Annotated in this window: 23 protein-coding genes, 2 tRNA genes and 1 other RNA gene; 2 read left to right on the top strand and 24 right to left on the bottom strand. The window is 68.4% G+C overall.

All coding sequences use genetic code 11. The features are described 5' to 3' along the window. From SX243_07255 to SX243_07150, 22 genes are all read right to left on the bottom strand, one after another. Positions 1–18,119 (bottom strand): non-ribosomal peptide synthase/polyketide synthase (locus SX243_07255; protein ID MDY7092752.1); only part of this gene is annotated, 18,119 nt, incomplete at its 3' end. 32 nt (positions 18,120–18,151) lie between these two features. Then, a complete protein-coding gene (locus tag SX243_07250) occupies positions 18,152–19,216 on the bottom strand; it encodes a TauD/TfdA family dioxygenase (protein MDY7092751.1) in 1,065 nt (354 codons plus the stop codon). Between the two features lie 140 nt (positions 19,217–19,356). After that, positions 19,357–20,379: a 2,3-diaminopropionate biosynthesis protein SbnA gene (sbnA, locus tag SX243_07245; protein ID MDY7092750.1), complete on the bottom strand. Its 1,023-nt coding sequence runs from the start codon at positions 20,377–20,379 to the stop codon at positions 19,357–19,359. A 318-nt stretch (positions 20,380–20,697) separates the two neighbouring features. After that, entirely contained in the window at positions 20,698–23,553 is a 2,856-nt protein-coding gene (locus tag SX243_07240) for a BamA/TamA family outer membrane protein (GenBank protein ID MDY7092749.1), read from the bottom strand. A gap of 77 nt (positions 23,554–23,630) precedes the next feature. Next, positions 23,631–27,815: a translocation/assembly module TamB domain-containing protein gene (locus SX243_07235; protein ID MDY7092748.1), complete on the bottom strand. Its 4,185-nt coding sequence runs from the start codon at positions 27,813–27,815 to the stop codon at positions 23,631–23,633. Positions 27,816–27,883: 68 nt separating this feature from the next. After that, complete coding sequence (locus tag SX243_07230; protein ID MDY7092747.1) at positions 27,884–28,861, bottom strand: NAD(+)/NADH kinase; 978 nt, start codon at positions 28,859–28,861, stop codon at positions 27,884–27,886. 39 nt (positions 28,862–28,900) lie between these two features. Continuing rightward, positions 28,901–29,692, bottom strand: a complete 792-nt coding sequence (locus tag SX243_07225; protein ID MDY7092746.1) for a TlyA family RNA methyltransferase — start codon at positions 29,690–29,692, stop codon at positions 28,901–28,903. 191 nt (positions 29,693–29,883) lie between these two features. After that, complete coding sequence (locus SX243_07220) at positions 29,884–31,143, bottom strand: O-antigen ligase family protein (protein ID MDY7092745.1); 1,260 nt, start codon at positions 31,141–31,143, stop codon at positions 29,884–29,886. Next, a complete protein-coding gene (locus SX243_07215; protein MDY7092744.1) occupies positions 31,140–31,415 on the bottom strand; it encodes a Trm112 family protein in 276 nt (91 codons plus the stop codon). The genes SX243_07220 and SX243_07215 overlap by 4 nt, the downstream gene beginning before the upstream one ends. A gap of 29 nt (positions 31,416–31,444) precedes the next feature. Continuing rightward, positions 31,445–32,236, bottom strand: a complete 792-nt coding sequence (locus SX243_07210; protein ID MDY7092743.1) for a TIGR00282 family metallophosphoesterase — start codon at positions 32,234–32,236, stop codon at positions 31,445–31,447. A gap of 2 nt (positions 32,237–32,238) precedes the next feature. Next, a complete protein-coding gene (gene rny / locus SX243_07205; GenBank protein ID MDY7092742.1) occupies positions 32,239–33,801 on the bottom strand; it encodes a ribonuclease Y in 1,563 nt (520 codons plus the stop codon). A gap of 112 nt (positions 33,802–33,913) precedes the next feature. Further along, positions 33,914–34,118: non-coding RNA, 6S RNA (gene ssrS, locus SX243_07200), on the bottom strand. Between the two features lie 93 nt (positions 34,119–34,211). Then, complete coding sequence (locus SX243_07195) at positions 34,212–34,505, bottom strand: cell division protein ZapA (protein MDY7092741.1); 294 nt, start codon at positions 34,503–34,505, stop codon at positions 34,212–34,214. A 113-nt stretch (positions 34,506–34,618) separates the two neighbouring features. Beyond that, the gene (gene zapB / locus SX243_07190) at positions 34,619–34,894 is read right to left on the bottom strand and encodes a cell division protein ZapB (protein MDY7092740.1); all 276 of its coding nucleotides are present in this window, start codon (positions 34,892–34,894) and stop codon (positions 34,619–34,621) included. A gap of 4 nt (positions 34,895–34,898) precedes the next feature. Then, positions 34,899–36,986, bottom strand: coding sequence for a phenylalanine--tRNA ligase subunit beta (pheT, locus tag SX243_07185; protein MDY7092739.1), 2,088 nt, complete (start codon positions 36,984–36,986; stop codon positions 34,899–34,901). 13 nt (positions 36,987–36,999) lie between these two features. Next, positions 37,000–38,064, bottom strand: coding sequence for a phenylalanine--tRNA ligase subunit alpha (gene pheS, locus SX243_07180; protein MDY7092738.1), 1,065 nt, complete (start codon positions 38,062–38,064; stop codon positions 37,000–37,002). 4 nt (positions 38,065–38,068) lie between these two features. After that, entirely contained in the window at positions 38,069–38,449 is a 381-nt protein-coding gene (gene rplT / locus SX243_07175; GenBank protein ID MDY7092737.1) for a 50S ribosomal protein L20, read from the bottom strand. Between the two features lie 161 nt (positions 38,450–38,610). Then, the gene (rpmI, locus tag SX243_07170; protein MDY7092736.1) at positions 38,611–38,805 is read right to left on the bottom strand and encodes a 50S ribosomal protein L35; all 195 of its coding nucleotides are present in this window, start codon (positions 38,803–38,805) and stop codon (positions 38,611–38,613) included. Positions 38,806–39,004: 199 nt separating this feature from the next. Then, positions 39,005–40,948, bottom strand: a complete 1,944-nt coding sequence (gene thrS, locus SX243_07165) for a threonine--tRNA ligase (GenBank protein ID MDY7092735.1) — start codon at positions 40,946–40,948, stop codon at positions 39,005–39,007. Positions 40,949–41,046: 98 nt separating this feature from the next. Next, positions 41,047–41,123: transfer RNA gene (locus tag SX243_07160), tRNA-Val, on the bottom strand. A gap of 45 nt (positions 41,124–41,168) precedes the next feature. Next, positions 41,169–41,245 (bottom strand) — tRNA-Val (locus tag SX243_07155). 318 nt (positions 41,246–41,563) lie between these two features. Further along, positions 41,564–42,649: a VWA domain-containing protein gene (locus SX243_07150; GenBank protein MDY7092734.1), complete on the bottom strand. Its 1,086-nt coding sequence runs from the start codon at positions 42,647–42,649 to the stop codon at positions 41,564–41,566. A gap of 333 nt (positions 42,650–42,982) precedes the next feature. On the opposite strand from SX243_07150, the gene SX243_07145 reads away from it, so the two are divergent. Continuing rightward, the gene (locus tag SX243_07145; GenBank protein MDY7092733.1) at positions 42,983–43,930 is read left to right on the top strand and encodes a transposase; all 948 of its coding nucleotides are present in this window, start codon (positions 42,983–42,985) and stop codon (positions 43,928–43,930) included. A gap of 282 nt (positions 43,931–44,212) precedes the next feature. On the opposite strand, the gene SX243_07140 is transcribed toward SX243_07145, so the two are convergent. Further along, positions 44,213–45,409: a class I SAM-dependent rRNA methyltransferase gene (locus SX243_07140; GenBank protein ID MDY7092732.1), complete on the bottom strand. Its 1,197-nt coding sequence runs from the start codon at positions 45,407–45,409 to the stop codon at positions 44,213–44,215. 249 nt (positions 45,410–45,658) lie between these two features. Between SX243_07140 and SX243_07135 the strand changes: the two genes are divergently transcribed. Beyond that, complete coding sequence (locus SX243_07135; protein ID MDY7092731.1) at positions 45,659–50,854, top strand: amino acid adenylation domain-containing protein; 5,196 nt, start codon at positions 45,659–45,661, stop codon at positions 50,852–50,854. A 21-nt stretch (positions 50,855–50,875) separates the two neighbouring features. Here the strand turns inward: SX243_07135 and SX243_07130 are convergent. Next, positions 50,876–51,566, bottom strand: a 691-nt coding sequence (locus SX243_07130; protein MDY7092730.1) for a hypothetical protein, incomplete at its 5' end; no start/stop codon positions are given.

The following is a 51,566-nucleotide window of genomic DNA, read 5'->3' as shown; positions in this document are numbered from 1 at the left end:
TGGTCCCGGCGGCCGCGGAACTCCAGCTCCCCCGTCACCGTCCAGCGACCCAGGTCGCCGGTGCGGTAGAGCCGCTGCCCGGGTGCTTGCTCCGGGGAGGTGCCCAGACCATCCGGCAGGAAGACCGCCGCCGTCTGCGCCGGACGATTCCAATAGCCCCGGGCCAGGCTCTCGCTGGCCAGACAGATCTCCCCCACCGCTCCCGGCGGCGCCGGACGCACCGGCAGAACGCTGCAGCGGTCCATCACGTAGACCCGCGTGCGGTCCACTCCCCGCCCCAGGGTCGGCGCCGAGGCCGCTCCCGCCGGCACCGGACCGCCGGTGGAATAGGTCGTATCCTCCGACGGGCCGTAGAGATTGTTCACCCGGCGCACGGTGCCGAGACCATAAAGGGCGTCCGCCACCGGCCGCGGCAGCGCCTCTCCGGCCAGATTCACCGTCCTCACCGACGCCGGCAGCGCCCCCGCCCCCACCAGCGCCTCCGCCGCCGAGGGCACGGTATTGACCAGCCGCACCGAGTCCCGCACCGGATGGTTCGCCAGCTCCAGCGCATCCCGGCCGACGATCACCGAGCCGCCCCAGCTCAGGGGAGCGAAGAGCTCGTAGACCGACAGGTCGAAGCTCATGGAGGTCCCGGCGTAGACCCCCGACAGCTCCTCGTCGTCAAAGTAGCCCCGGGCCCAATGCATCAGCGTCACCGCCGCGCCGTGGCTCAGCGCCACTCCCTTGGGAACTCCCGTGGAGCCGGAGGTGTAGATCAGGTACGCCAGCTGCTGCGGCGAGACCGGCGCCTGGAAGGCTCCTTCTATCTCCAGCGAGGCCGCCTCCACCTCTTCCAGGGTGATCCGCCGCGCATTCGTGGCGGACTCCTCAGCAGAAGGCAGCCGCGGCGCCAGCTTGCCGGTGGTCAGCACCGCCCGGACGCCGGCGTCGTCCAAGACCTGGCGCAGCCGCTCCTCCGGATACTCCGGGTCCAGCGGCACGTAGGCACCCCCGGCACCCAGGATTCCCAGCAGCGAGGACACTAGGCGCCGGTCCCGGGGCAGGAAAACGCCGATCCGGCTCTCCGGAGCCAAACCCAAGCCCTGCAGGTAGGCCGCCACCCGGCGGGACGCCGCCAGCAGCTCGCCGTAGCTCCACCAGCCTCCAGCTCCATGGCTTCCGGATCCATCGGTCACCGCCGGCCGATCCGGGTGCTGCCGGGCCCGCGCCTCGAAGAGCTGGTGCAGGCCCTCCGGTCCCGCCTCGCGGCCCCACATCCCCGTCCATTCCAGCAGCAGCTGTTGGCGCTGGGCGGGGCTGAGCATCTCCAGCTCTCCCACCGCCGCATCCGGGCCGGCCACCGCCGACCGCGCCAGCACCTCGTACCAGCCCACCACCCGCTGCGCCGTGGTGGCGTCGAAGAGCTCCCGGTCATACTCCAAGGAACCTTCCAGCTCGCTGCCCGTCTGCCGTAGCGACCCCGTCTCCCTGAAAGACCCCGTCTCCCTGAAAGACAAAGTCCAATCGAATTTCGCCACCCCCGTCTCCCCCCACAGCGGCGAGGCTTCGAGGCACGGCAGCCGGAAGGAGGTCAGCGGCGTGTTCTGTAGCTGGAAGAGAACCTGGAAGAGGGGCGTGTGGCTCAAATCCCGCTCCGGAGCCAAGGCTTCCACCAGACGCTCGAAGGGCACCTCCTGGTGGTCGTAGGCCGCCAGCGCCGAGCGGCGGGTGCGCTCCAACACCTCGGCGAAGGTCGGTTCCCGCGCGCCGACCGCATCCGGCTTCCTGTCTCCCTCTGACTTCCCATACTCCGGCCCCAAATCCACCCGCAGCGTCAGGGTGTTGACGAAGAAGCCGATGAGCTTCTCCACCGCCGTCGCCGTGCGCCCCGCCACCGGCGTCCCAACCACCACGTCGGTGCCCCCGACGAGACGGCTCAGCAGGCTGTCGAAGACTGCCAGCAGGACCATGAAGAGGGTCGCGTCCCGCTCCCGCGCCAGGCGAGCCAGCCCCGCCGTCAGCTCGGCGTCCCAGCGGAATCGTACCCGGCCGCCTAGGTACCGGCGCCGGGAGGTCCGCGGGCGATCCAGCGGCAGCTCGAGCACCGGCGGCGCTCCGGCCAGCTGCTGCCGCCACCAGACCACCTCCGCCTCCAACCGTTCTTCCGTCAGCCTGCGCCGCTGCCACACCGCGAAGTCGGCGTATTGCACCGGCAGCGGCGCCAGCGGCGAAGGCCGCCCCGCAAGCCGCGCCGAGTAGAGCGCCGAAAGCTCTTCCAGCAGGACCCCCAACGACCAGCCGTCAGCGGCGATGTGGTGCACCGTCACCAGCAGAGCGTGGTGCTCCGGCGCCAAGCGCACCAGCCGGCAACGCAGCACCGGCCCGTCGGCGAGATCGAAGGGTGCACCGGCCTCCTGCCGCGCCAGCCCCTCCAGCGCTGGTCGCCACGATTCCGACGGGCGCTGCAGCTCCTGCTCCGCACCTCCCAAGCCCGACAGATCCACCGCCGGCAGCGCGATCCAGCGGCCCGGAGCCTCCGCCAGCTCCTGTACCGGATCCTCGCTGGACTCTTCTCCCGGGAATCGGGTGCGCAGCGCGTGGTGACGCTCGAGGATGCGGCCCAGGCTCCAGGCCAGCGCCGACGGCTCCAACCGCCCCCGCAGCTCCAGCGCCAGCGGGATGTTGTAGAGAGCGCTGGAGGTCTCCAGTTGATCGAGGAACCACAGCCGCTGCTGGGCGAAGGAGAGCGGGGCACCGGTGGCCGGGGCAAGGCCAGGTCGCAGCTCGTCCTCGTCGGTGGTCTCCAGCTCCGCCACCACCCGCGCCAGCTGCTCCACCGTCGGGGTCTCGAAGAGCTGGCGCAGGGGCAGCTCCACCCCGAGAGCCTGACGCACCTGGGAGACCACCCGGGTGGCCAGCAGCGAGTGGCCGCCGAGCTCGAAGAAGCTCGCCGTCGCAGACACCCTCTCCACCTCCAGCACCCGGCGGTAGATCTCTGCCAGCGCTGTTTCCAGGCCCGGGGCCGGCGGGCGCATCGCTCCTTCCGCGCCAAGCCCAGCGGCCTCGAGCTCCAGATCCCGCGCCCGAGCCTCCAGCTGCCGGCGGTCCACCTTGCCGTTGGAGGTCAGGGGCAAGTGCTCCAGGCGGTCGAAGGCGCTGGGGACCATGTGCTCCGGCAGGGAGCGGCGGAGGAAGGTCTTGAGCTCCTCCGCGGTCACCGAGGTCTCGGCATCGTCTTCGTCGGCTAGAGCTGCCACCAGGTGCGCCACCAGGCGGCGCCCTTCGCCCTCGCCGGGGGCCGTCACCACCGCCTCGGCCACCGCCGGGTGGGCGCGGAGGACCGCCTCGATCTCCCCCAGCTCGATGCGGAAGCCCCGCACCTTGACCTGGTGGTCGATGCGGCCGAGGAATTCGAGATTGCCGTCGTGCAGGTGGCGCACCAGGTCGCCGGTGCGATAGAGCCGCGCCCCCGCTTCCGGAGCGAAGGGATCCGGGCAGAAGGCGGCGGCGGTGAGGGCGGGGCGGTCCAGATAGCCGCGGGCGAGGGTGGCTCCGCTCAGGCATAGCTCGCCGGGCACGCCGGCGAGCAGCGGCCGCTGGCGGCGGTCGAGAACATAGGCCCGCAGATGCAGTACCGGGCGGCCGATGGGCGGCGGTCCCGGTCGCGCAGCGGATTCGGAGAGGGCACCGCCGGCGGGCAGATCCATGCCGGTGGCCACCACCGTGGTCTCGGTGGGGCCGTAGTGGTTGATGAATTGGAAGGCAAGGCCCGCCGGAACGGTGCGGCGCAGGCGATCGCCACCGGTGAGCAGGTAGCGGAGGGAGGAGCCCGGTCCCCACTGCTCTGACAGCGTCGCCTCAGCCAGCACCGCCTCCGCCAGCGGCGTCGGCAGGAAGGTGCCGGTGATCCCCTGCTCCCGCAGCCACGGCAGCAGCCGCTGGGAATCGAGACGCAGCTCGTCGGGAACCACCACCAGGGCGGCGCCGGCGGCGAGGGCGGGCCAGATCTCCCACACCGAGGCGTCGAAGCCCGGTGCCGAGAGCAGGGTCCAGCGGTCACCGGCGGTCTTGGGGTAGCGGTGCTGGTGCCAATCCACCAGCTGCTGCAGGTGCCGCAGCTCGATGGCAGTGCCCTTGGGGCGGCCGGTAGAGCCGGAGGTGTAGATGACGTAGGCCAAGTGGCCCGGCTCCGTCGGTGGCAGGGGGTCTTCGAGCTCTTCCTGCGCTCCTTCCACCGTCCCGTCCGCCGGCAGCGTCAGCTCCACGATTTTGGTCCCGTGGTCCGCCGGCAGAGATGGCAGCGCACCGGCCTCCCCCAAGACCACACGGATCTTCGAGTCGGCGATCATCATGCCCAGGCGCTCGGCGGGATAGGAGGGGTCCAGGGGTACGTAGGCGGCGCCGGTCTCGAGAATGGCCAGAGCTCCCGCCACCAGGGCCCCGGAGCGATGGGCGCAGAGCCCTACCAACGATTCGGGGCCCATGCCCTGGGCCTCCAGACGGCGGCGCAGATCCTGGGCCCAACGGTGCAGCTCGCCATAGCTGAGGGTGGCGTGCTCTTCCAGCACCGCCGGAGCCTGAGGATCGAGAGCGGCGGCCCGGCGAATCCTGCGAAGGAGCTCGGTGGCATGGTTGCCGAGGGCGGGCGGCGGCGGCTCTCCGACCCCCGCCCACTCCCGCAGCAGCTGGTGACGCTGGGCGGGGCTCAAGCCGTCGAGGCGGGACAGCGCCTCCGCCGGCCGTTCCACCACCTGCTCCAGGAGGCGGCGATAGTGCCCCAGGAAGCGCTCCACGGTGGTGACCTCGAAGAGCCCCCGGCGAGCCTCGAGCCAGACCTCCAGGCCTCCCCCCGAGGGATGCAGAACCAAGGACAGGTCGAATTTCGCCGTGCCGGTGTGGACCTCTTCCGCCGACAGCCGCAGGTCGCCGAGCTCGAGCTCCGGCAGCGGCAGATTCTGCAGCGCCAGCACCGCCTGCACCAGCGGCGTGTGGTGACCGCTGCGCCGCGGTGCCACCGCCTCGACGATGCGCTCGAAGGGAAGATCCTGATGAGCGTCGATGCGCAGCAGCATCTCCCGCAGCCGCGGCAGCAGAGCCGCGGTGCTGGGATCGTCCCCGAGATCCGCCGGCACCGGCAGGAGGTTGACCAGGAAGCCCATGAGCCCCTCGGTCTCCAGGCGATGCCGCCCTGCCAGGGGCATGCCTACCAAGAACCGCGGCTGTCCGCTGAGCCGCTGGAGGAAGGCCTGGAAGACCGCCATCAGCACCATGTAGAGGGTGACGTCGCGGCGCCGGGCCAGGGATTCGAGGGCATCCACCAGAGGAACAGGGAAGAAGCCCCGCACCAGAATTCCCTGATCATCCTCGACGCCCCTGACCGCGGCAGAGCGATCCGCCGGCAGATCCAGGACCTGCGGGATCCCCGCCAGCTCGCGGCGCCAGAAGGCGGCCAGCTCGACCTGGCGCTCGGCGTCCAGATAGTCCCGCTGCCAGCGGGCGAAATCACCGTATTGAATCGCCGGTGCGGGCAGCGCTCCTACCTTGGAAGGCGCTATCTCGGGAGACGCCGCGGTGGGCGGCCGGCGACCTTGCCGGTGGATCTCGTAGAGGCTCCCGAGCTCGCCGATGAGCAGGCCCAGGGACCAGCCATCGAGGACGATGTGGTGGGCGTTGACCAGCAGGCGGTAGCGCTCCGCCCCCAGCTTCAGCAGCAGCATCCGCAGCAGAGGGCCGCGGCGGAGGTCAAAGGGCCGACGCGCCTCCTGCTGCTCCAGCTCCCGGGCCGCGGCCTCACGGCGGGGAGCCTCGAGGTGGGTGAGGGCGAGGTAGCGCCAACCCGCTACTGCTGCCCCAGGCTGCTCTCCAAGCTCGGGAGTCGGCAGAACTCGCTGCCGCGCCGGCTCGTCATCCCCGGCGCCCCCAGAGACGGGGCCCCTAGAGACAAAGACCGTGCGCAGGACTTCGTGGCGGGCCACGATCTCGCGGAAGGCGGCAGCCAGAGCTGCGACGCTGAGCGGCCCCTGGAGGGTTACCAGCGCCGGGATGTTGTAGGCCGGTGAGTCTGGATCCAGCTCGTGCAGCAGCCACATGCGCTCCTGAGCAAAGGAGAGGGGAGCGCCGTCGCCGCCGCCGGCCGCCACCAGCGGCGGCAGGATGGCGGTGCCGCGCCGCTCCTCGACCCGGCGGGCCAGCTCCGCCACCGTCGGCGCCTCGAAGATCTCCCGCAGCGGCAACTCCACCTCGAAGGCGGCGCGCACCCGGGCCAGGGCCTGGGCAGCCAGCAGGGAGTGACCACCGAGCTCGAAGAAGCCGGCGTGGATGGAGACCCTCGGGAGCCCCAGCAAATCGCTCCAGATCTCCGCCAGCACTCCTTCCACCGAGTTGCGGGGACCGGTGTAGCCGTCTTCGCCGACGCCTTCGGGGAGCGCCGGCAGGGCCTTGCGGTCCAGCTTGCCGTGGGCGGTGCGAGGTAGCTCGGAAAGCTCGACGAAGACCGCCGGCACCATGTACTCCGGCAGCCGGCGGCCCAAGAACTCCCGCAGCTCGTTGCCCCAGGGGGCGCCTCCCGCTTCCCCCTCCGCCGCCACCACGTAGGCCGCCAGGCGCCCCGGGCCGCCCTCGGCGCCGGAGGCCAGCGCCACCGCCGCGGCGCGCACCCGGGGGTGCTCCAGCAGCGCGGCCTCGATCTCCCCCAGCTCGATGCGATAGCCCCGCACCTTGACCTGGTGATCCACCCGGCCGAGGAATTCGAGGCGGCCGTCCCGGCGCACTCGGGCCAGGTCGCCGGTGGCGTAGAGCCGCCCTCCGGGCCGGGCGCCGAAGGCATCGGGGCGGAAGGCGGCGGCGGTGAGGGCCGGGGCGCCCAGATAGCCGCGGGCGAGGCCGGCTCCGCCGATGTGCAGCTGACCGGCGGCGGTCAGGGGCACCGGTTCCCCGCCGACATCCAAAACATGGGTCCGGACGTTGGCCAGAGGCAGTCCCAAGGTGGGCGTCTGCGGCGAGTCGGCGCAGAATTCGGCGGTGGCGTCGACGGTGGTCTCGGTGGGTCCGTAGACGTTGACGAAGCGATCTCCCGCCGCCGCCAGGCGCCGCCAGAGCTCTCCATCCACCGCCTCGCCGCCGATGAGCACCCGCTCCGGGGTCGCCGGCTCTGCCGAGGCGGGCATCAACGGCAACCCGGCCTCGGCGAGGGCCCGCAGCAGCAGCGGCGTGGTGTCGAAGACCTCCACCCGCGCTTCGGCGAGCCAGCGGGAGAGCTTCGCCGGCTCCCGCCGCAACTCTTCGGGTACGGGATAGAGGGTGTGGCCCCCGAGGAGCTGGATCCACTGCTTGACCGAGGCATCGAAGGTGAGGGGGGCGTTGACCGCCACCCGCAGTCCTTCAATGGGGCCCTCATCGGGGCCGGCAGCATCGAGACCGGAGTAGATCTTGCGCTGGAGCGCCCGATAGAGGTTGAGCACCGCTCCCTGGGAGACCATCACCCCCTTGGGCTTGCCGGTGGAACCGGAGGTGAAGAGCACATAGGCCAGGCGCTCCGGCCGTCCCGCCGCGGGATCCGGCAGCGCCGCCGGTGCCTCGGGGAGCGTCTGTTCAGGAAGATGGGCGGAGAGGCCCGCCGGCAGCCGGTCGCGGGTGGCCGGCTCGCAGAGCACCCGGGCCATCCCCGCCGCTTCGGAGACTTCCCGCAGCCGCTCCACCGGATGCTCCGGATCCAGCGGCACCACCGCGGCACCGGCGCCGAGAATGCCCCACAGGGCGGCGTATGCCTGGAGACCGCGATGGAAGCACAGCCCCACCGGCTCCTCCGGCGCCACACCCGAGGCGACGAGGTGCCGAGCGATCTTCCCGGCGCGGGCCATCAGCTCGCCGTAGCTCCAGCTCTCTTCGCCGAAGACCACCGCCGCCCGCCGGGGATGGCGTTGGGCGCGCCGGGACAGCAGCGTAAAGAGGCTCTCTCCGGCGAATGCACCTGCGCCGGCGGCTCCGGCGCCAACCAGCTCGGCCTGGAACGTGTCGTTGTACTCCACCGTCAGCTGGTGGCGCTCCGCCGCCGCCATCAGCGGTAGCTCTTCGGCGACCTGCTGAGGAGTGGCCACCGCCGCCCGCAGCAGAGCCCGCAGATGCCGCCCCAGGCGTTCGGCGGTGGTGGCATCGAAAAGGCCGGCGTCGTAGTCCAGGACTCCGGCAAGACCCTCCTCGGTGGGGCGACCGCCCTCAGCCGCCGATTCCCGAGTACAGGAAAGGGTGAGGTCGAATTTCGCCTCGCCGCCGAAGACCGGCACCACCTCGACCTCCAGATCCCCCAGCGCCGGCGCCGCGGCGGCCTGATTCTGCAGCACCAGCAGTACCTGGAAGAGCGGCGTCTGGTGCAGGGTGCGCTCCGGCGCCAGCTCTTCCACCAGGCGCTCGAAGGGCAGATCCTGATGCGAGTAGGCCTCCAGCGCCACCCGCCGGACCCGTGCCACCAGCTCCCCGAAGGTCGGCCGGCCGGTGAGATCGCCACGCAGCACCAGGGTGTTGACGAAGAGGCCCACCAGATCCTCGGTGGCGGGCAGGCGGCGCCCCGCCACCGGGGTGCCGACGGTGAGATCCCGCTGCCCGGAATAACGGCCCAGCAAGGTCAGCAGCGCCGCCAGCAAGACCATGAAGGGAGTGGCTTCGAGCTCGGCGGCGGCGGCCTCCAGAGCCCGATACTCCGACTCCGGCAGCCGCCACGGGCGCCGGCCGCCGAGGCGCGGACCGGAGGAGCGTTCCCGAGGCCGGTCGAAGGGCAGGTCGATGGTCGCCGGAGCCCCATCCAACCGCCGTCGCCAGACGGCCAGCTGGCGGTCGAGGACGCCTCCGTCGAGCCATCGCCGCTGCCAGGCGGCATAGTCGCCGTAGGTCACGGGGAGGAGATCCCAAGCCGGCTCCTCCCCGGCGCTGAGAGCACCGTAGGCGCGGCCCAGGTCGCCCAGCAGCAGACCGACGGACCAGCCATCGGCGACGATGTGATGGAGCGCCAGGGCCAGCAGATGCTCCCCGGGGACCAGCCGGAAAAGGCGGATCTGTAGCAGCGGGCCGCTTTCCAGATCGAAGCGGTGGCCGGCGGTGGCGACGGCCAGGCCCTGGGCCACGCCCCGGCGCAGATCCCCGACCTGGGGCAGGCCCGAGAGGTCCACCACCGGCACGGTCCCACCCTCGTCGGTGCCCAGCACCACCCGCGGCCTGCCCGCCGCCGACGGGAAGCGGCTTCGCAGCACCCCGTGGCGGGCCATCACCGCCACCAGCGCACGGCTCAACGCCGAAGCATCGAGCTCGCCGTGGAGGGCCAGGGCCGCCGCCATGTTGTAACGCGGGCTGCCCGGATCCAGCTGGTCGAGGAACCACAGGCGCTCCTGGCCGAAGGAGAGGGGCGGCTGCTCGCCGGCGAGGCCCGGCCGCAGCTCCGGCAAAGCTTCGCCGGGCTCTCTCCGCAGACCTTCGAGACGGGCCGCCAAGCCGGCGACGGTGCTTTCTTCGAACAGGATCTGGAGCGGCAGGTCGAGCTCGAAGGCGCGGCAGATCCGGGCCAGAGCCTGGGTGGCCAGCAGCGAATGGCCGCCGAGCTCGAAGAAGCTGTCCTCGGCACCCACGGTGGCGACCCCCAGGACCTCGCTGAAGATCCCCGCCAGCACCTCCTCCGCCGGCGTCGCCGGCGCCCGGTAGCGGGTCTCCAGGTCCCGCTCCAGACGCTCCGGGGCGGGCAGGGCACGGCGGTCGAGCTTGCCGCTGGGGGTTTGGGGCAGCTGCTCCAAAGCCACGATGGCCCCAGGGATGAAGGCCTCCGGCAGCTGCCGGCGCAGCCGCTCCTGGAGCTGTCGGGAGGAGGGCACGGAGGCTCCGGGGGCCGCCACCACATAGGCCACCAGCCCCGCGGACCCACCGCTGCCGCGGGCCACCACCGCCGCCTGCCGGATGGCCGGATCGGCGGTGAGCACCGCCTCGATTTCCGCCACCTCGATGCGGAAGCCGCGGACCTTGATCTGATGATCCAGCCGGCCCAAATACTCCAGCTGGCCGTCCCGGCGATGGCGGGCGAGATCGCCGGTAAGGTAGAGCCGCCCTCCGCCCTCCGAACCAGCACAGAAGGGATCCGGCACGAAGCTCTCGGCGGTGCGTCCGGGGCGTCCCAGATAGCCCCGCGCCAGCCCGCCGCCGGCGAGGGCCAGCTGCCCCGCCGCGCCCAGGGGCACCGGCTGGAGCTGGCGGTCCACCAGGTAGGCCCGGGTCCCCGGCAGCGGCCGGCCGATGGCGGGAACAGCGGGCTCGGCGCCAGTCTGAGTACCCGAGCCGGTGCCATCCACCCGCGCGCCGGTGGAGTAAGTGGTGTCCTCCGACGGGCCGTAGAGATTGCTCACCCGAATGCGATCTTGGGGCTCCGAGGGTAACTCTTCGATCTGACGCACCAAGGCCGCCGGCAACGCCTCGCCGGCCAGGTTCACCGCCCGTACGGAGCTCGGCAGAGGCCCGTGGCGGAGCAGCTCCGCCAGCACCGAGGGCACCGTATTGACCAGGGTCACCTCATTCGCCGCCGCCAGCCGCGGCAGCTCCAACGCGTTCTCCGCCAGGATCACCCGGCCGCCGGCGGCGAGGGTGGCGAAGAGCTCGTAGACCGAAAGATCGAAGCAGATGGAGGTGGCCGCCAGCACGCCGTCGAGCTCCTCCGAACTCCAGGTCTCACGGGTCCAGCGGCAAAGGGCTGCGGCGGCTCCCTGGGTGATCCCCACCCCCTTCGGCCGGCCGGTGGAGCCGGAGGTGTAGATCACGTAGGCCAGGTTGTCGGGGCGGGGGCGATGGGGCGCCACCGCCGGCCCGCCGGTTTCTTTTTCGCTCTCCAGGCTGCCGTCCGGGGCCAGTCGCAAAGCGGGCAGCCCCGCTGGCAGCCCCGCCTTCAGGGAGACGCTGCCGTCGGTGAGGACCCAGCGGGCGCCGCTGTCCTCGAGCATGAAGGCGAGGCGCTCGGCGGGATAGGCGGGATCCAGGGGCAGGTAGGCCGCTCCGGTCCGCAGCACCGCCAGCAGCGCCACCATCAGCGCCGGAGTCCGCTGGCCGCCCACCGCCACCACCGTCTCCGGTCCCGCGCCGAGGCGTAACAGCGCTTGAGCCAGGGTCTCGGCGGTGGTCGCCAGGCGCTCGGCGCTCCAGCGCTCCTCCCCCGCCACCAACACCGGCCGCTGCGGCGAGCGCTGCAGCTCGGCGAAGACCAGATCCGCCATGGAGGCCTGGGCCGGGGAATCCGCCTCCGCCCCTTCCCCGTCTTTGGATCCCTGCCACTCCACCAGCAGCTGCTGCCGCTGGGCCGCGGTGAACGGTGAGAGGGCCGTCGCCGGAGTCCCCGGCGCCTGCTCCAAAGCCTCCACCAGCCCGGCCAGCAGGGTCTCGAAATGACCACCCCAACGCTCCACGGTGGTGGCGTCGAAGAGATCCCAGCGGTACTCCAGGATCCCCCGCAGGCCGTCCTCGTCCCGCAGCAGGCCGAAGTTGAGATCGAATTTGGCGGTGCCGGTGTCCAAGCCGTCGAAGCGGCCGCTGAGGCCGGGGACGTCGAAGACCCGCTGCGGTGCCTCCTGAAGACCGAAGAGCACCTGCACCAGGGGAGCGGCGGCGAGGTTGCGGCGGGGTTGGAGCGCCTCCACCAGCTTCTCGAAGGGCAGATCCCGGTGGGCGAAGGCCTCCTCAAGGGACGCCTGCAGCCGCTCCAGCAGCTCTTCGGCCCCGAGCTGGCCCGAGACCTCGGCCTCGCCGCTGGGCCGGTCCGCGACCTCGCCGCGCAGCACCAGGGTGTTGATGAACAGGCCGACCATGTCCTCCGTGGACACCTGGGGACGCACCGCTACCGGCACTCCCACCAGCAGATCCCGGCGCCCCGTCAATCGATGGAGGAGGAGCAGGAAGGCGGCGAAAAGCAGGGGGAAGAGGGTGGTGCCGCGGCGGGCGGCGGCGGCCTCGGCGGAGCGCACCAGGGCGCTGTCGAACCGCGGTTCGAGCCAGGCTCCGTCCGCCGAGGGCAGAGGAGGCCGGGGATGGTCGGTGGGCAACTCCAGATGCAGCGGCGCACCTTCCAACCGCCGGCGCCAGAGCTCGAGCTGGGAGTCCAGCACCTCTCCCTGCAGCCACCGGCGCTGCCACACCGCATAGTCCGCGTAATGCACCGCCGGCACCGGCAGCGGCGAGGGATCTCCGGCGGCGAAGGCACGGTAGACGGAGCTCAGCTCCCGCACCATCAGCTCCAACGACCAGCCGTCGCAGATCAGGTGGTGGAGCACCAGGATCAGGTGGTGCTCCTCCGGTCCCAGCCGCAGCAGGGTGGCACGGAAGAGCGGTCCTGCCTCGAGATCGAACGGCTCCCGGGCTTCCTCCCGGGCTTGGCGCCGGGCTTCTTCCAGCCTCTCCCCTTCCGCCAAGCCGCTCAAGTCGGCGTGAGCCAAGAGCCGGTCCGGCGGAGGCTGAATCTCCTGCACCGGCCGTTCCGCCACCATGGGAAAGACCGTACGCAAGCTCTCGTGGCGCTCCATCACCCGCAGCAGGGCCCGCTCCAGCGCTCCTGCTTCCAGAGCTCCATAGAGACGCAGCCGGCCAGCGACGTTGTAGACCGGTACCGTGGGCTGCAGCTGGTGCAGGAACCACAGTCGTTCCTGGGCGAAGGAGAGGGGCAGCGGCCGGCCGTCCCGGGGCACCGGTTCGAGGGACGTCGTGGCCCCGGCCCCGGCCTGCTCCACCGCCGCCGCCAGGCGAGCGACGGTGGGGTGCTGGAAGAGGATGCTGAGAGGCAGCTCCACCCCCAGCGCTTCCCGCAGCCGCGCCACCACCCGCGCCGCCAACAGCGAATGACCGCCGATCTCGAAGAAGTCCTCGTCGCCGCCCACGGAGGGTCGGCCCAAAACCTCGCACCAGATGCCCCCCACGGTCCGCTCCAGGGGACCGTCGAGGGCAGCCTCCGACGCCGAGGAGACCTCCGGCGCGGGTAGTGCGGAGCGATCCAGCTTGCCATTGGGCAGGGTCGGGATGCGCTCCAGGATGATCAGCGCCCCCGGCACCAGATAGTGGGGCAGGCGCTCGGCGAGCCAGCCCTTGAGCTCACTCGCGAGCTCCTGCTCGGGAACCTCGGAGGCGGAGGCCGCGGGAACCCCGTAGGCCACCAGCTGGAGATGACCCCCGGCGTCCCGGCGCACCACCACCGCCGCCTGGGCCACCGCCGGGTGACCGACGAGGACCGCCTCCACCTCCCCCGGCTCGACCCGGAAACCACGCACTTTGACCTGGTGATCGACGCGCCCGAGGAAGGCCATCTCGCCCGCTCCGCCCTGGCGCGCCAGATCACCGGTGCGGTAGAGCCGAGCCCCCGGCGGCCCCCCCAGGGGGGTACCGGCGAAGGGATCCGGTACGAAGGCCTGAGCCGTGCGTTTCGGCAGGCGGCGGTACCCCCGGGCGAGGCCGGCGCCGCCGAGGTGGATCTCGCCGATGCCCCCCACCGGCACCGCCTCGCCGCGGCGGTCCAGGAGCAGCGTCCGAGTTCCGTGGAGAGGCCGGCCGATGGACGGCGTCAGATCGCTCCAGGGGCCCCGGCCGCCGAGCTCCGCCTCGGTGGAATAGACCGTGTCCTCCGACGGACCGTAGAGGTTGAAGATCCGCCGCACCTGCGGCTGAGCCCGCACCCGGGCCACCAGCCCCCAATCCAGAGGCTCGCCGCAGAGAACCACCGTGCGCACCGCCGGCGGCAGCCCGGCCAGGCTCAAGAGCTCCTGCAGAGCCGAGGGCACGGTGTTGATCAGGCTCACCTGGGACGCCGACGGCAGCTCCGGCAGTTGCAGCAGGTTTTGGCTCAGCACCACCGCCCCACCGGCACCCCAGGTACCGAAGAGCTCAAAGACCGAGAGATCGAAGCACAGGGAGGTGGAGGCCAAGACTCCCGATAGCTCTTCACCGTCGAAGGTCCGCCGAACCCACTGCACCAGGGCCAGGACGCTGCGATGCTCCACCTCCACGCCCTTGGGCTTGCCGGTGGAGCCGGAGGTGTAGATCACATAAGCCAGGTTTCCCGGCCCCGGCGCCGGTCCCTCGTCTTCAGGAGCTTCCTCCTGGGAGCCGGCCACCAGCTGATCCACCGCCAAGACGCGCAGGTCCTGCTCCAGGCCTTCCCTCGCTGTCCCCGCGTCTTCGCCAGTCTCCGGAGGCACCTCCCAGGCGGCGCCGTCGAGGAGGGAGCGCTGGGTCAGCAGCACCGGCGCGGCGCAATCCCGCAGGATGTAGGCGTTGCGCTGGGCCGGATAGCCGGGATCCAGGGGCACGTAGGCACCGCCGGCCTTGAGCACGCCCAGGACCGCCGCCAGCATCTCCGGCGAGCGCTCCAAGCACAGGGCCACTGGCACGTCGGGGCCGACCCCCAGCGGCCGCAAGCGCCGAGCCACCGCCGTGGCCCAGCGATCGAGCTCGGCGAAGGTCAAGCGAGCCACCGGAGCGTCTCCGCCGGGCCGCGAGTAGACCACTGCCGTGGCCTCCGGCGTGCGCCGTACCTGGCCTTCGAAAAGCGCCGCCAGATGACCACCCGGCAGCACCGGCGGAGTGTGGTTCCATTCCCCCAGCAGCTGCCAACGCTGCGCCGGAGAGAGCAGGGGCAAGCGGCCCAACGACCGGGGTCCCGGCGCTTCCCGGTCTCCCGCCGCTGCCAGCAGGGCCTCGAATTGGTCGGCCCAGCGCACCACCGTGGTGCGGTCGAAGAGACGGCGGTTGTACTGCCAGCTGACCCGTAGGCGGTCGCCGACGAACCCTGCCATCAGGCTCAAATCGAATTGGGCCGGCCGCTCCCCCGGCGCCTCGCTGACCAGCTCCAGGCCGGCGAAGGGCACTCGGGCTCCGGCGCTGCCGAGGGCGAAGGCGGGGAGCGCCGACGAGCTTCCCGGCGGCGTCGCCTGGAAGGTGAAGAGCACCTGGAAGAGCGGCTGACGGCCGGCTTCGCGACGAATCTGCAGCCGCTCGGCGAGGAGCGGCAGGGGCATCTCCCCATGGGTCAGGTCCTGCGCCAGGACCTTGCGCAGAGCGTCCAAGGCTCCCTCCAGGGGAGCGTTCAGAGGCGGTGCCAGGCGCAGCGGCACCGGGCTGACGAAATAGCCCATGGTGTCCGCCAGGTCTGCACCCCCAAAAGATAGGCGCCCAGCAGTAGGCGTGCCCACCATCACCTCCCGCTCGCCGGTGTAGCGCAGCAGGAGGGTGGCGAAGACCGTCACCAGCGTGGTGAAGGGAGTGACTCCCCGCTGCTCCTCCCGGCTCACCACCGCCGCCGCGGGCTGCGACAGGATCCGCCGCAGCTCACCGCCCTCGAAGCTCTGAGCGGCGGGCCGGCGGCGATCGGTGGCCAGATCGAGGACCGGCAACTCTCCCGCCAGCCGCTGGGACCAATAGCGCCACAGCTCGGCTCCCCGGGGGCCGGCCAGCATCCGGCGCTCCCGCACGATGAACTCGCCGAAGCCCGGAGGCGGCTCGGCGCCTCCAGCGGGAGCTCTGGTGCCGTCCCCGGTGGCCGCCGCCCGTTGGTAAGCCGTCTCCAGATCCCGCACCAGGAGGGCCAGGGACCAAAAATCCGCCACCAGGTGGTGCACCACCAGCTGCAGCCGGCAGCCGCCTTCGGCGTCTCGCCAGAGGCGCAAGCGCAGCAGCGGCGGCCGGCCGAGATCGAAGGGGCGGAGGGCCTCCCGCTGCAGCTCCGCCCGCAGCTCCTCCTCGCTCAGGCGGCTCGCGTCGGCCTCCACCAGATCCGGTCTCACCGCCGCCTGCACTTGACGCCGGGGCTCGCCGCTGGAGCTGACGAAGGCCGTGCGCAGGGCTTCGTGACGATCGATCACCGCCTGCAGGGCCCGCTCCAGAGCGGCCGGATCCAAGGCCGCAGCCTCCACGCGGGCGACGAAGGCCAGATTGTAGGCCGCCGCCTGCGGGTCCAGGCGGTCGACGAACCACAGCGCCCGCTGGCCGTGGGAGAGACCGTGGAGGCGCAGCTCCTGCCGCTGGGCGGCGTCGAGATCCGGGATCTCTTCCACCCCAGCCGGCGGCGACATGGGGCGGGTCCCCGCCAAGGCGGCAGCCACCTCGTGGGCCATCTCCTCCAGGGTCGCCCCTTCCAACAGCCGGGCCCAGGAGAAGGTCGCCCCCAGCTCCGCCTCCAGCCGCGCCTCCAGCTCTACCGCCGCCAGCGAATCGAGGCCCAGCCGGGTCAGGGGCACCGCGGGATCCACCCGCTCCACCGGGGCACCGATGAGCTCCGCCACCAGCGACCGCAGATGCTCCGTCAGCGCTCCCCCCGCAACCGAAGGGCTAGGTTGCTCCTCGGCACCGCGGGGCTGCTCCCCGGCACCGGAGGAAATCCCTTCGCGATGGATCACCAGCAGCTCATCCCGCAGGTAGAGCTCGCGGGTCCGGCGGCGCTGGACCTTGCCGCTGGAGGTCTTGGGCACCGTGCCGGCGCGCACCAAGACCAGCTCGTGGAGCTGCACCTCGTGGCTCTCCGCCACCGCTTCCCGCACCGCCGCCGCCGCCTCGGCGGCCTCCGCCTCCCGGCGGCGCTCGATATCGTGCACCAGCACCAACCGCTCTTCACCGTCGGCGTCGATGGAGAAGGCGGCCCCGCTGCCCGGCCGCAGGGCGCCGTGGGCCCGTTCGGCGGTGAGCTCCACATCCTGGGGATAGTGGTTGCGGCCGCGGATGATGATCAGGTCCTTGAGCCGGCCGGTGACGTAGAGGCGGCCACCGCGCAGGAAGCCCAGGTCGCCGGTGCGCAGGAACGGCCCCCGGTCCCCCAGCCGGGCCCCGAAGTCGGCGGCGGTGGCCTCCTCCCGGCGCCAATAGCCGGCGGTGACGCTGGGCCCCTGGAGCCAGATCTCGCCGATCTCTCCCGGCGCCAACTCGTCAGTTTCTTGGGCGCGGTCGTCGCGAGGGTCGACGATGGCCACGGTCTGGCCCGCCCACGGCTCGCCGCAGCTCACCAGCTCCCGGCCGCCGGGGGCCCCCGGCGGCAGCTCCACCGCCCGGTCCTGCTCCAGCTCCGCCGGGTCGACGGTGGCGGTCTCCACCGGCTCCCCGGGGCGCCCGCCGGTGACGAAAAGGGTGGCCTCCGCCAGTCCGTAGCAGGGGTAGAAGGCTTCGCGCCGGAAGCCGCAGTCGGCAAAGGTGCGGGCGAAACGCTCCAGAGTGTCGGCGCGCACCGGCTCGGCGCCGTTGAAGGCGACCCGCCAGCGGCTCAGATCGAGGGCTGCCCGCTGCTCCTCAGTGATCCGATCGCAGCACAGCTCGTAGGCGAAGTTGGGGCCGCCGCTGGTGGTGGCACCGAAGCGGCTGATGGCGTCGAGCCAGCGGATGGGCTTGCGCAGGAAGCTCACCGGCGACATGAGCACGCAGGAGGTGCCGCAGTAGAGGGGCTGCAGCACATTCCCGATCAAACCCATGTCGTGGTACATGGGCAGCCATCCCACCACCATGGAGTCTTTCTCGTGGCCAAAGGCCCGCCGGATCATCTCCTCGTTGTGCAGGATGTTGGCATGGCGCACCATCACCCCCTTGGGGGCGGCGGTGGAGCCGGAGGTGTATTGGAGGAAGGCCAGATCCTCCGGAGCCGGTAGATCCTCCAGGGCCGGCAACTCTTCGAGGGCCGGCACCGGGGAAGGGTCCGGCAGCCCGTCGGTGCTGATCCACGGCACGGCGGCGAGCTCGGCGATGTAGGCCCCCACCGCTTCCCGGCTGCGCTGCTCGATGGCTTCGACGGTGAGGGCTACCGCCGGGGCGGCGTCCCGCACGATGGCGCGCAGCCGCGGCTGGGCCTTGTTGGTGCGCGGCGGATAGGCGGGCACCGCGACGGCACCGGAGTACAGGCAGGCCAGGAAGGCGACCACAAAGTCGAGGCCCGGGGGATAGAGCAGCAGCGCCCGCTCCCCGCGGAGGCCTCGGGCCGCCAGCTCCGCCGCCAACCGGCGAGCCGCCACATCGAGCTCTCCATAGGTGAGGGAAGCCTCTTCCCCGCTGTCACCGAGGAAGGTATAGGCGACCCTCCCCGGTGCCTGCTGCGCCCAATGGCGCAGCACCTCCACCAGGGTCGAGCATCGATCCAGGCTTTGGGGTGCCGAAGGCTGCAAGATCGTGCCCCTCCGTGCTCAAGCAGCCAGAGTCAAGAAACGGACTCCAGCTGCTCCCGGTTCATGGGCTGGGCCATGCCCACCAACACCTTGCGCTCGCCGGTGAAGGGAGCCCGGCCGTGGGCCACGTTCATGTTGTCCAACAACATCACGTCCCCCTTCTGCCAGGGGAAGGCCACCGTCTCGCTGGCGTAGACCTCCCGCAGATGCTCCAGCACTTCCGTCTCGATGGGAGTGCCGTCGCCGTAGCAAGTGTTGGTCGGTAGGTCGTCGACGTCGAACTCGGCCAGCAGCGCCTCCCGCACCTCGGGTTCGAGGGTGGTGATGTGGAAGAAGGTGGCGTGGTTGAACCAGGTCATCTCGCCGGTGAGGGGATGGCGGGCCACCGCTTGCCGCCGCGCGCGGGTGCGCAGCCGACCGCCCTCCTTCCACTCCACCTCGATGCCGGACTTGGCGCAGTGGGCCTCGACCTTGGCCTTGTCGGAGGTCTGGAAGACCGTCTTCCAATCGAGGCCGAAGCCGTCGCCGAAATTGCGCACGTACATCCAGCCCTTCTGGGCGAATTTCTCCCGCACCTCCGGCCGAATCTTCTGGTACACCCGCCGGCAGTCGGCGATGGGAGTCTCCCCGCCGGTCTCCGCCGGAATGTGGCAGTAGAAGAAGATCTTCAGCGGCCAGGCGGCCTGGTAAGAATTCTCGTTGTGAAGAAAGATCGGGTAGTTCGGCGGATAGTCCGTCGAGGTGTAGATATTGCCCGCCACCGCCGTGCGCGGCGAAGAGCGCTCGCGATACTCCAGGCTCTCCCCGGAGACGGCGGCGATCACCTCGTCCAGGTCCTCCGCGCTCTGTAGGCCGAAGCCCCGGAAGAGGATCCCGCCATGCTTGGCCAGACGATCCTCTACCAGCTGACGGTGATCCGACGCCCAGGCGGTGAGGCTGACCCCCTGCATGGCCGGGGTCACCACCAGCGGGAGCAGACGATCCGGCGAAAGCGGCTCCTCGCGCACCAGCGATTCGCCGGAGACGCGCACCGCTCGACGCTTCATCCCCCCCAGGCGGCTGCCCAGGGTCGGTTTCTTGATCTTGACTTCGCTCATGGCATTCTCTCTTTCTCAACCTTGCCGAGTTCGGGTCGCAAACCCAGTTGTCGAACCTCGAGCCGCTGTGGGAATCGCCTACGGCCTCTCGCCCCGATTCGAGCCGACGACCGTTTCTCGCCGGCGACAGACCTCCTTCGCTAGGAGCTGGTGTCCAAGGTCACCGTCGGCGCCGGCAGCGGCACCGACGCCCCCAAGCCATCCGACTCGGGGACCGGCTCGCCGCATTTCTCGCGCATCCATTCGTCGTTGTAGATGGTGTCCAGATAGCGCTCGCCACGGTCCGGCAAAATCACCACGCAATTGGCGCCGTCGGGAATCTGCGGCGCCAGCCGAAGGACGGCGGTGATCAAGCCGCCGGAGGAACCTCCCGCCAGGATCGCTTCTTCGGCCACCAGACGCCGGCAACCAACGACGCAGTCCATGTTGGATACGTGCACGCAGGCGACGACTTGGGACGGATTGCACAGAGGCGGGCGAAGACCGGCGCCCAATCCGGGGATGTAGCGCTCCGCCGGCTCGCTGGCGAAGATCTGACTGCCCAGGGCATCGACGGCGTAGATCTTGGTGGGGAGGCCGTGGCGCTCGACGAAGTCGGCGCAACCCGCCATGGTGCCGCAGGTGCTGGTGGCTAGGAAGAGATAGTCGAGGGGTCCATCCAGCTGCTCGACGATCTCCGGCATGGTCGAGGAGAAGTGGGCTAGCGGATTGTTCTCGTTGGCGTATTGATTGGGCCAGAAGGAGTTGGGGTGCTCGCTCAGAAGCTCCCGAACTCTCGCCAGTCGCGCTTGGAGGAATTCGCCGCTGATGGGATCCGGCTGATCGACATAGTCGACCTCGGCCCCATAGGCCTCGAGAACCCGGATATTTTGCGGCTGCGTTTTGCTGTCCACCACGCAGATGAACCGCAGGTCATGGTAGCGGCAGGCTTGCGCCAAACCTATCCCCATGTTGCCGGAGCTGGACTCCACAACCACCGCACCGGGGCTGAGAACACCGGAACGGAGGGCGGCATTGAGAATCGAAACCGCCGGCCGGTCTTTGATGCTACCGCCCGGATTCAGACCCTCGAGCTTCGCAAAAACACGAAACCCAAATTCACGGAAAAGCTTCTCGAGAGGGACCAAGGGGGTCCCCCCGATGACATCCAAGACTCCAGACACGATTTCCACCCCCCTGGCCTTCGTTGAGCGTGAACGACGCTAACCGTCCGCCAAAGCGAACAGCGCCGGCCGGAGTGGAACCCCAGATAGAAAAATCAAAAAATACGGCCTCGAGCCTCCATTGAAGCGAGTTCGAGCTTCTCTCAAGCCGCTCGAACGGGTTCACTGAAAATTCGACGCCCGGTCTAAAAGTACATCACAGATACGCAATCGCAACAAGGATCCAACATTGTCTACAGAATCTTTAGCGAAGCCTTCTTTACGACGAAGCGAAACAAATAACCCGAAGCCAACCGAGGGGGGAAAGATGCAGATATGTCAGAAGGGATTGCCGAAGGTCAGATGCACTTCCGTGCGGTCTTCCCCGGGCTCCTGATCGAAGTTGAAGCCCACCTCCAGGCGCACCGGTCCGATGGGGGAACTGTAGCGTAGGCCCACTCCGACGCCGTAGCGCAGCTGCTCCGGATCGACGTCCCGCCAGTCGCGCCAGACGTTGCCGACATCCGCGAAGACCGTGCCCCCGAGGGGACCGAGAATCGGGAAACGGTATTCCAGATTCGCCAACAGCAGACCGTTGCCACCCACCGGCAGCAGCTCCACGCCGCCGTCACCGGTGGGATCGGCGATGCGGGTGACGCCGGTGATGCCCAACAAGTCGCGGTCGAAGGAGCGGTGGGTGGTGCGACCACCGAGGAAGAAGCGCTCACCGATAGGCACCGGATTATCCACCTGATCCTCCGACAGGGGCACCGGCCCCAGCTCGTCCCCCACCGGCTCGATGGCTCCCATGCGCAGACTGGCAGCCACCACCCCGGCGCGCCCCAGGGGCAGGTAGTGACTCTGCTGGACGAAGAGCTTGAGGAAGTGGGCGTCGGTGGAGAACGCCGGGAAGGCGTATTGCAGCTGCAAGGTGGTGCTCCAACCCTCGGTGGGGTCGAAGGGATCGTCGCGGTGATCCAGCAGCAGGCTGGGGATCAGACTGGTGATCTCGATCTCCCGATCCTGGCGCTCGATACGGTCCAGGGAGCCTTCGACGTTCTCCAAATCGATATAGCGCAGATCCGCCACCAGGCCCCACCGGCGCCGGGGCAGCAGACGATAGGCTTCGATGCGCAGGCCTCGGCTGTCCTGGTCGAAGCTCTGACGATCCTCCAGGAAACTAAAGAGGGAATAGGTCACCGGGATGTCCCAGCGGAGCAGATAGGGCTGCTGGAGGGATACTCGGTAGAGCTGGTCCCGCTCGCTCAGCCGCGTGTCCATCTGCAGCGCCAGGGCGCGGCCGAAGAGGTTGCGGTGGCTGTACCCCAAGAGTCCCCGGACGCCGTCGTCGGAGTCGTAACCCAGGCCGTAGGAAACCCGCTGAGCGGTCCCCTCCTCCACCCGCACCACCACGTCCCGGTCGCGTCCCCCCACCTCGCCGGGCAGCAGCCGCACGTCCACCCGCGAGAAAACCCCCAGCCGGGACAGATCCCGCTGCACTTCCAACAGCTGCTGCCGCGACACCGGGCTGCCGGACTCCAGGTCGATGAAGCGGCGCAGGATGTCGTCGTCGGTCTTTTGATTGCCTCGCAGCACCAGCCGGTCGAGGAGCATGCGGGGGCCTTCCAGCACCTCCAGGGTGACGTCCACCAGGGTTTCGTCCAGCCAGTCCAGCCGCGGGGTGATCTGGACCCATTCGAAGCCCGCCCCCTGGTAGGCCAAGCGCAGCTGCTCCACCGCCTCCTCCACCCGCAGGGGGTGATAGGGCCCGCCTTCCTCCAGCGGTGGGGCGGGAGGCAACGCGCTCTCCGGCAGGTGCTCCACCCCGGAGCGCTGGAAGGACGCCACCAGCCGGCGGGGGCCCTCCTCGATGGGGACGGTCACTCGAAGGGTACCCTTGTCGGTTCCCGGCGCCAGCTCCTGAGAGATCGTCGGCTCTCCCACCTCGGCCTGCCAGAAACCCTCCAGGGCGTAGAAGCTTCGCAGGTTGTCCAGATCCTCCGCCAGCACATCGTCCACCAGGTAGCCGCTGCCGGGGAGCAGGCGACGCCGGGGCTGGGTGGCCATGAGGGCGGACAGACGAGCGTCCGCAAAGGATCGATTGCCCTCCAGCTCCAGCTCTTCGAGCGCCATGACCGGGCCGGGCTCGATCTCCACCACCACCGTCAGGGGCTGGTCCTCAACTGCCGTCTCCTCCGACGCCTCCCCCGATGCCTCACGGGCCTCCTCATAGGCCTCCACCTCAACGCGGTAATGACCCTTCTCCTGATAGTGGTTGCGCAGCCGGTCCCGGGTGCGGATCAACAGCGCCTGGTCATAGCCATCCTCGTCGAGAAACGGCAGCAGCCCCTTCCTCTCGAGCTTCTCCTGCTCCGCGCCGCGCACCACCACGGCCACCGGACGGCCGAGATCGACGTTGTAGGCGAGGTCCACCGCACCGTCCCGCAGGTCCGTTCGCGGAGCTTCCACCCGCACCTGCCGGTAGCCTTGCTGCACCAGATAGCGACGCAATCGCCGCGGATCCTCCTCCAGCCGGCGACTGTCGTACGGCTCTCCAGGGCCGGCGCGCAGCTGCTCTTCCAGCTCGACGGTGGAGAACGGCCCGAGGTCGCCGACCCATTGCACCTTCCCCACCAGGGTGCGGGGGCCGGGCTCGATGCCATAGACCACCACGACCCGCTGGGGGCCGTCTCCGGGACGCACCTGAAGCCGTGCCTGGGCCTCCAGGTAGCCGGCCTCCCGATGCTGCTCCTCGATGCGGTAGAGGCCCTGCAAGACCCGTCCTTCCATCAGCGGGTCGCCGGCCCGTTGTCCCAGCCGCGACCGCAGACGCTCCTCCGGCAGCTTTGGTTCGCCCTCCAATACGACCTCGGAGACGATGAGATGAGGCCACAGAGCCACCACCGCCACCACCTGGCCGTCCCGGGCGGGGTCGGGGCGGCGATAGATCGCCACCTCCGCCACCTCGCCGCTGGCCAGCAGCTCCCGAAGGCTGCGGCGCACGGTGCCTTCGGTGAGCCGGTCCCCGGGGCCGAAATCGAGGAGGTCGCGGAGGTGCTGCACCCGAGCCGAAGGGAGCTCGCTGCGCATCTCGACGGCGCTGATCCGGGGAGCTTCCCGCAGAGGAGTCTCGGCCTCCGGAGCGGCGTTCGCGGGCGTCTGAGCAGCCGTCGGCGCGGCGATTCCCAATGCCAAGAGCATCGCCCCGAGCAGTCCCCGTACCCAACGATTGGACCAACGACTGGGCCAGGGACGGCTGAGAACCGGGAAGCTCAAAACCGTTGATCCCACAGGGCGTCGACGGAGAAAGATCCGTCCCCGTTCTGGGTGAAGACCAGCACCAGATTCGAGGTCACCTGCCACTCCGCCTCCAAGATGTCCTCCTCGGTGGTGGAGGGATCCCGGGAGTAGGTGATGTAGAAGTCGTTGCTCAGCCGTTTGCCCACGGTCAGCCGCACGGACGAAGAACCGGTGCTGTTGGGCAGCGGGTCCACCCGCAGCTTGTCGAGACCGAAGAGCACATTGACCCGGTCGGTGATGGCGCTGGCGGCCTGGCCGTAGAGGAAGGCCTGGGCGTCCAGCTGCCCGTCGTCGGTGGAACCCGGCAGCGTCGGCCGGGCGTTGCGGTCCACCGGCGCGCCGCCGGCCACCAGGGCCATGAGGTCGAGCTGGGGGAGCGGCGGGTCGGAGTTGACATCCACCTCCAGCCGTTCGGGAGTGCCGGAGAGGTTGAGCACCACCTCGTAGCTGCGCACCCGGGAAGTGGCCACCAGGTCCACCACCGGCTCGGTGCGGTAGAGGTTGGCGAAGGTCACCAGGCCGCGCTCGATGCGGTATTCGTTGTCGGCGTAGACCAGGGTACCGCCGGGCTGCACGTCGATGGTGCCCAGGAGCACCGGCCGGGCCAAGGTTCCCCGCAGCTCCAGGTCCAGATCCCCCCGCAGATCGGCGGAGCGGTTGCGCACCCGCAGAGCCTGGGGAGCCTCGATGAGCAGATCCACCCGGGTACCGGCGAGCCATTCATTGGTCGACCCCACCTCCTGGCGCTCGGTCTCCAGCAGCCCCTGGATGGCGTTGCCCAAACCTACTTCCAAATCCTCCAGATAGCGCACCTGCTCCAGCTCCACCAGCCCCTGGAGATCCCGGCCGCTGTCGCTGGAGGAGAGCCACAGCTCGGCATCCCCCTGCTGCAACCAGCCCTCCGGGAAGAGCACCTTCAAATCCTCCAGATGAGTGTAGACCTGGTAGCCACCGATGCCGCCGTCGGGCTCCCGCTCCACCGTCCCCCGGGCGACGATGCGGCCGTCCCCCACCCGCGCTTCCAGATTCTCCAGCTCCGCCCGGTCCTGGTAGAAGGCGATGCGGGCGTTCAAGTCTTCCACCGCCTGGGGCACGGTGGGGATCACGAAGGGCTCCAGGGTGACCTGGGCCTGACCGTCGAGATAGGGCCCGTCCAAAGGCCCCACGAGGCGACCCAAGAGATCGAAGCGCCCCGGCGCCGCGAACTCTTCCGGCAGCCCCAACTCCACCACCACCGGCCGCAGCCAGAGCGTGCTGAGGCTGCTCTGCACCGATAGGTCCACCGTGCCCCCGGGGGCCAGCTCGAGAGCGCCGGTGGCGAAGAAGTCGCTCTCCCGTTCCCGGTTGCCCAGATAGAGGGAATCGACGGTGAGGCGGGTGCCCTGGAGGGTCGCCCGGGTGGGCTCCAGCTGCTCGATGAAGGCTCCGGAATAGCCGCCTTCCAGGCGATCCAGCTCCAGCTCCGCCACGAACTCCGAAGGCTCGGTCACCGGTCCCCGAACCCGCAGCCGGCCGGCGAGCTCGCCTTCCAGCTCCGGCACCGGCCGATCCGTCACCAGCTCCACCAAGCCCCGCAGCTCGGGGCTGGAGACGGCGAAGTCGAGAGCCGCCTGGCTGCGGTCCAGGGCCCCGCCGCCGGCGAAGCGCAGCAGCCCCAGCAGCTCTCCCTCGGCCTCCACCCGCTCACCGTCCCAGCTCGCCTCCAGCTGCGCCGCGGTCACCCCCGGCCGGGCCAGAGAGCGGCCCAGCACCTGCATTGCGTCCACCTCGCCGGCGAGCTCCACCCGGGGGTCCTCGAGGCTCCCACCGAGGGTCCCCTCGAGGCGCACGCGCCCCGCCAGCCCACCGCCCAGCAGGCTCGCCAACGGCTCACCGGCGAGCTCCAGCTCGGACTCCACATCCAAGTCCATGGCACCGGTCACCGGATCGAAGCTCCCCTGCACCTCCGCCGAGCCCGCTGCCGCGGTGACCATGAGCTTGCGAATGTCCAGGCCCTCTGAGTCCCAAGCCAGCTCCCCCCGAACCTCCTCCACCGAGCGTTCCAGCAGCTCCGCCGGTGCCACCGCCGCCCGGATGCGGCCGGAAAGATCCACTCCGTCCCCCACCAGAGACAGCCGGCCGCTCACCGGACCGGCGAGGGGCAAGTTCAGGTCGCGCCAATAGCCGATGGTGTTCAGAGGCCAGTCGAGGGCATCGAAGTCGAGCTCGATCTCCGGCCGCCGCGGCACGCCGTCCCCCACCGGTCCCGGGACGGCGGCGGTCTGGAAGACGAAGCCCTGAGCCGGAGCGCTGGGGCTCAGAGAACCTCCCGCAGCTCCTCCCGTGGGCCCCTGCGAGACTCTTTGGGAATCCTGGGGGCGCACCGTGCCGGTGATCAACAGCGCCGCCTCGCCTTCCATCAGCTCGACGCTCAGGTAATCCACCGAGCCGTTCTCCACCTGCACACTGCCCCGCACCCGCTCCGCCGCCACCTGGCTGGTGGCCACATCACGGAGGTTCAGCCGCGCCGCCAGGGTAGGGTCACCGCGGCTCACCGCCAGGCTCCCCTGGATCTGCCCTTCGCCGCTCTGGGGCACCCAGGGGGCTTCCGCATCGCCCCCCAGGAAGGGCAGCAAGAGGGCCGAAAGCTCCACCAGATCGTGGCTGTTGAGCTCGTAGTCGAAGGCTCCTTCCAAGCGCGCCAGGTCGTAGCTGCCACCGAAGAAGAGGCGCTGGCGCTCCGAGCCCAGCAGCACCGCCTGACTCGACACCAGCCCGTCCTCGATGGTCAGCGGTACGGTGCCCGCCAGGGCGACTCCTGGTCCCGAGGTGGGCGAGATTTCGAACTGTCCCCAGCCATAGCCTCGATCCCTCCCCTGCTGCACCGATCGATAGTCGAGCTCGCCGTCCACGACGCTGGCGAAGCCGGAGAGGGAAAGTCCCTCGGAGGCCAGCAGGCGATCCAGGGGCACGCCCCGGAAGTCCAGATCCACCTCCACCGGATAGGTCGGTGACTCCAGCTCCACCACCGCCCAGCCCCGGAGGTCGCCGCCGGCGTAGGAGCCCCGCTGCAGGTCCAGGTGCACCCGCTCGCGATCGGCGCTGAGCTCACCGCTCAAGCTCTCCAGCCGTCGCCCGGACCATTCCAGCTCCGGGGAAGATGCGGTGCCCTGATAGCCCCATTCACCGTCCCACGCCTGAAACACGCCTTCGGTGCGCAATGGGCCGCTGAGCTCACCGTTCAAATAGCCGAGGTCCGTGAGCACTTGGGAGCTGCCCCGCAGGGTCGTCTCCAGCTCTACCAGATAGCGCTCCGCCGCCCCGGACTCGCGCAGCGAGCGCCCCCAGGAAACACTGCCGGCGGCGTCCATGGAGAGACCTTCGCCCACCGCCCGCACCGAATCCAGGATCACCTCCCCCGGGCCGTAGCGGCCGTTGACGGTGACCTCCAGCGGATAATTCTCGGCCTGCGGCAGCCGCAGCTGCACCGACGCCGCCGTCGCCTGCCCCTGGAGCCGGCCCGGCCCTTCTCCCACCATCCGCGCCCGCACGTCCTGGGCGTTCAGGGTCAAGGGCCACTGCTGCTCCTCGAACTCCAGCACGCCATCCTCCACCAGCAGGGCGCCGATGCGCACCTGGCCGCCGTCCCCGGCCTCCGGCAGGGGCAGGTTGATCTCGCCCTCGGGATCCACGGTGAGCCGCAGATGAGGCCGCACCACCTCCACCTGGCGCAGCCGCCAGCGCCGCCGCCAGGGATTGAGGATCGCCCCCTCCAGCCGCAGCCGTTCCACCGTCAACACCGGCGGATCCCCGGTAGCCTCCGCCGCCACCCGCAGATCCTGCAGCTCGAGCACCGGCGGTAGGAGGGAGAAATCCACTTCCTCCAGGGTCACGGACCGCTCCAACGAGCTGCTCAGGCGATCCACCACCTGCAGGCGCAACGCCTCCCGCACCGCTGCGCTGCGCACCGACACGGTCCCTACGAAGACCAGGAATGCCAGCAGCGCGGCAATCCACAGGACCCCTCGAATCAGCCAACGCCGCAATGCCCGCCAGCGGCGGCCCTTGGGGCGTTCCTTGCCAGCCTTCGAGGCGGTGCCCCCACCGGGAGACGGACCGGGCGCAGAGTCCGGCGCAGGCTCCGGAGAAGCAGGCGTGCTGGAAGCAGGGCTCTTCATGCTGCAAGCCACCGCCGACGGCTAGCCGGCGGTGACTCCTGGTGCGGATAGGGACCGCGGGGATGGGCTCACGATTTCTTGGCCGGTTCGGAGGACAGGCCGCCCCAGCGCAGCTTGCCCCGCAGGCTGTCGTAGAAGGTTCGGTTCGACGTCTTCACCAGATGGATACACGAGCGGCTGCGGGTGATCTGCACCCGGTCGTGGTACGCCAGAGTGGTGCCCTCCTGGCCGTCGATGGTGACGAAGACCTCCTCGTCCCGAGTCTCCAACACCACCTCGATGCAGGCGTAGCTGGGCACCACCATGGGGCGCAGCGACAGGGTGTGGGGACAGATGGGGGCGAGCACCGTGGCGGGCAGCTGGGGGAAGAGGATGGGGCCGCCGGCGGAGAGATTGTAGGCGGTGGAACCGGTGGGGGTGGAGATGATCATGCCGTCGGCGCGATAGCGGGCCACCGGATGTTGATCGACGCTCAGGTTGAGCTCGACGATGCGCGAGCGCGCCCCCTTGGCGATGACCGCGTCGTTGAACGCCTGGAAACGCTGGGGCGAGCCGTCCTGGGGGAAGACGGTGACCTGGAGCAGAGAGCGCTCCTCGAGCTCGAAGTCACCGGAGAGGACCTTGACCAGGGTCGGATACAGCTCGGTGCGGCCTACCTCGGTGAGGAAGCCCAAATTCCCCAGGTTGACCCCCAGCAGCGGCGTGTCGCCGTTGAGCCGCCGAGCGACTCCCAAAAGGGTGCCGTCGCCGCCCAAAGCCACCACCAGGTCGTAGTCCCCGGAAGGGTCGAAGCAGCCGGTGGCTCCATTGCCCACCTGCGCCAAGGTGCGGGCGTCCAGGTGCACCTCCATCTGCCGCCGGCGCAGCCACTCCCCGAGCTCCCCGGCGACCCGCATGGCCTCGATCTCGGGCTTTGCCACCACGCCGACACGCCGAAAGCGAGTCTCTCCCAAAACCTCGCCAGCGCTCTCCCGGCGCTCCGGGTCTGGCGAGTCCGAGTCTGGTGCCGAAGGGTCGATGGGGCCGCGCTGCGATGGATGATCCACGATGATTTCGTCTCCTCGGCGCTCGTCCGCCGCCAACTCCTAAAGACCCGCCGGCTCCCGTTTCGTGCCTCGATCCACCAGCCGCCGGGCTGCGGGCCGCTGGAAGCACACCAGCTCCTCGCGATTCCCCGTCTTGCCGGGTACCGGCGAGTCCACTCTCCCTAGAAAGCGTAAACCGAGGCCGGACAATTCCTCGCGGCGCTCTTCCAGCACCTGCCGGCGCCGCGCTTCGTCCCGCACCACCCCGCCCTTGCCGACGCCGGAACGCCCGACTTCGAATTGGGGCTTGAGCAGAGCGATGAGGAGCCCTCCCTCCGCCACCAGGGGCAGCACCGCCGGCACCACCTTGAGCACCGAGATGAAGCTCAGGTCGAAGGTCGCCAGCTGCACCGCCTCGGGCAGGAAGCCCGGCTTCAGATAGCGGGCGTTGACCCCCTCGTGGACGATCACCCGCGGGTCTCGGCGCAATCGCTCGTCCAGCTGGTCGTGACCGACGTCTAGGGCATAGACCCGCTCCGCGCCCCGTTGCAACAGACAATCGGTAAAACCGCCGGTGGAGGCCCCGACGTCGAGGCAAACCCAGCCGGTAGGATCGACGGCGAAGGTCTCCAGGGCCGCTGCCAGCTTGCCGCCGGCGCGGGAGACGAACGGCTCCGCCGGACCCCGGATCTCCACCGGGGCGTCCTCCGCCACCGGTCGGGACGGCTTGTCCACGGTTCTGCCGTCCACCGCCACCACGCCACCCCGCACCGCCCGCCGTGCCTGCTCGCGGCTGCGAAACAGGCCGCGCTGGACCAGCAGCTGATCGAGGCGGGTGGCCGTCTCGGACATGGAACTCCCCGACGTTTGCGTTGCGGCAGCAAAATATCCAGCGCCGCCGGATGCCGCACCGGAATGGGCGATCATAGCATTCGCGGGTGCTTCAAGAGCGTTGGTGGGCTGGCGCCCACCCTACGGAAGAGGCGCTGCCCTGCGGTTGTAGGGTGGGCGCCAGCCCACCACGTCGACGGTCGAGCTTGAGGTCAGGACACGACTCCCGGTTCTTGCCCGGAGGCCCCGCTCATCTCCTCGGGGCTGGCTTCCTCGGAGCTGGCTGGGCCCAAACAAAACGGCACCACCAGCACGAAGAGCACCAGCCGTTGAACTTCCGTATCGGCCCAATTGTCCTCGAACAGGCCGGCGATGGTGAAGGCCACCAGGGTTAGCAGCACGCCGTAGTAGAGGTCCGCCCGCGGCGAGGCCCGGCCGCCCTCCGCCCGCAGTCGCCGCCACGCGGTCCAACCACTCCAGCCGAAGAGCGCCACCAGCACCGCCAGCGACGCCAGCCCGCGCTCGGCGGCGATGTTGAGCCAGCTATTGTGCAGGTGGGGTACCCAATAGCGGGTGGCCGAAGGATGGCGGTAGATGGCGTAGCGTTCCGGCACCATCTCCGGGCCGAGCCCCAGCAGGGGCCGGTCCGCCACCATGTGGGCGCCGGCGTAGACCATGCACAGACGATCGTAGTTGGAGGGATCCCGCAAATCGAAGATCGAGCCCACCCGCTGCAGGATGGGCACCGGTGCCAAGAGCAGGATGATCAGCCCCACCGGCAGATAGGCGAGGAGCAACTTCGGCGCCCGCACCAGCGCCAGCAGCGTCAGCACCACCGCCAGGGCAACCCAGGCGTTGCGGGTGTAGCTGACCAGCAGGGCGGCGTTGATCGCCACCAGCGCCCCCCAGGCCCAGAACCGCCGCCGACCGTCGCCGAAAGCCAGCCAGGCAAGGAGCAGGCAATCGCACACCAGCAGTACCCCGGAAAAGGTCATGTAGTGGGACAGGGAGCCGCGGATGCGGTGCTCCAGGTTGTCGTAGCCGAAGGCGTATTGCACCAGGCCGGCCAGGGCCAGCAGCCCACCGAGGATCACCAATCCCTGCACCACCCGCCGGACGCTACGCTCCCGACGCAGCAGGAGCACGGCGAGCACCGGCGTCGCCAGATTGAACACGTCGCTCAGGGAGCGGGAGCTGACCCGGGGATCGTAGGAGAAAAGGATCGAGGCGCCCAAGAGCAGCACGTAGCAGCCCAACAAGAGCAGCCATCGGCGGGCCTGGGGGGACAGCCGCAGCCGATCCTTGCTGCGGTCCACGGTCCACGGCGCGGCCAGGACGCTGAGGCCCAGCAGAACGTTGGACCCCGCGATGCTGAACAGGGTCAGCAGATGGGCGGTGAACAGCCCCCGGCCCAGGCGCCGGCGCTGACCAAGCGACGGGGACGGGGACGGCGAGCCGTGGGCTTCGGTCAAGAGGTCGCGGACTCTTCGCCGGCATCCCCGAGAACCGTGGCGGGGAGCGCCTCGTCGATGAGCATCACCGGGATGTCGGAGACGATGGGATAGACCAGAGACGAATCACGGCTCAACAAACCCTGCTCCACCACCGGTTCCTCGTCCCGGAAATGCTCGCGGTATTTCTCCGCCAGGGTTCGGCGCACCTCCACCGGCAGCTCCACCAGCTCCAGCTCACCCCGGCTCTTGGGGCAGCGCAGGATTTCCAACAATTCCGCATCAACGGCCATGGCTTCTCCTTTCCACGCTGGGTACAGGCTCAGGGCCCGTGATCCGGCACCAGCAGGCGCCGCACCGACTGAGCTTGACCGGTGTCTTCGTCGATGTCCAGCACCGCCGCCGCCAGCCGCACATCCCCCTTGGCCACTTCCAGCCGGCTGCCGGTCTGGAGCAAAAATCGCTGCAGCGACTTCTGCGCCGAAAAGCCGATGATGCCATCGTAGGGGCCGGTCATGCCGACATCGGTGATCAGGGCGGTACCGCCGGCCAGAATGCGTTCATCCGCCGTCGGCACGTGAGTGTGGGTGCCTAGCACCGCGCTCACCCGGCCATCGAGATAGAAGCCCATGGCCTGCTTCTCGCTGGTGGCCTCGGCGTGGAAATCCACCAGCACCACCTTGACCTCCGAGGGCAGCTCCGCGAGCAACCGGTCGGCGATGGTGAAGGGGGAGTCCAGGTCGCTCATGAACACCCGGCCCTCGAGATTGAGGGTCGCCACCGGGATACCCGCAGCGGTCTCCCCGACGTGGACGCCGTGCCCCGGATTGCCCTCCGGGTAGTTAGCCGGCCGCAGAAGATTGGGCACCTCGTCCAGCAGCGGCAGCCCGTCCCGCTTGTCCCAGATGTGATTGCCCGAAGAGAAGCAGTCGATGGGCAGCTCGGAGAGCTCCGCCAGCACCGACGGCGTGATTCCGAAACCGCCGGCGGAATTCTCGATATTGACCACGGTGTAGTCGATGCCGTGCTGGTCCACCAGCCCGGGGAGCATGCGCTGCAGAGCCCGGCGGCCGGGCTTGCCGATGACGTCGCCGACGAAAAGTAGCTTGATCATGACTAGCGAGCGTACTCCACGGCGCGGGTCTCACGGATCACCGTCACCTTGATTTGACCGGGATAGGTGAGCTCTCCCTCGATCTTCTTGGCGATGTCCTTGGACAGCCACAGCGCCTCTTCGTCACCGAGGCGCTCGCTGTCGACGATGATGCGGATCTCCCGGCCGGCCTGGATGGCGTAGGTCTTCTGGACCCCGCGGAAGCCGGCGGCGATCTGCTCCAGGTTCTCCAACCGCTTGACGTAGGTCTCCAGAATCTCGCGGCGGGCTCCGGGGCGGGCGGCGGAGAGGGCGTCGGAAGCGGTGACCAGCACCGCCTCCACGGTCTCCGGATCGTAGTCGCCGTGGTGGCAGGCCATGGCGTGGATCACTTCCTCGGTCTCGCCGAACTTGCGCAGCAGCTCGATACCCAGCTCCAGATGGGAGCCTTCCATCTCCCGATCCACCGCCTTGCCGATGTCGTGAAGCAAGCCGGCGCGGCGGGCGACGTGGACGTCGGCCTTGAGCTCCGAGGCCATCACCCCGGCGAGGAAGGCCACTTCCTTGCTGTGCTTGAGGACGTTCTGACCGTAGGAGGTGCGATAGCGCAAGCGCCCCAGGAGCTTGACCAGCTCCGGATGGACGCCGGAAATGTTGAGCTCCAGCAGCGAGGCCTCGCCCTCCTGGCGGATGCGGTCGTCGAACTCCGCCTTGACCTTCTCCACCACCTCTTCGATGCGCGCCGGGTGAATGCGGCCGTCGCTGATCAGACGGTCCAGGGCCACCTTGGCCACCTCCCGGCGCAGCGGGTCGAAGTTGGAGACGATCACCGCCTCCGGGGTGTCATCGACGATGAGATCGACGCCGGTGGCCATCTCCAGAGCGCGGATGTTGCGCCCCTCGCGGCCGATGATGCGTCCCTTCATCTCGTCGTTGGGCAAGACCACCACCGACACCGTGGTCTCGGCGACATAATCCGACGCCGCCCGCTGGACGGCGATGCCGATGATCCGCTGAGCTTCTTTTTGAGCGTTTTCCCGCGCCTCGTCCTCGATGCGCTTGATCAGGCGGGCGGACTCGATGCGCGCGTCCCCCTCCGCCAGCCGCACCAGCTCTTCCCGAGCCTGTTGGGCGGTGAGACCGGAGATGCGCTCCAGCTTCGCCTCCTCTTCGGCGATGAGCCGGTCGAGGCGCGTCTGGTTCTTCTCCAGGCTGCGCTCCAGCTGGGTGGACTCCCGCTCGCGGGCGGCGAGATCCTTCTCCCGCTGGGCGGCCTCGTCGGACCGCTTGTCCAGATTGTCTTCGCGCTGGGTGAGACGGCGCTCCATGGCCTCCAGCTCGGCGCGCCGCTCCCGGGATACCTTTTCGAATTCGGTGCGGGCCTGGAGCAGCTTCTCCTTCGCCGCTACCTCGACCTCGCGCAGCTTGTTGGCCGCCTGCCGCTCCGCATCCATCTCGATGCGGTCGGCCTTGGCCTGAGCCTCGCGCAGTACCAAAGTGGACGCCCTGCGGAGCCAGAGCCACCAACCGATGAGCACCAGCACCGCGGTCCCGACCACAGCCGCGACCAAAGCGATCGTTTCCACTTGGACACCCCTCTCCTGTAGGAAACAGGGGGGTGCGGGTATGCCAGGAGTTTGTCGTCTAGGTCTTCGAAGTCACTGCTACCGATGAAGCACTGCTACGCAAGAATGAAATGCATCCCCCGCCTGAGCCGTTTGGGCAGCCGTCTTAGAACCTGAATCTCTTCAGGTGGGTGTCCGCTCCACGAGCCATTAGCTCCCCGTTCCAGCCGTACTAGACGAACCGGCGGGGCTTGCACAGGCGCCGCAGGTGAAAGACTCCCTAGGCAATAGTGTTGGTTCTACACTTGGAAAACCCATCACGTACTCCGCAGGGGATGCAAGACCTAAAACTTTTATCATTCAACTGGAGAGGCGCGGTCCTGGTCAGTCTACCCACGCACTTAGCTCTTCTATGCTCGTCAGCGCTCGACCTAGCTCTTCAACGCTCGATCCAGCTCCCCAGCAAGCGCCTCTACCTTCTCCCGGATTTCGACCCGTTCCCCTTCCTGTAGTTTCTGGCATTGCGAGAGCTCGTCCGCCAGGTTGAGAGCCGTCAGGATGGCTATCTTCGCGGTGTCCACCGTCGCCACCTGCTCGGCGATCTGCCGCATCTGGCGATCAACGATGCCGGCGAGCTCTCTGAGGGAATCGCTGTCGTTGTCACCGCGAACATAGTAGACCGAGCCAAAGATCTCTACGGCGGTCGTAGTGCCCTTTGCCGGCATGCTCGCGAATCTCTCGTCCCCTCGGAAATTCCGCGGCTTCAACGCTCACGGAACCGTCGTCCTCACAAGGACTTAACGGGAGGACTATAGCACACCGACGGACCCCGTCCGGGTCAGTCGTCGTCGTCCTCGGCGCTCTCGTCCTCGTCGGCGTCGTCGTCTTCCAGGAGCTCTTCCAGCCCCTCCGCAAGCCGCTCCACCCGCTGGCGGATCTCGTCCCGTTCCTGGCGCCAGGCTTCCGCTCCAGAGTCACCGCCGGCGTCCTCGAGCTCCGCCTCCAGCTCCTCCACCCGGGCGTTCAGGCGGCTATTCTCCTGCCGCAGCCGGCGCAATTCCTCGGTGGCCTGATGGATGCGATCTTCCAGTCCACTGAGCCAGTCCAGATCCATGCTCTCAACCCTTCCAGCTGAAGCGCCGCTCCAGCTCCTGCGCCAGGCCGCCCTGGCGCTCGTTGACCTCTTCCTGGGTGAGGGTGCCCTCGACGGAGCTGTACAGGAAGTAGATGGTGGTGTTCACCGCCCCGTCGGGTACGCCTTCGCCCTGGTAGCGGTCCTGGAGACCGAAATCCACCAGATGCTCCGGCGCCGCGGCGCGAATGGCCGCCGCGAGGTCGGCCCAGGGAATGTCCACAGAATGGGTCAGGGTGAGGTCCGCCCGCACTCCGGGAAAGCGCGAGGGGACCTCGATGATGGGCTGGGGCCGCGCCGCCAGCAGATCGGTACGAAGCTCGGCGGCGAAGAGGGGGTAGACGTCGTCGTCCCCCAGCACCAGGCCGAGATAGCCCGCCCGCCGGTCCCCGGCCCAGAGCTCCGCGGTGGTTCCCGGCGCCAGGCCAGAGAGCTGAGCCGGCCGCGCCTCCAGGGACTGCTCCACATCCACCGACAGCTGCTCCACCACCCCCTTGAGGTCAAAGAAGTCGAGCTCCCGGCTGCGGTCCCAGGGACCGCCCACCTCGCCGCCGGCCACCAGGGCCACGGTCTCGAACTCGACGATGGGCTCCTCGCCATCGGCCCCGTCGGAGTGCTGGGCGCGGGCGAAGACGTGACCGATCTCGAAGAGCTGCACCGCCGCGGCGCCGCGGCGCTGATTGAAGCGCGCGCTGGCCAGCAGGTTGGGCAGCAACGACCGGCGCATCACCCGATACAGCTCGGAGAGGGGATTGGCCAGCTCCAGCGCCGGGTGCTCCGCCAGCAGCCCGGGCAGCAGGGCATCCTCCTCGGCGCCATGGAAGGCGAAGGTGATGGCCTCGTTGAAGCCGCAGGCGGCCAGCCGCCGGCGCAGCGCCCAGCCCCGGCGGTGGGCGTCGGAGGTATGGCCGTCGGCGCCGTGGATGGCCGGCAGGGTCGCCGGAATATTGTCGTAGCCGTAAACCCGCACCACCTCTTCGTAGAGGTCTGCCGGCAGCTCCACGTCCCGGCGGCGCCAGGTGGGCACGGTGACCCGCCACGCCGCCAAGTCGTCGTCGCTGGGAAACGCCTCGAGGTCGAAGCCGAGACCGGTGAGCCAACGCTCCACGTCCTCGGCGGCGAGCTCGACGCCGGCGAAGCGGTTGAGCCGCCGGAGGTGGAGATCGATGACCTGGGACTCGGGGCGGTTCGGGAAGACGTCGATGGCCCCCGGAAGCACCGTGCCACCGGCGAGCCCCGCCACCAGCGCCGCCGCCCGATCCACCGCCCGCGGCGGCATGCCGATGTCGGCGCCGCGCTCGAAACGGTGGCTGGCGTCGGTGTGCATGCCCAGGGCGCCGGAGGTGCGGCGCACGCTCACCGGGTCGAAGAAAGCTCCTTCCAGCAGCACGTCCACCGTCTCCTCGGTAACCTCGCTGTCGAGCCCGCCCATGACGCCGCCGAGGCCGATGGCCTCCTCGGCGTCGGCGATCACCAACATCCCCGCCTCGAGCTTGCGCTTCTCGCCGTCGAGGGTGGTGAGGGTCTCGCCGGCGCGAGCCTCTCGAGCCCGAACCGTCGCCCCCTGAAGCTTCGCCAGATCGTAGGCGTGGAGCGGCTGCCCCAGCTCCCAAAGCACGAAGTTGGTGATGTCCACCACATTGTTGATGGGGCGCAGGCCGATGGCCTCCAGACGCCGCTGGAGCCAGTTCGGGCTCGGCCCGATCTTGACTCCCCGCACCACTCGGGCGGCGAACCGGTGGCATAAATCCGGCGCGTCGATGTGGATGCTGACCACATCCTCTGCGGCCTCATCACCCGACGGGTCAAAATCCGCCGGCGGGAGCTCCAAAGGCCGGTCGAAGAGCACCGACAGCTCCCGGGCCATGCCGAAGTGGTTCATGCAATCCGGCCGGTTGGTGGTGATGTCGATGTCGAGGACCCAGTCCGTGGACTCGGATGAGGGCGACTCGACGCCGGGGACCTCCTCGATGCCCTCCACGGCGTGGCCGGCGGCGGTCAGACGATCCGCCACCTCCTCCACCGACGAGGGCAAGTCGACATAGCTCGCGATCCAATCGCGGGATAACTTCATCGCTGCGTACCGCCTACCCGCGAATCTGCTGCAGCAGGCGCAGGTCGTTGTCGAAGAGCATGCGAATGTTGGGGATGCCGTAGCGGATCATCGCCACCCGGTCGATACCCAGGCCGAAGGCGAAACCGGAGTAGCGCTCCGGATCGATGCCGCAGGCCGAGAGCACCCGCGGGTCCACCATGCCGGAGCCCAAGATCTCCATCCAGCCGGTCTGAGAGCACACCTGGCAACCACTGCCCTCGCAGAACGGGCAGGTGATGTCCACCTCCGCCGAGGGCTCGGTGAAGGGAAAGAAGCTGGGGCGCAGGCGCACGCCGGTATCCGCCGAGAACAACCGCTGGATGAAGGCCTCCAGGGTGCCCTTGAGGTCCCCGATGGTGATCCCCTCGTCCACCGCCAGGCATTCCACCTGATGGAACATGGGGGAATGACGCAGGTCGTTGTCGTGGCGGAAGACCCGCCCCGGGCAGATCACCCGGATCGGCGGCTTGCGCGACAGCATGGTGCGAATCTGTACCGGCGAGGTGTGGGTGCGCAGCAACCGGCCGGCACCACCCCGCGCTTTGGGATCACCGTACTGCCCGTCCAGGAAGAGGGTGTCCTGGGTGTCCCGGGCGGGGTGATCGTGGGGAAAATTGAGCGCCTCGAAATTGTGGAAATCGTCCTCGATCTCCGGCCCCTCGGCAACGCTGTAGCCGAGCTCGGCAAAAATCTCCTCCATCTCCTGGGCCACCAGGCTGACGGGGTGGAGGGTGCCCAAAGTGGTACGCCGCCCGGGCAGGGTGACGTCCACCGCCGCAGCGCTCAGCTCGCGCTCCAGCTCCCGCTGGCGGAGCTCCTCGTCGAGCTCCTCGAGCCGCGCCTCCACGTGCTGCTTGAGACGGTTGACCCCCTGGCCGTAGTCCCGGCGCTCTTCCGGCGCCAGATCCTTCATCCGGCCCATGAGGGAGCGTAGCCGCCCCTGCTTCTTTCCGACCCACTCTAAACGCAGCGATTCCCAGGCCTCCCGGTCGGCGACCGACGAAGCCTGGGAATCGAACTGTTCGGTGAGCTCGGCGAGTTGGTCGCCGCCGGCCAAGGCCTCAGCCCTCCGCCGCCGCCGACCGCTGCTCCAGCGCCTGCTTGGCGACTCCGGCGAGCTCGCCGAAGGCAGCGGCGTCGCGCACCGCCAGGTCCGCCATGATCTTGCGGTTGATCTCGCAGCCGGCGAGCTTCAAGCCGTTGATGAGCCGGCTGTAGGAAAGGCCGTTCAGGCGGGCGGCGGCGTTGATGCGCACCACCCACAGACTGCGCATGACCCGCTTGCGCTGGCGGCGGTCCCGATAGGCGAAGGATAGCGCCCGGTCCACCGCCTGCTTGGCGATGCGATAGTTCTTGCTCTTGTTACCGTAGTAGCCCTTGGCTAGCTTCAGTACGCGCTTGCGCTTGCGCGATCTCTTATTGCCTCGCTTGACGCGTGCCATGTTCTCGAACCTCGTTTCCTAAAAAATGGTGTCCGGCAGGGTAGCCGGTATTCAAGGCTTTGGTGGACAGGTTCGTCCCAGCCTCCGCCCCGGAAATCTTCGGACGCAGACGATCTACCCGCGATGCCCCGGCTCCTCGGAGAGGAGGAACCCGGCGGTCGTCAAGTGTGGATCATCTCCTTGATGTTGTCGGCAAACTTGCCCTCCACCTCGGTGTTCCGGCGCAGCTTGCGCTTCCGTTTGGTGGATTTCTTGGTGAGGATGTGGCTGCGCATGGAGTGGTTGCGCATGACCTTGCCCTTCGCCGACAGCTTGAACCGCTTGGCGGCTCCGCGGTGAGTCTTTCTCTTCGGCATCGGCCGTCTCCTTCTTAAACGCCGCGAGTCGTGCTTGCCGGAAGTCTACTGTCCGAAATCGAATCCAGGAGAATCGACTTCAGCAGACTGCGGCGAATCGTCTCAGCTGGCTGCTTTTCGATGCTGTTCGCAGGCGATCGACAGCGGCCGACCGCACGAATCGCTGATTATACACAGGCCGGCCCGCGCCGGCTATCTATTAAAGCCCCTGACTGCGCTCAGCCACCAGGCCCCGAGCCCGCTCGACGAGCTCTAACACCTTCATCGCCCCCAGGTCGTCGCCGCTACGGGGGCGCACCGCGACCTCACCGGCCTCCTGCTCCCGGGCGCCCACCACCAGCATGTAGGGCACCTTGAGGAGCTGGGCCTCGCGGATCTTGAAGCCCAGCTTCTCGTTGCGCTCGTCGAGCTCCGCCCGCAGGCCGGCGGCCCGCAGCTGGTCGCGCACCTCGGCGCCGTAGTCGAGGAATTTCTCCGACACCGGCAAGATCACCGCCTGCACCGGCGCCAGCCACAGCGGGAAGGCACCGACGGTGTGCTCGATGAGCACGCCGATGAAGCGCTCCAGGGAGCCGAGCATGGCGCGATGGATCATCACCGGCCGGTGGGTCTCGCCGTCGGCGCCGACATACTCCAGCTCGAAGCGCTCCGGCAGCTGATAATCCAACTGCACCGTACCCAGCTGCCACGAGCGGCCGATGGCGTCGTGGACCTGGAAGTCGATCTTCGGGCCATAGAAGGCACCATCGCCTTCGTTGACCACATAGTCGATGTTCAGACTTTCCAGCGCTCCCTTGAGGGCGCTTTCAGCGTGGTCCCAGGTCGCCTTCTCGCCGATGGCCTTCTCCGGCCGGGTCGAGACCTCGATGATCACGTCATCGAAGCTGAGGGCACGGTAGATGGCCAGGATCTGCTCCACCACCGCCGTCACTTCTTCCTGAATCTGCTCCTCGGTGCAGAAGACGTGGGCATCGTCCTGACAGAAGGAGCGCACCCGCAGCAGCCCCGAGGTGACGCCGCTGCGCTCATAGCGGTGCAGACGCCCAAAGTCGGCGTAGCGCACCGGCAGATCGCGGTAGGAGCGCAGGCGGGTGCCGTAGATCAGGCAGTGGGTCGGGCAGTTCATCGGCTTGACCGCGTACTGCCGCTCGTCCACCTCGGTGAAGTACATATTCTCGCGGTAGTTGTCGTAATGCCCGGAGGTCTTCCACAGCTCGACGTCGAGAATCTGCGGCGTCACCACCTCGCCGTAGCCGTTGACCTCGTAGGTGTCCCGCACCAGGTCCACCAGCTGGTTGTAGAGCACCGTGCCCCGGGGATGAAAGAACGGCGTCGCCGGCGCCATGGGGTTGAAGCTGAAGAGATCCAGCTCCTGACCCAGCCGGCGGTGATCCCGGGCCTTGGCCTCCTCCACCCGCTCCAGGTACTCCGCCATCTCCTTCTTGCTGCCGAAGGCGGTGCCGTAGATGCGCTGCAGCATCTCGTTGGCCTCGTCGCCGCGGTAATAGACGCCGGAAGCCTCCAGCAACTTGACCGCGCCGATCTGACTCACCTTCTGCACGTGGGGACCGCGGCACAGGTCGAGAAACTCACCGTGCTGATAGACGGTGATGGTGGCGTCCTCGGGGATGTCCGCCAGACGCTCCACCTTCAGGTGCTCCCCCATCTCCTCGAAGAGCTGGCGGGCCTCCTCCCGGCTCACCTCCCGGCGCTGGAAGGTGGCGTTCTCCTTGAGGATCTCGCGCATCTTCTCCTCGATGCGCTCCAGATCCTCCGGCGTGAAGGCCCGGGGAAAGCGGAAGTCGTATTGGAATTTCTCCGAGTGATCGACGCGGCCGACGTCGATCTCCACCTCCGGCCACAGCCGCTTGACCGCATCCGCCAGCACGTGCTCCGCCGAGTGGCGAATGAACGCTCCGGACTCCTCGTCCCGCGAGGTAAAGAGGCGGAAGGGGCCGGATTCCTCCAGCGGCTGGCGCAAGTCGACGGCCTGGCCGTCGAGCTCGGCTCCGATGGCGGCCTTGGCGAGCCCGGGTCCGATCGCGGTAGCCACCTCCAGCGGAGTCGTCCCCCGACCCACCGTCCGCACATCGCCATTGGGAAGGGTGAGGTCGATGGAGCCGGTGGCGCTCGCGGTCGTCATGGTCTGGGCCTCGATAGAGATTGAGCGGTGCTGGATCGGCGGGCGGGAAAGCGGACGCTGGATCGGCGTCGGGCACCGAGAGGTGCAGGCAGGAGATCTGGTAGGCGCTAGCGGACTCGAACCGCTGACCTCTACCGTGTGAAGGTAGCGCTCTAACCAGCTGAGCTAAGCGCCTAGAACTCCCATCACGGGTTCGTCTCGGATCGTCTCGGCAGCGAATTGGTAGGCCCGAGCGGACTCGAACCGCTGACCTCTACGATGTCAACGTAGCGCTCTAACCAGCTGAGCTACGGGCCTCCGGCAACGGCCAAGACGAAGCGTTCCGTTGTCAAACGAACCCTCGGCGCGGTGCCGCGCCAAGGCAGGGAAGGGTAGCAAACCCCCGCCGAAGGTGTCAACGGCCTCTAACCTCCAACACTTGGGTACCCCCTCCTGCTCGCAGCCAACACTTGGGTCCCCCCTTCTGGTCATCCTGCTCTCCCGAGCACCCGCTACGGACGCCCGACCAGGCTCGAGCCACCGCCCGGCCCACTCCATAGGCTCTTCCCATCAACACTTGGGTCCCCCCTTCTGGAATCCATGGCCGAGAAGCTATGTCCTGGGACCCAAGAGCCGTCACTCACCCCACAGATAGCCGCTCCGTGTGCGCACATCGAGACTGCGGTCGACGGTCTGCACCGTCACCTCCTGGTACCCCTCTTCCCCGGCGGGGTGGGCGCTACGGTAGGTCAGGAGGTAGTACCCGCTGGTCTCCTCCGCCATGTTCTCCAACGGCGTCCGGAAGTTGACGAAGTTATAGAAGTACTCGCCCCCGGTTTCCGTAGCCAGGTAGCTCAGAGAATTGTTGAGCACCCGCCCGCGCAACCCACCGGGCGCACTAGTGGGGATCAGATCCACGGCGTAGACCGCGACGTTGGCGTTGTTGAGGTCGTAGAGCAACTGCGGGTAGCGCCGGGTGTCCGGCGTGTAGAAGCCGAAAGGACCACTGTCTCCGAAGCCGATGCTGAAGAGCGCCAGATTCTTGCGTCCGGGGATCTCGTCCAGTGCCTGGGCCAGTACTTCCAGAGCATCGTAGATCTCGCCCGTCGCCTGTTGCAGCGCCTCGCCGGCGGGTAGATTCGTCACCAGGCTAGGGCCATTGCCCTGAGCCTCCTGCGACCCACCACCACCGCGGCTGATCACCGCGTTCTTGATCTCGCGAGCCGCCGCCGCATGGTCGTTCGTGAAGTCCTGGTGCACTCGCAACGTGTAGTCATAACTCACCACCGCTACGTAGTCGTTGGGCAGTAAATCCGAGCGCACCCAGCGCTCCGCCCAGCGGCCGGCATCCATCTGCTGGCCCGCCAGTCGCGCCAGCTGTTGGCGCTGGTCGTGAAAGAAGAGGACGAAATAGCGTTCCGACGGCACTTCGTCGGGATCGACGCCCAACCGCTTCGCCTGCTCGGAGCTCTCTAGCAGCTCGCGGTTGCTGTAGAACGTCACGCCGGTGAGCTCTACAGGATCTCCGTCCTCGAAGACCTCGAAATCGTCCTTATCCAAACCCACCACTACGTTGCCCCGGCGGTCCGTTACCAGCGCATCGAGGGCCACCTCGGACACCTGCACATCGTCCGCAAGGCCCGTCACCGGCCGCTGCACATCCGTAGCCTCCACCCCCAGCGGCGCCACCACGAGCCACAAAGCCGCCAGCCACCCGGCCATCGGCCTGCTTCGCGTTCTACCTCCAGTCATCCTCCAATTCATCCCAAATCGACTCATCGATCTGTCACTTCCTTCCCCATGCTCTGCAAGAAATTCCAAGACACCGGCCCGAGAGCCGGCGCTAATACAGTTGCCCATAAAAATGTGCAAGATCGATACCGCCGGCTCCCAGAATCCCACCCATCAACACTTGGGTCCCACCTCCTGAGAATCCTTCCGACACCGCCAACACTTGGGTCCCACCCCCGGAATCTCGAGGAATTTCGACCCTTTCTCCAAAAAGGTGAGCGATCCCCGCTCCTTTTGCCCTCCTAAACGGGTGAAGGAGATTTCATGAGAAAACCTATTCGATTCGTTCCCCCTGGCGGAGCCTTGGTCCTGGTCACCCACCGATGCCTCCAGGCCCGCTTCCTACTCACCCCCAACGACCAGCTCAATCAGCTGGCCAAAGCCATTGTCGCCCGCGCCGCCCGGAGGGCCGGAGTGGAAGTGGTGGTCGTCCTCATCTTCGGCAACCATGTCCACCTCCTCCTGCGCGTTCCCAACGCCTACGCCATGGCTCAGTTCATGAGCTACTTCGCCGGCAACCTGGCCCGGGAAGCTGGCCGCATCCACCGCTGGTCCGGCAAGTTCTGGCACCGTCAGTACTCCTATTCGGTGGTTGCCGACGACGAAGCCTCCCAGGCACAGACCCTGCGCTACCTGCTCTCCCATGGCTGCAAGGAAGACCTGGTCGCCAGCCCTCTCCAATGGCCGGGACTTCATCCCGCCTCGATGATCTTGGAGGGCCAAGCTCACCGAGGTACCTGGGTCGATCGCACGAGCCTATGCCGCGATCGCCACAACCGCCCCGCATCGCCTCCCAAGGAGGAAGACTACGAGCAAGAGGAGATTCTCGAGCTGGTTCAGCTACCTTGCTGGGCGGACCTATCCTGGGAGGAGTACCAGGCTCGGGTTCGAGCTCTGGTGGAAGAGATCGAGAAAGAGACTCGACATCGGCATTCGCGCGACGGAACTAGGCCTCTGGGCCGCAGGAAAGTGCTTCGTCAGAATCCTTTCCGCGCCCCCAAAAAGCCCAAGAAAGGCCCTGGGCCGTTGATCATCGCGGCCTCCAGCGCCGCGAAGGAGGCCTTCGAGGAAGCCTACCGACAAGTGGTTGCTGCCTACATGGCTGATTCGGCAAAGCTCCGGGCTGGGGATCGGCTTGTTCGGTTCCCGGAAGGCACATTTCCACCGGCCCTGGCCTTCGTCGAGCCCACTCTTCGCATACGGGCAGGATGATGAGCTAATCCGACCCGCGGGACCGACAGGAAGGGACTCATTTCCGCTCGCCGAAAGGCCGGGCAGGGGAGAGGTTTGTCTCGACCTCGAGGCTAGCCCCCATGAATCCGGCAGCCCCCTCTAAGAGCCCTGCAGAATCAACGAATTTCGCCTCCGCCTGACGTATCAGCCTCAAAAAAAGGGCGCCAAAAACGCGCCAGATGTCCGCCCTTCACACCGACTGCCAACAAGTGGGTGCAACTCATTCACAACTCATTCAGAAAAAGCAGAAGATGGGTCCTCCTAACTGGCTACCCTGCACAACCAGCCCTTCAAATACTCCCCCTCCGGGTGATACACCGACACCGGATGATCCGCCGCCGCCCCCAACGGCTGCAGCAGCGCCAGCTTCACCCCGGCCTCGCTAGCCGCCGAGAACAGGATCTGCCGGAACAGCTTGGCGTCCACCGCACCGCTGCAGCTGAAGGTCAAGAACAGCCCTCCCGGCGCCAGCCGCTGGAGCGCCAGCCGATTGAGGTCCTTGTACGCCCGCGACCCCTTCTTCAGCGCTCCTCGCCGAGGCACCAACGGCGGCGGATCGCACACCACCAAGTCATACACCTTCGAGTGTCGCCGTAGCTCCGCGAAGACATCACCCTGAATCCACTCGCTACGCTCCGAATCAACACCGGGCGCCTCTGCATTGCTCCGATACTGAGCCCTCCCCCGCTCCACGGTCCGCGGCGACGACTCCACATGCACCACCTCCCGGGCGCCCCCCCGAAGCGCGTACAACCCGAATCCTCCCGTGTGGGCGAACAAGTCCAGCACCCGCCGCCCCGTCGCCAGCTCCTCCACCAGCCGGCGGTTGCGCCGCTGATCACAATAGAAGCCGGTCTTCTGACCTCCGAGGATCTCGGCATCGAAGGTCAACCCGTGCTCCTGGATCTGCACCTCCGGCGGCACCTCCCCGCGGATCACTTCCTCTTCCCGAGGCAACTGTTCGGCCCGCCGCGCTGGCAGGTCGTTGCTTTGCAGGATCGAGCACTGCGGCAGCAATTCCTCGAGAGCGTCGTACGCCCGATCCCGCACCGCTTCCAGACCGGCACTGGTCACCTGGCTCACCAACACATCCCCATAGCGATCCACGGTCCAGCCCGGAACCCCATCCCCTTCGGCGTTGAGCAATCGAAAAGCAGTAGTCGCCTCCGGCACCAGGGCATCTCTCAAGGCCTGGGCGGCGACCAGCCGGCGAAGAAAGAAAGCCTGATCGACCACCTCTCCAGGACCGGCGGCTAGCCGTACCCGGATCTGCGAGGTGGGGCTGTAAAAGCCACTGCCCAAGACCTCGCCACCGGCGCTCGCCACCTCGGCCACTCCGGCGACGGCGGGATCTCCACCCTCCACCCGCGCCACCGCGCCGGAAAACAGCCAAGGGTGCCCCTGGCGTACGGATTTCTCTCGCCCTGGCTTGAGTATCACTCGCAATTCTGCCGCCATAAATCCCTCCTTCGGGCGCTCCGCCGGAGAGCCTACTCTGGCAGATGCCTAGAGATTGGCGTCCTCCTTTGGCCTCGCCACCGCACCATCAAGAATGAGGCATACCCACTCGAACGCCCCGCAGGCCTCTGATCAGCAAACGAATGTGATCAGCGAATACAATAGCCCCTCGCAATACCGAGGAGACTGCTTCGCGCCGCTTCGATCTCCGACGCCGCCCCCACCAAGGAATGCTCTTTTAGGCCAACCATGGATACTGACCAGAACCTACCTTCCCCTACCCCGGCCACCGAGCCGCCCACCGCTGGCTCCCACTGGATCCAACAGCTGGTAGAGGCTCAGGCTCGCAACACGCCTGACGCCATCGCACTGGAAAGTGCCGAAGGAGACCTCACCTACCGCCAGCTGGACCGCCGCGCCAATCGGCTGAGCCACCGCCTGCAGCGCTTGGGGGTGCGGCCGGAGGAGCTGGTGGGAATCTGCCTCGATCCGGGTCACCACCTCATCATCGCCATCCTGGCGACGCTCAAGGCCGGCGCCGCATACTTGCCCCTCGATCCGTCCTATCCAAAACCTCGACTCCAGGCCATGGCCGACGATGCTCGCCTACGCTGGCTGGTGACGCATCGGGATTCGTCCGCTGCTCCCGAGGGCCCGACCGTCGTCGAGCCCGTACCCGCAGAGCTCGAGCCGGAGGAGCATGGCGACGACTCGCCGCCACCGCTGCCCTCCAACCCCGGCGGCGAGGCGCTAGCCTACGTCATCTATACCTCCGGCTCCACCGGTCGTCCCAAAGGAGTCGCCGTGCCTCACCGGGGCCTGTTCCAGGTGGCTGCCGCCCAACGCCGGCTCTTCGATATCGGAACACCCCGGCGCCTCTTGCTGTGGGCTCCGGCGAGCTTCGACGCCTCCGTCGGTGATTGGCTCAACGCCCTCGCCAACGGCGGCACCCTCGTCCTGGCCCCTCGCGAGCAGCTGCTGCCGGGCCCCGACTTCGTTCGCCTCCTGCGCGACCGGCGGATCGATCTGCTGGTTCTGCCGCCTTCGGTGCTCGACGCACTGCCGGCGGAGACTGCGGCGCAACTACCGGATCTCCGGGACATCGTCTGCGCCGGCGAAGCGCTATCCATGGCGCTGATCCAGCGCTGGGCGCCCGGACGCCGGATGTTCAACTTCTACGGCCCCACCGAAGCCACCATCTGGTCGACCTGGGCTCAAGTCACGGAGAGCCTCATCACGTCGCCCCCCATCGGCCAGCCCCTGCGCGGGGTCACGATCCAGCTGGTGGGTCCTTCCCTGCACCCGGTTGACTCGGAGATACCGGTGGAAAAGAAGGGCTCCGCCGATCGGCGATCCATCGGGGAGATGCTCATCGGCGGTCTGACCGTCACCCGGGGCTATTTGGGGCGGCCGGGGCTCACCGCTGAGCGCTTCCTTCCCGACCCCCAGAGCGTGACTCCCGGCGCCCGGGTCTATCGCACCGGTGACCTGGCTCACCGCCGAGCCGACGGGCAGCTGGAATTCGTCGGCAGAAAAGACCACCAGATCAAGGTCCGCGGCTTGCGCATCGAGCCGGGGGAGATCGAAGCGGCGCTGCGCAGCCATCCCCGGATCGCCTCCGCGGTGGCTCTGCCCGGCGCCGAGGGTCGCCAGCTCCTCGCCTACACCGTCTCAGAAGGGGAAGCGGCCACCACTGCCGAGCTGCGCAAATACCTCGGCGACCGGCTGCCTCGACACATGGTTCCGGACCTCTTCATCCCTCTCCCGGAGCTGCCCCTCACCGCCAACGGCAAACTCGATCGGGCGGCCCTCCCGGCGGCGAACGCCGAGGCCGGCGCTTCCGGCGACGCCCCCGCCAGCCCCACCGAGCGCCAGCTGGCGAGTCTCTGGCGCCAGGTCCTCAGCCTCGACGGGCTCTCCCGGGACGATGACTTCTTCGCCCTTGGAGGACACTCCCTGATGGTGGGCCAGCTACTGTCGAGAATCCGTCAGCAGCTCGGCGCCAGCCTCGACCTCAAGGAGGTCTTCGCCGCCTCCACCCTGCGGGAGATGGCCGCCCGCATCGACGCCATCCGCTCCGCCGCAGAAGCTGGCACCGACGAAGCCCCCGACAGCTCGATGGCCGCCGCCGGCGGCACCGGCGGGGTTCTCTCGCCGCCGCCCATCCGGCGCCATGGTGCCATCCATCAGGTCCCCCTCTCCTTTCCGCAGCAGCGGGTGTGGTTTCTCGACCGCTTGGTGCCCGGCAACATCGCCTACAACGCCAACGCCACCGTGGACTTCACCGGCCCCCTGCATCCGAGGATCCTGGAAGACGCGCTGCAGGAGATCGTCCGCCGGCATCAAATCTTCCGCACTACCTTCCATGAGCAGAACGGACGACCGGTGCAGGATGTTCACCCCAGCGCCCCGGTGACCCTGCCGGTGGTGGACTTGAGCCGGGTCCCCGAAGACCACCGCCGAGAGCACGCCGAAAGCCTGGTGCGGCAGGAGATGTCCCGCCCCTTCCGCCTCGGGCAGCTGCCCCTGGCGCGCTGGAAGCTGCTGCGCCTGGCGCCGGAGGAGCACCTTCTGATCCAGGTGGAGCATCACTTCGTCCACGACGGCTGGGCCTTCGGCGTCCTCATGGGTGAGATCAAGACCCTCTACGACGCCTTCGCCCGAGGCCTGCCTTCCCCCCTCCCGGAGCCTCCGGTGCAATACACCGACTTCGCCCTCTGGCAGCAGGAGTGGCTGCAGGGTGAGGTTCTGGAGGAGCATCTGGAGGCCTGGAGCCGGATGCTCGAAGGCCTGCCCCCAACCCTCGAGCTGCCCACGGACCATCCCCGTCCCCGTACCCAAACCTTGCGCGGCAAGGGCCCCCGCATCGAGCTCGGCGAAGAGCTCGGCGCCCGGCTGCGCAGCTTCGCTCGCCTTCATGGCCTCAGCCTCTACGTGCTGATGATGGCTGGTTTCTACGCCCTCCTGCACCGCTACACCGGCGTTCGGGACGCGGCGGTGGGCACCGCCATGGCCAATCGGCCACTACCGGAGCTGGAACAGATGCCCGGCATGGTGGTCAACACCATGGTCCTGAGGACCCGCATGGAAGGCAATCCAGGCCTGCTGGAGCTGGCGAGGCGGGTGCAGGAGAGCGCCCTCAAGGCCTGGAAATATCAGAGCGTTCCCCTGGAAAAACTGGTGGAACGCATCGCGCCGGATCGCGACCTCAGCCGCAACCCCCTGTTCCAGGTGATGTTCAGCTTCCACGATTCGCCGGTGCCGGATCTCGAGATGAAGCTGCCGGAGGGGACTCTCCGCGGCCGCATCGTCGAACGCCACAACGGCTCCGCCAAGGCCGACCTCAACATCGTGGTCATTCCCCGGGCGGAGCAGCGCGCCGGGCAAGCCCAACGCCCCGGCGACAACCACGTCAGCCTGATCTGGGAATACAACAGTCAGCTCTTCGACGACTCCACCATCGAGCGCATGATCGGGCACTATCGCAACCTGCTGGAGAGTGGCATGGCCGCTCCCGAGCGGGAAGTGTCGGCGCTGACCATGCTCTCCGACGAAGAGGAACAGCAGCTCGAGCTATGGCAACGCCCCAGCCACAAGCCGGATCTCCTGCGGCAAGCGCCGGTGGTCCATCACGCCTTCCTCGACCACGCCCGGCGAGCTCCTGACGAGCCGGCGATCCAGGCTGGCTCCGTCCGCTGGACCTACGATGAGCTCGAGCAGCGCTCCGGCGCTCTCGCCGCCGATCTTCGACGCCGCGGCGTGGGGCCTGAAAAGCTGGTCGCGGTGTTCTGCCCCCGCTCGTCCCAGCTGGTACTGGCGGCGTTGGCTGTTCTGCGTGCCGGCGGAGCCTATATGCCGCTGGATCCGGGGGCGCCCCGGGACCGTTTGAAGCTCCTGCTGGAAGACTCTCGGGCCTCGTGGGTCCTGGCCCATCCCGCCCTGCGGGACACCCTGCCGGAGCCCGAAGGCTGGGAGCTCCTCGAGCTACCGGAGGACGATGCGCCCCTGCCGCCGCGACAGGACGGTTCTCAGCAGGCCCGTATTGGGCTCGACCGCGAACCGGAGGCGGATCAGCTGGCCTATGTCATCTATACCTCCGGCTCCACCGGCAAGCCCAAGGCCGTGGCCATCCCTCACCGGGGCCTCTCCAACCTCTCCGCCTGGACGCGCCAGGTCCTCGGGGTCAGCGCCATGGACCGCGCCACCCTGATGGCCAATCCCTCCTTCGACGCCTCGGTGGTCGAGATCTGGCCGTATCTGAGCGCCGGCGCCGAGCTGCTGATTCCGGAGGAGGCAGTGCGCAGCAATCCCGCCGCGATCCCACCGTGGCTGACGGAGCACACGGTCACCGTCTGCTTCCTCCCCACTCCCCTTGCAGAGGTGGTGCTCGACTCCCTGCGAAAGGGTGATTCAGCGACCGCCGAAGGCGGCGCCAAGGGAGAGCCGGCCTGGAAGCTCCGCCACCTGCTCACCGGCGGGGACCGCCTCCACCGGCTGCCTCCGGCCTCCCTGGGGATCCCCCTGATCAACCTCTATGGGCCCACCGAAGCGTCGGTGGTCACCACTTACGGAACCCTCCCTTCGGAGACGGACCAAGGCGCCGAGAGCGACCGCTCCCCCTCCATCGGCCGCCCGGTGGCCAACGTCCGCGCCTACATCCTCGACGGCCGAGGCCGGAAGCTCCCCTGGGGTCTGCCCGGCGAGCTCTTCCTCGGCGGCATCGCCGTCGGCCGCGGCTACTTGCACCGCCCCGGGCTCACCGCCGAGCGTTTTCTGCCGGATCCATGGAGCCCGGAGTCCGGAGCCCGCATGTACCGCAGCGGCGACCTGGTGAAGCTTCGTCCGGACGGCAATCTGGAGTACCTCGGCCGGGTCGACCATCAGGTCAAGGTGCGCGGCTTCCGCATCGAGCTGGGGGAGATCGAGGCCGCTCTGCTGGACCACCCGGCGGTGGCCCAAGCCGTGGTGGTGGCGGCGGATGCCGCCGGCGGCAAGGCCCTGGCAGCCTACGCCGTAGCCTCCGAAGGGGCTCGGCCGCTACCGGCGGAAGACATCCTCGAGCAGCTGCGCCGTGCCCTGCCCGCCTACATGGTCCCGAGCACCCTGATGGAGCTTGCCGAGCTGCCTCTCAGCAGCAATGGCAAGGTCGACCGGCGTCGCCTGCCGGAGCCTGAATTCGGCGCCTCGGAAGCCGCCTTCGAAGAACCCGATACGGAGGTCGAAGAGCTGGTCGCAGAGATCTGGAGGGAGGTGCTGGAACGGCAGCGGGTGGGAGCCACGGACCACTTCTTCGATCTCGGTGGCCACTCCCTGCTGGCCGCCCGGGTGCTGGCCCGGGTGCGCGACGAGATCGGTCTGGAGCTACCTCTTCAGACCTTCTTCGAAGCGCCCACCGTCCGTCAGCTGGCTCATGAAATCGAGGAGCAGCTCCTCGCAGCGGGCTAACAACCCTCTCCGACAGGAACCTCAGGCGCTCGCTTCCGAAGCCAGCTCGCCGGACTCCTCGGTTCTCGGCCGATCGCCGCCGGAGTCACTGCCACCGTTGCCCCCCGCCGGCTCCGCTTCTTCCACGTTGCGCAGGTGGGAGCTGAAGAAGCCGGCGGTGGTGGCGACCACGATGAGCACGCCGAGGAGAATGAAAAGCAGTCCGATTCCCCGCCCCGGCCCCACTCCCAGCACGCTCCCCACAGCGGTATCCGCCAGCGAGCCCCCGGAGACCATGAGCGGCTCGAACAACCGCTCCGCCAGCGGACCGGCGGCGAAGAAAGCCACCGGCACCGTGAAGTGGGACACCATGCGCCGGATGGCGAAGACCTTGCCCTGGATCTCCGGCCGCACCCGGCTCTGCCAGATCGCTTGAGAGGACGCGGTGATCACCGGCGCACCGAAGAAGATCACCACCGAGGCGATGGCGATGAGCGGCACCGAAGGCTTGAGCCCCATGAGCACCGACCCCACGCCGATGAGCGGGCAGAACCCCAAAATGCCGTAGACCCGTCGCTTGGGGCCGCCCCAAGCGCTCATCACCAGCCCTCCGACCAGCGAGGCGGCGCTGGACACCGCCAGCACGAAGCCCAGATCCGTGGCGTTGGTAAAGGAGAGCACCAGCGGGGTGATGAGCACGAAATTCACCCCCCACAGCAGATTGAACACGGCG

The organism is Acidobacteriota bacterium, assembly GCA_034211275.1.
Lineage (GTDB): Bacteria > Acidobacteriota > Thermoanaerobaculia > Multivoradales > JAHZIX01 > JAGQSE01.
Note: the sequence above shows the minus strand (reverse complement) of the source record. Positions and strands in the feature narration are given on the sequence as shown.

What these genes read in the sequence shown, in the direction of transcription:
- SX243_07150 (MDY7092734.1), bottom strand. Translation starts at nt 42,649, where the DNA reads ATGGCCGGGTGGCTGGCGGCTTTGTGGCTCGTGGTGGCGCCGCTGGGG.
- rplT (MDY7092737.1), bottom strand. Translation starts at nt 38,449, where the DNA reads ATGGCACGCGTCAAGCGAGGCAATAAGAGATCGCGCAAGCGCAAGCGC.
- SX243_07135 (MDY7092731.1), top strand. Translation starts at nt 45,659, where the DNA reads ATGGATACTGACCAGAACCTACCTTCCCCTACCCCGGCCACCGAGCCG.
- SX243_07225 (MDY7092746.1), bottom strand. Translation starts at nt 29,692, where the DNA reads ATGTCCGAGACGGCCACCCGCCTCGATCAGCTGCTGGTCCAGCGCGGC.
- SX243_07140 (MDY7092732.1), bottom strand. Translation starts at nt 45,409, where the DNA reads ATGGCGGCAGAATTGCGAGTGATACTCAAGCCAGGGCGAGAGAAATCC.
- thrS (MDY7092735.1), bottom strand. Translation starts at nt 40,948, where the DNA reads ATGACGACCGCGAGCGCCACCGGCTCCATCGACCTCACCCTTCCCAAT.
- SX243_07195 (MDY7092741.1), bottom strand. Translation starts at nt 34,505, where the DNA reads ATGCCGGCAAAGGGCACTACGACCGCCGTAGAGATCTTTGGCTCGGTC.
- SX243_07235 (MDY7092748.1), bottom strand. Translation starts at nt 27,815, where the DNA reads ATGAAGAGCCCTGCTTCCAGCACGCCTGCTTCTCCGGAGCCTGCGCCG.
- SX243_07250 (MDY7092751.1), bottom strand. Translation starts at nt 19,216, where the DNA reads ATGAGCGAAGTCAAGATCAAGAAACCGACCCTGGGCAGCCGCCTGGGG.
- zapB (MDY7092740.1), bottom strand. Translation starts at nt 34,894, where the DNA reads ATGGATCTGGACTGGCTCAGTGGACTGGAAGATCGCATCCATCAGGCC.
- pheT (MDY7092739.1), bottom strand. Translation starts at nt 36,986, where the DNA reads ATGAAGTTATCCCGCGATTGGATCGCGAGCTATGTCGACTTGCCCTCG.
- SX243_07215 (MDY7092744.1), bottom strand. Translation starts at nt 31,415, where the DNA reads ATGGCCGTTGATGCGGAATTGTTGGAAATCCTGCGCTGCCCCAAGAGC.
- SX243_07210 (MDY7092743.1), bottom strand. Translation starts at nt 32,236, where the DNA reads ATGATCAAGCTACTTTTCGTCGGCGACGTCATCGGCAAGCCCGGCCGC.
- SX243_07145 (MDY7092733.1), top strand. Translation starts at nt 42,983, where the DNA reads ATGAGAAAACCTATTCGATTCGTTCCCCCTGGCGGAGCCTTGGTCCTG.
- rpmI (MDY7092736.1), bottom strand. Translation starts at nt 38,805, where the DNA reads ATGCCGAAGAGAAAGACTCACCGCGGAGCCGCCAAGCGGTTCAAGCTG.